The organism is Gaetbulibacter sp. PBL-D1 (assembly GCF_050509525.1).
GTDB classification, from domain to species: Bacteria; Bacteroidota; Bacteroidia; order Flavobacteriales; family Flavobacteriaceae; genus Gaetbulibacter_B; species Gaetbulibacter_B jejuensis.
Genome location: NZ_JBNWKB010000001.1, coordinates 346,030 through 403,700 on the forward strand (window position 1 = coordinate 346,030; position 57,671 = coordinate 403,700).

General features: G+C 33.1%; 48 protein-coding genes (2 of these 48 only partly in view). 32 read left to right on the top strand and 16 right to left on the bottom strand.

What is annotated here, in order from left to right; genetic code table 11:
• Window positions 1–179 carry the 3' end of a Co2+/Mg2+ efflux protein ApaG gene (apaG, locus tag ACQ0RB_RS01770; RefSeq protein ID WP_430496057.1) on the top strand. It extends 208 nt beyond the left edge of the window, so 179 of the gene's 387 nt are visible here — the last part of the coding sequence; the start codon falls outside the window, past its left edge; the stop codon is at window positions 177–179.
• 169 nt (window positions 180–348) lie between these two features.
• On the opposite strand, the gene ACQ0RB_RS01775 is transcribed toward apaG, so the two are convergent.
• Complete coding sequence (locus tag ACQ0RB_RS01775) at window positions 349–1,350, bottom strand: DUF6695 family protein (RefSeq protein ID WP_430496059.1); 1,002 nt, start codon at window positions 1,348–1,350, stop codon at window positions 349–351.
• Between the two features lie 174 nt (window positions 1,351–1,524).
• On the opposite strand from ACQ0RB_RS01775, the gene pruA reads away from it, so the two are divergent.
• Window positions 1,525–3,150: an L-glutamate gamma-semialdehyde dehydrogenase gene (gene pruA, locus ACQ0RB_RS01780; RefSeq protein ID WP_430496061.1), complete on the top strand. Its 1,626-nt coding sequence runs from the start codon at window positions 1,525–1,527 to the stop codon at window positions 3,148–3,150.
• Window positions 3,151–3,293: 143 nt separating this feature from the next.
• Complete coding sequence (locus ACQ0RB_RS01785; protein WP_430496063.1) at window positions 3,294–5,087, top strand: T9SS type A sorting domain-containing protein; 1,794 nt, start codon at window positions 3,294–3,296, stop codon at window positions 5,085–5,087.
• A 53-nt stretch (window positions 5,088–5,140) separates the two neighbouring features.
• On the opposite strand, the gene rsmG is transcribed toward ACQ0RB_RS01785, so the two are convergent.
• Window positions 5,141–5,770 (bottom strand): 16S rRNA (guanine(527)-N(7))-methyltransferase RsmG, encoded by a 630-nt coding sequence (gene rsmG / locus ACQ0RB_RS01790; RefSeq protein WP_430496065.1) that lies wholly within the window; start codon window positions 5,768–5,770, stop codon window positions 5,141–5,143.
• A 143-nt stretch (window positions 5,771–5,913) separates the two neighbouring features.
• Here rsmG and ACQ0RB_RS01795 point away from each other — a divergent pair, with 143 nt between their 5' ends.
• Window positions 5,914–7,020 (top strand): fatty acid desaturase family protein, encoded by a 1,107-nt coding sequence (locus tag ACQ0RB_RS01795; RefSeq protein WP_129759279.1) that lies wholly within the window; start codon window positions 5,914–5,916, stop codon window positions 7,018–7,020.
• Window positions 7,021–7,033: 13 nt separating this feature from the next.
• Window positions 7,034–8,221 carry a pyridoxal phosphate-dependent aminotransferase gene (locus ACQ0RB_RS01800; RefSeq protein ID WP_430496067.1) on the top strand — a complete coding sequence of 396 codons (1,188 nt, stop codon included), beginning with the start codon at window positions 7,034–7,036 and terminating at the stop codon, window positions 8,219–8,221.
• A 56-nt stretch (window positions 8,222–8,277) separates the two neighbouring features.
• On the opposite strand, the gene ACQ0RB_RS01805 is transcribed toward ACQ0RB_RS01800, so the two are convergent.
• From ACQ0RB_RS01805 to trkA, 4 genes are all read right to left on the bottom strand, one after another.
• Window positions 8,278–8,541 carry a hypothetical protein gene (locus tag ACQ0RB_RS01805; RefSeq protein WP_134198637.1) on the bottom strand — a complete coding sequence of 88 codons (264 nt, stop codon included), beginning with the start codon at window positions 8,539–8,541 and terminating at the stop codon, window positions 8,278–8,280.
• Window positions 8,542–8,679: 138 nt separating this feature from the next.
• On the bottom strand, window positions 8,680–8,922 hold the full coding sequence (locus ACQ0RB_RS01810) for a hypothetical protein (RefSeq protein WP_131505962.1): 243 nt from the start codon (window positions 8,920–8,922) through the stop codon (window positions 8,680–8,682).
• Between the two features lie 151 nt (window positions 8,923–9,073).
• Entirely contained in the window at window positions 9,074–10,567 is a 1,494-nt protein-coding gene (locus tag ACQ0RB_RS01815; protein ID WP_430496070.1) for a TrkH family potassium uptake protein, read from the bottom strand.
• Between the two features lie 20 nt (window positions 10,568–10,587).
• Window positions 10,588–11,937 (bottom strand): Trk system potassium transporter TrkA, encoded by a 1,350-nt coding sequence (trkA, locus tag ACQ0RB_RS01820; protein ID WP_129759283.1) that lies wholly within the window; start codon window positions 11,935–11,937, stop codon window positions 10,588–10,590.
• Between the two features lie 178 nt (window positions 11,938–12,115).
• Here trkA and ubiE point away from each other — a divergent pair, with 178 nt between their 5' ends.
• Complete coding sequence (gene ubiE, locus ACQ0RB_RS01825) at window positions 12,116–12,847, top strand: bifunctional demethylmenaquinone methyltransferase/2-methoxy-6-polyprenyl-1,4-benzoquinol methylase UbiE (RefSeq protein ID WP_430496072.1); 732 nt, start codon at window positions 12,116–12,118, stop codon at window positions 12,845–12,847.
• A gap of 1 nt (window position 12,848) precedes the next feature.
• Window positions 12,849–13,562 carry a porin family protein gene (locus tag ACQ0RB_RS01830; RefSeq protein ID WP_131505966.1) on the top strand — a complete coding sequence of 238 codons (714 nt, stop codon included), beginning with the start codon at window positions 12,849–12,851 and terminating at the stop codon, window positions 13,560–13,562.
• Between the two features lies 1 nt (window position 13,563).
• On the opposite strand, the gene ACQ0RB_RS01835 is transcribed toward ACQ0RB_RS01830, so the two are convergent.
• Window positions 13,564–14,283, bottom strand: coding sequence for a TrmH family RNA methyltransferase (locus ACQ0RB_RS01835; protein ID WP_430496075.1), 720 nt, complete (start codon window positions 14,281–14,283; stop codon window positions 13,564–13,566).
• A 200-nt stretch (window positions 14,284–14,483) separates the two neighbouring features.
• Between ACQ0RB_RS01835 and ACQ0RB_RS01840 the strand changes: the two genes are divergently transcribed.
• From ACQ0RB_RS01840 to ACQ0RB_RS01860, 5 genes are all read left to right on the top strand, one after another.
• Window positions 14,484–16,964, top strand: a complete 2,481-nt coding sequence (locus ACQ0RB_RS01840) for a BamA/TamA family outer membrane protein (RefSeq protein ID WP_430496077.1) — start codon at window positions 14,484–14,486, stop codon at window positions 16,962–16,964.
• Window positions 16,965–17,091: 127 nt separating this feature from the next.
• Entirely contained in the window at window positions 17,092–18,159 is a 1,068-nt protein-coding gene (gene fbaA / locus ACQ0RB_RS01845; protein ID WP_430496079.1) for a class II fructose-bisphosphate aldolase, read from the top strand.
• A 39-nt stretch (window positions 18,160–18,198) separates the two neighbouring features.
• Window positions 18,199–19,056 carry an acetyl-CoA carboxylase, carboxyltransferase subunit beta gene (gene accD / locus ACQ0RB_RS01850; protein WP_129759289.1) on the top strand — a complete coding sequence of 286 codons (858 nt, stop codon included), beginning with the start codon at window positions 18,199–18,201 and terminating at the stop codon, window positions 19,054–19,056.
• Window positions 19,057–19,180: 124 nt separating this feature from the next.
• A complete protein-coding gene (gene rpsO / locus ACQ0RB_RS01855) occupies window positions 19,181–19,450 on the top strand; it encodes a 30S ribosomal protein S15 (protein ID WP_129759290.1) in 270 nt (89 codons plus the stop codon).
• A gap of 211 nt (window positions 19,451–19,661) precedes the next feature.
• Window positions 19,662–21,914, top strand: coding sequence for a polyribonucleotide nucleotidyltransferase (locus ACQ0RB_RS01860; protein WP_129759291.1), 2,253 nt, complete (start codon window positions 19,662–19,664; stop codon window positions 21,912–21,914).
• 59 nt (window positions 21,915–21,973) lie between these two features.
• Here the strand turns inward: ACQ0RB_RS01860 and ACQ0RB_RS01865 are convergent, their stop codons facing one another.
• Window positions 21,974–22,681, bottom strand: a complete 708-nt coding sequence (locus ACQ0RB_RS01865; protein ID WP_430496082.1) for an LA_2272 family surface repeat-containing protein — start codon at window positions 22,679–22,681, stop codon at window positions 21,974–21,976.
• 117 nt (window positions 22,682–22,798) lie between these two features.
• On the opposite strand from ACQ0RB_RS01865, the gene ACQ0RB_RS01870 reads away from it, so the two are divergent.
• The 10 genes from ACQ0RB_RS01870 to rpe all read left to right on the top strand — a co-directional run bounded on the left by ACQ0RB_RS01870 (window position 22,799) and on the right by rpe (window position 31,852).
• Window positions 22,799–23,767, top strand: coding sequence for a hypothetical protein (locus ACQ0RB_RS01870; protein ID WP_430496085.1), 969 nt, complete (start codon window positions 22,799–22,801; stop codon window positions 23,765–23,767).
• A gap of 113 nt (window positions 23,768–23,880) precedes the next feature.
• Window positions 23,881–24,597, top strand: a complete 717-nt coding sequence (locus ACQ0RB_RS01875) for a hypothetical protein (RefSeq protein WP_430496087.1) — start codon at window positions 23,881–23,883, stop codon at window positions 24,595–24,597.
• Between the two features lie 45 nt (window positions 24,598–24,642).
• Window positions 24,643–25,200, top strand: a complete 558-nt coding sequence (locus ACQ0RB_RS01880) for an RNA polymerase sigma factor (protein WP_134198628.1) — start codon at window positions 24,643–24,645, stop codon at window positions 25,198–25,200.
• Window positions 25,190–26,410, top strand: a complete 1,221-nt coding sequence (locus ACQ0RB_RS01885) for an outer membrane beta-barrel protein (RefSeq protein WP_430496089.1) — start codon at window positions 25,190–25,192, stop codon at window positions 26,408–26,410. The genes ACQ0RB_RS01880 and ACQ0RB_RS01885 overlap by 11 nt, the downstream gene beginning before the upstream one ends.
• A gap of 380 nt (window positions 26,411–26,790) precedes the next feature.
• Window positions 26,791–27,597, top strand: coding sequence for a pyrroline-5-carboxylate reductase (gene proC / locus ACQ0RB_RS01890; protein ID WP_430496091.1), 807 nt, complete (start codon window positions 26,791–26,793; stop codon window positions 27,595–27,597).
• Between the two features lies 1 nt (window position 27,598).
• Window positions 27,599–28,378 (top strand): glutamate 5-kinase, encoded by a 780-nt coding sequence (proB, locus tag ACQ0RB_RS01895; protein ID WP_129759295.1) that lies wholly within the window; start codon window positions 27,599–27,601, stop codon window positions 28,376–28,378.
• A 12-nt stretch (window positions 28,379–28,390) separates the two neighbouring features.
• The gene (locus ACQ0RB_RS01900) at window positions 28,391–29,590 is read left to right on the top strand and encodes a glutamate-5-semialdehyde dehydrogenase (protein WP_129759296.1); all 1,200 of its coding nucleotides are present in this window, start codon (window positions 28,391–28,393) and stop codon (window positions 29,588–29,590) included.
• 81 nt (window positions 29,591–29,671) lie between these two features.
• Window positions 29,672–30,046: a hypothetical protein gene (locus ACQ0RB_RS01905; protein WP_129759297.1), complete on the top strand. Its 375-nt coding sequence runs from the start codon at window positions 29,672–29,674 to the stop codon at window positions 30,044–30,046.
• Between the two features lie 83 nt (window positions 30,047–30,129).
• On the top strand, window positions 30,130–30,993 hold the full coding sequence (locus ACQ0RB_RS01910) for a sigma-70 family RNA polymerase sigma factor (protein WP_053976055.1): 864 nt from the start codon (window positions 30,130–30,132) through the stop codon (window positions 30,991–30,993).
• A gap of 196 nt (window positions 30,994–31,189) precedes the next feature.
• The gene (gene rpe / locus ACQ0RB_RS01915) at window positions 31,190–31,852 is read left to right on the top strand and encodes a ribulose-phosphate 3-epimerase (protein ID WP_129759298.1); all 663 of its coding nucleotides are present in this window, start codon (window positions 31,190–31,192) and stop codon (window positions 31,850–31,852) included.
• Between the two features lie 56 nt (window positions 31,853–31,908).
• On the opposite strand, the gene ACQ0RB_RS01920 is transcribed toward rpe, so the two are convergent.
• The gene (locus tag ACQ0RB_RS01920; protein ID WP_129759299.1) at window positions 31,909–32,328 is read right to left on the bottom strand and encodes a CBS domain-containing protein; all 420 of its coding nucleotides are present in this window, start codon (window positions 32,326–32,328) and stop codon (window positions 31,909–31,911) included.
• A 77-nt stretch (window positions 32,329–32,405) separates the two neighbouring features.
• Window positions 32,406–33,257, bottom strand: a complete 852-nt coding sequence (locus ACQ0RB_RS01925; RefSeq protein ID WP_430496095.1) for a zinc-dependent peptidase — start codon at window positions 33,255–33,257, stop codon at window positions 32,406–32,408.
• Between the two features lie 207 nt (window positions 33,258–33,464).
• On the opposite strand from ACQ0RB_RS01925, the gene ACQ0RB_RS01930 reads away from it, so the two are divergent.
• The 4 genes from ACQ0RB_RS01930 (at window position 33,465) to ACQ0RB_RS01945 (ending at window position 39,754) form a co-directional block, all read left to right on the top strand.
• Window positions 33,465–33,692 carry a hypothetical protein gene (locus tag ACQ0RB_RS01930; RefSeq protein WP_262732134.1) on the top strand — a complete coding sequence of 76 codons (228 nt, stop codon included), beginning with the start codon at window positions 33,465–33,467 and terminating at the stop codon, window positions 33,690–33,692.
• A gap of 48 nt (window positions 33,693–33,740) precedes the next feature.
• Window positions 33,741–35,804 carry a glycosyltransferase family 9 protein gene (locus tag ACQ0RB_RS01935; RefSeq protein WP_430496098.1) on the top strand — a complete coding sequence of 688 codons (2,064 nt, stop codon included), beginning with the start codon at window positions 33,741–33,743 and terminating at the stop codon, window positions 35,802–35,804.
• Between the two features lie 96 nt (window positions 35,805–35,900).
• Window positions 35,901–38,684 (top strand): sugar-binding domain-containing protein, encoded by a 2,784-nt coding sequence (locus ACQ0RB_RS01940; RefSeq protein WP_430496100.1) that lies wholly within the window; start codon window positions 35,901–35,903, stop codon window positions 38,682–38,684.
• 74 nt (window positions 38,685–38,758) lie between these two features.
• A complete protein-coding gene (locus tag ACQ0RB_RS01945) occupies window positions 38,759–39,754 on the top strand; it encodes a glycoside hydrolase family 5 protein (protein ID WP_430496102.1) in 996 nt (331 codons plus the stop codon).
• On the opposite strand, the gene ACQ0RB_RS01950 is transcribed toward ACQ0RB_RS01945, so the two are convergent.
• From ACQ0RB_RS01950 to ACQ0RB_RS01975, 6 genes are all read right to left on the bottom strand, one after another.
• Window positions 39,751–40,962, bottom strand: a complete 1,212-nt coding sequence (locus ACQ0RB_RS01950; protein WP_430496104.1) for a glycoside hydrolase family 27 protein — start codon at window positions 40,960–40,962, stop codon at window positions 39,751–39,753. The two genes, ACQ0RB_RS01945 and ACQ0RB_RS01950, sit on opposite strands and share 4 nt — an antisense overlap.
• Window positions 40,963–41,054: 92 nt before the next feature.
• The gene (locus tag ACQ0RB_RS01955) at window positions 41,055–43,526 is read right to left on the bottom strand and encodes a glycan-binding surface protein (protein ID WP_430496106.1); all 2,472 of its coding nucleotides are present in this window, start codon (window positions 43,524–43,526) and stop codon (window positions 41,055–41,057) included.
• Between the two features lie 28 nt (window positions 43,527–43,554).
• On the bottom strand, window positions 43,555–44,640 hold the full coding sequence (locus ACQ0RB_RS01960) for a hypothetical protein (RefSeq protein ID WP_129759306.1): 1,086 nt from the start codon (window positions 44,638–44,640) through the stop codon (window positions 43,555–43,557).
• Between the two features lie 8 nt (window positions 44,641–44,648).
• The gene (locus ACQ0RB_RS01965) at window positions 44,649–46,184 is read right to left on the bottom strand and encodes a RagB/SusD family nutrient uptake outer membrane protein (protein WP_430496108.1); all 1,536 of its coding nucleotides are present in this window, start codon (window positions 46,182–46,184) and stop codon (window positions 44,649–44,651) included.
• Window positions 46,185–46,240: 56 nt separating this feature from the next.
• Window positions 46,241–49,396: a SusC/RagA family TonB-linked outer membrane protein gene (locus tag ACQ0RB_RS01970; RefSeq protein WP_262732141.1), complete on the bottom strand. Its 3,156-nt coding sequence runs from the start codon at window positions 49,394–49,396 to the stop codon at window positions 46,241–46,243.
• Window positions 49,397–49,682: 286 nt separating this feature from the next.
• Entirely contained in the window at window positions 49,683–50,561 is an 879-nt protein-coding gene (locus tag ACQ0RB_RS01975) for an AraC family transcriptional regulator (RefSeq protein ID WP_129759309.1), read from the bottom strand.
• A gap of 203 nt (window positions 50,562–50,764) precedes the next feature.
• Between ACQ0RB_RS01975 and ACQ0RB_RS01980 the strand changes: the two genes are divergently transcribed.
• The 6 genes in view from ACQ0RB_RS01980 to ACQ0RB_RS02005 are tightly spaced (at most 11 nt apart) and all read left to right on the top strand, a layout consistent with a single transcriptional unit that may run on beyond the window.
• Window positions 50,765–51,871: a glycoside hydrolase family 26 protein gene (locus ACQ0RB_RS01980; protein ID WP_430496111.1), complete on the top strand. Its 1,107-nt coding sequence runs from the start codon at window positions 50,765–50,767 to the stop codon at window positions 51,869–51,871.
• A 3-nt stretch (window positions 51,872–51,874) separates the two neighbouring features.
• Complete coding sequence (locus ACQ0RB_RS01985; protein WP_430496113.1) at window positions 51,875–53,713, top strand: sodium:solute symporter family protein; 1,839 nt, start codon at window positions 51,875–51,877, stop codon at window positions 53,711–53,713.
• A gap of 5 nt (window positions 53,714–53,718) precedes the next feature.
• Window positions 53,719–54,903, top strand: coding sequence for a glycoside hydrolase family 130 protein (locus ACQ0RB_RS01990; protein WP_134198865.1), 1,185 nt, complete (start codon window positions 53,719–53,721; stop codon window positions 54,901–54,903).
• A 3-nt stretch (window positions 54,904–54,906) separates the two neighbouring features.
• Window positions 54,907–56,088, top strand: coding sequence for an AGE family epimerase/isomerase (locus ACQ0RB_RS01995; RefSeq protein WP_430496115.1), 1,182 nt, complete (start codon window positions 54,907–54,909; stop codon window positions 56,086–56,088).
• A gap of 11 nt (window positions 56,089–56,099) precedes the next feature.
• Complete coding sequence (locus tag ACQ0RB_RS02000; RefSeq protein ID WP_430496117.1) at window positions 56,100–57,638, top strand: glycosyl hydrolase; 1,539 nt, start codon at window positions 56,100–56,102, stop codon at window positions 57,636–57,638.
• Between the two features lie 2 nt (window positions 57,639–57,640).
• Window positions 57,641–57,671: the 5' portion of a glycoside hydrolase 5 family protein gene (locus ACQ0RB_RS02005; RefSeq protein WP_430496119.1), read on the top strand. It continues 1,322 nt past the right edge of the window; the window shows 31 of its 1,353 coding nt (coding positions 1–31); its start codon is at window positions 57,641–57,643; its stop codon lies beyond the right edge, outside the window.

Below are 57,671 nucleotides of genomic sequence, written 5' to 3' on the forward strand. Positions count from 1 at the left end.
TTGGCAAGAAACCTGTTTTAAAACCAGGAGAATCGCACACATACAATTCTGGATGTTTACTAACCTCTCCTTTTGGTGCAATGCAAGGCTACTACAACATGGTAAACTTTACCAACACCAATAAGTTTAAAGTTATTATTCCTTCTTTTAAGCTAAGCGCTCCTTTTGCTCTTAATTAACATGAAATAATGTTTAAGTCCTTATGTCGCTTCGAGTAAAATTCTGTAAGAATTCTGTATCGAGAAGTGTAGTTTTGTGATGGGAATTTTCTTGTTTTCGATACAAATTTCTCTCATTTTAATTGAGAAATCACTCTAACTGACGAAAATTTATTAGCCATTTTTCACGTCAATTAGTACTTTTCAAGAAATCAAATTTGTAAACAACTTGGTTTTGCTCAACATGAAAAAACTTACAGTTTGAGTAATGTATAAATTCATATTCTAAGGTAGAATCAAATCCTTTTTGATTGATAACATAAATACCATCAACATCAATAGTTCCGTAAGGCGAAATTCTTCTAAAACGATATTCCATCTCGTTAGTAAAATCGTGTAATTCAAACCAAGCTCCAGCTGCTATACCACTTAACCATTGCGCATGATCTTCTTTTTCAGCATTGTGTTTAGGTTCTAAAGTTCCTATTACACTAGGATTATAACCTTTCAGTCTATCTAAAAACAAACGTCTATTTTCTTTACCTACTGAAGAATTAAACTTTGAAATCGCTCCAGTTTCTGAAACCAAAAACACATCTCCAACAGTTTTAGCAAGCACAACATTACCTATTGTGCTTGGTGTAAACCATTTAGAACTTATCAATTTCTTTTTAACTGACTTATTAGTGACACTCGCAATTAGTGCATCAGTCACAAAACGCGCACAATTACAAGCCTCTTTTATAAAAGCAGCATAACGTATAAAATGTTTGTTTTGCATTTTAGTAATATGTGTTCGCGCCAAATCATAATTCACTTCATCACAAACCGAAGCATACAATGTTCCATCACCATGAGTTAGCTTAGGATGTGTTCCTAAAAACTGAAGAATCTCATCTAGGTTAACTATTGTACCATTTTCTATTATAGCCTTTAAAGGAAATCTTAGTTCGTGATCAGTATCCATCCCTCTAACCCTACCATTAGGTTCAGAAGTAATATATCTACCAAAATCATGATACTCCAATACTCCAGTAGCTTTGTCAATAAGTACCAAGGCTGCATGACCAGCACGCACATGTGTTTTACTTCCTATTCCTATATATTTTAAAAGAGGCGAATACCACTCTTCTGCATGAGATACAATGGTTTCAGGATAAGCAAGCGTTAAAATTATTCCGCTATTAATCATTCATTAGGGATTTCTGTTGAAACATGAACACATTTGTCAAAAATAAAGTAAACAACTTACAAAAAAATAACCAATACTTTAACTTCGATTTAAAAAAGCATCTTCATTTAAGTCCTTAAAAAATTGTAACTTTGCACATCAAAAATTTATACCATAAATCATTAAAATAAAATCATGGGAAAAGGATTCTTTAACGTACCAATAGCTGTAAACGAACCTGTAAAATCATATGCTCCAGGATCTCCTGAAAGGGAAGCTGTTTTAAAAGCATACAAAGAAATGTTCAATAGCAAAGTGGATGTACCTTTATATATCAACGGAAAAGATGTTGAAACAGGTAACACCAGAACCATGTCGCCTCCTCATGATCATAAACATATTGTGGGAACGTATCATTTAGCTGAAAAATCTCACGTAGAAGAAGCTATAGCAACTGCACTTGAAGCAAGAAAAACGTGGTCTCAATTACCTTGGGAACATCGTGCTGGTATCTTTTTAAAAGCTGCCGAATTAATCGCAGGTCCTTACAGAGCTAAAATAAATGCTGCTACAATGATAGCGCAATCTAAAACTATTCATCAAGCAGAAATTGATTCGGCTTGTGAACTGATAGATTTCTTACGTTTTAATGTTCAGTTTATGACTGACATTTATATGGATCAACCAGAAAGTACAAGCGATGCTTGGAACCGTATTGAATATCGTCCGTTAGAAGGATTCACTTACGCAGTTACACCATTTAACTTTACAGCTATCGCTGGGAACTTACCAGCTTGTATGGCTTTAATGGGAAATGTTGTGGTTTGGAAACCAAGTGATAGCCAAATTTACTCTGCAAAAGTTATCATGGATGTATTTAGAGAAGCTGGTGTTCCTGATGGCGTTATCAATGTAGTGTTTGGAGATCCTGTTATGATTACTGATACAGTAATGGCTAATCCTGATTTTTCTGGATTACACTTCACAGGTTCAACTCACGTTTTTAAAGACCTTTGGAAACAAATAGGAAACAACATTCACAACTACAAAACCTACCCAAGAATTGTAGGTGAAACTGGAGGAAAAGATTTTATCGTTGCTCACAAATCTGCAAATGCTAAACAAGTAGCAACTGCTATTGTTCGTGGTGCTTTTGAATTTCAAGGACAAAAATGTAGTGCAGCATCTAGAGCTTATATTCCTTCAAACCTTTGGGAAGACGTTAAAAACTTTGTAATAGAAGATGTTAAATCATTTAAAATGGGTTCTCCAGAAGATATGAGTAACTTTATTACAGCTGTTATTCACGAAGGCTCTTTTGATAAATTAGCAAAGTATATTGATGGTGCAAAAGCTGATGCAGACGCTGAAATTATTGTAGGTGGAAACTATGATAAGTCTAAAGGGTATTTTATTGAACCAACAGTTATAGTGACTACAAACCCAAAATACACAACCATGTGTACAGAATTATTTGGTCCTGTAATTACAATTTATGTATATGATGAAAACCAATATTCTGAAACTTTAAAATTAGTTGACGAAACTAGCGAATACGCATTAACAGGTGCTATTTTAGCAACAGACAGATATGCTATTGATGAAGCTACTAAAGCCTTACAAAATAGTGCTGGTAACTTCTACATCAATGACAAACCTACAGGAGCTGTTGTTGGTCAACAACCTTTTGGTGGTGCAAGAGCATCAGGAACCAATGACAAAGCTGGTTCTGCTCAAAACTTATTACGTTGGGTATCACCAAGAATGGTAAAAGAAACTTTTGTAACTCCTACAGATTACAGGTATCCATTTTTAGGATAAGAAATACTATTTTTCAAGACCATAAATCCTCAAACCTTACCGTTTGAGGATTTTTTTTACACTTCATCCTAAAACATTAAATAACACCTCTTTAACCAAATGTAACTTTGTATCTTGAAGGCATTAATTCAAATTAATTATCCATGATGAAAAATTACTTTTTGCTATTATTAGTATTTCCTCTCTTTGTTCAAGCTCAAACTGTAGAGTTTGAATCTTCAATTACTGCCGATTTATCAGCCTATTCAGGAACTGCAAGTTTTGCTGGATTAGGTGAATATGAAATATTTCCTGATTTTGTTGACGGAATACTTGATAAACCCATTATTCTTGTAGATGGATTTGATCCAGGAGACACAAGAGATATTAATGGTCTTTACAGCTTATTAGATTTTACAGGAACAAGTGGTGCTCAAAATCTTGCTGATCTTGTTAGAGCTGAAGGTTTTGATGTTGTAGTTTTAAACTTTCCACAATATTTGAGATTATCTGATAATACATTGCTAAATGTTGATGATGCTACGGACACCAATGCTGATATGGTTATTGATGAGTTAGATTACCCTGGAAGCACATTAATTGATGGTGGAGCTGATTTTATGGAACGTAACGCAATGCTTCTAGTGGAATTAATCAATACACTTAACGCTAATAAAGTAGGCGAAGAAGAACTGGTTATTATTGGCCCAAGCATGGGAGGATTAATTTCAAGATACGCATTAAACTACATGGAAAATCAAACTCTTGACCACGAAACAAGACTTTGGATTTCTTTTGACGCTCCACACCATGGAGCTAATGTCCCTTTAGGATTTCAACACCAATTTAACTTTTTAGCTTTTGGTCTTGGTGAAGATTTAAACGTTGCTGAATTACAACCAGTAGTAAATGGTCTATTAAAATCATCAGCCGCAAGACAATTATTGGTTGATCATTTAGAACCGCATTTAGCATCAGGTAGCGATGTGGAGTTTGACCCAACAAAACTTCTTCCTGAGCCACATCCTTTTAAAGTAATATTTGATGCCAATATAAATAACCTAACTCCAACAGGATTTCCTCAGAACACTAGAAATGTATCTATTATAAACGGTAGCGGAATAGGATCACCTTACAAAGCAAAAGATGGTGTTACCAATGTTACTCCAGGATTTACGGTAATTGACGATACTTTTAATGTTCCTGACGCACCTCTTCCAACGACAGCACAAATTGGCGTTAACTTAACTCCAGCAACAGCTGATGGAAGTCAATTAATTAGTAAAATATTAGTTGAAGCTAATTTCTTTGGAACCATAACAATTTTTGATATCGAAGTGAATGCACAAGCTCCTAGCTTTTCTGATGGTGTTGATGCTGCTTCTGGTGGGCTTTTTGACTTAGGTGGCTTTACTGATGGTTTAGGCTCCGAAGGTTTAGTTGGCGATTTTATTGCTGCATTACAAATTGATAAATTCAACTTTATACCATCTGTAAGTGCGATGGCTTTAGAGTCAACCAACAACGAAATTAACTGGTATCACAACATTAATCTAAGCAACGATAGTACAGAAGACACTACAAACAGCACACCATTTGTTAACTGGTACATGCCAACAGATAATGAAAATCATGTTCAATTAACTGAAGCAAATGTACTTTTTGCATTAGATGAAATTATGCCTGAAACATTATCAAACTCTGAATTTGATAATGTAGCTACACTAAAAATTGGTAAAAACCCAATTGACCACGAGTTATTAATTTTAAGCAATTCAACCGTTAATGACGCTACAATATCTTTAATTGATATTACTGGGAAATTAGTTTACAATACCACAAACACAACCTTAAGTAGCAGAACTACTATTCCTTTAAATTTAGACTCTGGAGTGTATGTTTTAAATATTGAAAATAAAGAAGGTATTAGTTACAAAACAAAAATAGCAGTTAAATAACTTCAATACTTATAGAAATAAAAAAAGCCGAACGTTGCGTTCGGCTTTTTTTATTATCCTTTAAACTTCATTGGCAAATGCACCACTTTTTTGGTTTCAAAAAAAGGTTCAGAATAAAATTCAGTTAAATCATATATGGTTGCCGTTCGGTAATCTTTTAATTCTTCTGATAAATCACCTCCTTTAAGATATAAGATTCCATTCTTCAAATTGTGATTCTGTGTTTTAGCAATTTTGCCTTTTACCCAATGCACAAAAGTAGGCATAGCAGCTACAGCTCTACTTACAATAAAATCATAGGTGTCATTAATTTCTTCAACGCGAGTATGAGTAGTTTTTACATTAGTTAATCTCAATCCTTCCACTACTTCATCAACCACTTTAAGCTTTTTAGCAATACTGTCTACCAAATGAAATTGAGTTTCAGGAAACATAATTGCCAAAGGAATTCCAGGAAATCCACCTCCTGTTCCAACATCCATAACTTTTGATCCTGCTTTAAACTCTATCACTTTTGCAATAGCTAAAGAATGAAGCACATGCCTTAAATACAGCTCATCAATATCTTTTCTTGAAACCACATTTATTTTAAGGTTCCAATCTTGATACAATGATTCTAGTTTTTGGAATTGCTGAATCTGATCTTCAGATAGATCTGGAAAATATTTCAGTATTAACTGCATTTTATTCAATTTTCAACAAAAGTATACATTTTTGTGTGGATATTTTTAGCATTTATATAACTATGTCGCAGCTTTTATTATTTATATTTGCTCCTTGATATGCGTTGGTCCTAAACTTTGCATATTCAAAAAAAACTAATAGCATGACAAATCAAACATTATCATTTTCAAGAAAAGATCCCGCAAAATTTTTTAGAACCCTAAACAAGCGTGTAAACGACTACTTTAAAGAGAACGATATAAAACGTACTGGTAACTGGAAAATTTGGGTTAAAACTGTGGTGATGTTCACTCTATTTTTACTGCCTTATTTTTTAATTCTCACAATAAGTAGTATTCCTGGTTGGGCTCAATTACTATTAACTGTAGTTATGGGAATTGGCATGGCAGGAGTTGGAATGAACGTAATGCACGACGGTAACCATGGTTCATTCTCAAACAAAGAGTGGGTAAACCGCTTAATGGGAAGTAGTATTTACATTTTAGCAGGTAATGTGTATAACTGGAAAGTTCAACACAACGTATTACACCACACATATACTAATATTCATGGGCATGACGAAGACTTAGAAGCTGGACGTATTTTAAGATTCTCTAAACATGCAAAGTGGTACAAGCACCATAAATTTCAGCATTATTATTCTATTTTACTATATGGATTACTTACTATAAATTGGGCAATTACAACCGATTGGCAACAGATGAAACGTTATATGAAACGTAAACTGTCTTATGGTAAATTTCCAAACCCTGTAGTAAACTGGAGCAAACTGGTAATTTCAAAAATCATTTATGTTAGCATATGGATTGTATTACCTATGTTGATTTTGGATATTGCTTGGTGGAAAATACTTATCGGATTTTTTGTAATGCATTATGTTGCAGGATTAATTTTAAGTGTAGTATTTCAATTAGCTCATGTTATGGATGAAGCTGAAATGCCTCTTCCGGAAGAAAACGGAACCATGAAAAATACTTGGGCAATCCATCAACTTAAAACCACAGTTAATTTTGGAACAAAAAACAGAATTGTAAACTGGTTTACAGGTGGATTAAACCATCAAGTTGAGCATCATATTTTTCCTCACATTAGCCATGTGCATTACACCAAAATCTCTAAGATTGTAAAGGAAACAGCAAAAGAATTCAATTTACCATACAAAGAATATAAGACAACAAGAAAAGCGATCATTGCTCATTTTAAATTTTTAAAAGAAATGGGAATGAAGCCTTCATTACAGCAAGCTTAATTAAAAAACGTAAATGAACAACCAACTATCCGACAGAATTAACAGCCTACCAACTTCTGCAACGTTGGCAATGGCTGCAAAAGCAAGAGAATTAAAAACCAAAGGTATTGATGTTATTGGACTAAGTCTAGGAGAACCAGATTTTAATACTCCAGATTTTATCAAAGAAGCAGCTATACAAGCCATAAACGACAACTACAATTCCTACACTCCTGTAGACGGTTATGTAGAGTTAAAAGAGGCTATTTGCTTAAAATTCAAAAGAGATAATAACTTAAACTACTCACCTAACCAAGTGGTAGTTTCTACTGGTGCAAAACAATCTATTGCCAATGTAGCTCAAGTACTTTTAAATCCTGGTGACGAAATACTTTTACCAGCTCCTTATTGGGTAAGCTACTCTGCAATTGCAACACTATGCGAAGCAACTTATAAAGAAATCCCTTCTACTATTGAAAACGATTTTAAAATCACTCCTCAACAGTTAGAAGACGCAATTACACCAAAAACCAAAATGGTGTTTTTCAACTCTCCTAATAACCCAAGTGGTAGCATTTATTCTGAAGAAGAATATAGAGCTTTAGCTGAAGTTCTTGAAAAGTACCCAAATATTTTCATCCTTTCTGATGAGATTTATGAGCACATAAGCTATGGTGCAAAAAACTTTAGTTTTGCTGCTATACCAAGCATGTACGATAGAACAATTACCGTAAATGGTGTTGCTAAGGCATTTGCAATGACAGGTTGGAGAATAGGATATATTGGAGCTCCTGAATGGATTGCTAAAGCTTGTAACAAAATGCAAGGTCAAATTACATCAGGTGCTAACTGTATAGCTCAACGTGCTGTAATTACTGCGCTTACAGAGTCTCCTGAAAGAGTACAGTATATGGTTGATGAATTTAAAACCAGAAGAGGTCTAATACTAGATTTATTAAATGACATTGAAGGTTTTAAAACTAATGTCCCTGAAGGCGCTTTTTACGTATTTCCTAATGTATCTTACTACTTCGGGAAGACTTTAAAAGGAAAGACAATTAATAATGCAACAGATTTTTCTTTATTCCTATTAGAAGAAGCTCACGTTGCAACCGTTACTGGAGAAGCCTTTGGAAATTCTGATTGTATTAGAATATCTTATGCTGCTTCACAAGAACAAATAAAAGAAGCTATAAAACGCATTAAAACTGCATTGAGCTAATTATAGTAGACAAAATATACAACTAATAAAAAATCCGCTTGTTAAGCGGATTTTTTTCATCTTACTATAAAGTATATAAACAAACTCAACAGTATAGTAAAAAGTATTGCTATCTTAATAAAACGCTGTTTACGTTCTTTTATTAACCGTTCTTTTATCTCTTTTAAAACCTCAGGTGTAGCTTCAGGAAAATCATATTCGGTTTTGCGTTTATTATCATAACCTCCTAAGGTTTTCTTAAACTTGTCACGCTTGTTGCGCATTTTCTCATTATTCTTGAGAATAGTAATCATTGATTGCGCAGATCCTCCAAAGCCCATATTTCTAGGTTTTAAAATGTTAATATTAAAGTATACAATGCCTTCTCAATAGCTTTATACTATTGAATATATAAAGGGTAAAAAGTCAGTTTTGTGATTAGCTTACAAAAGCTGTAAAGTTCATATTCTGCGTTAAGCCTACAGAATCGCTGTTAGAAGAACAACAAAAACAGAAAGTTTTAATATTGTCGCTACGCTAGAAGTTTTAATAAACTGTCGTGTTTTGATACGATGTTTGTTTCCGAAAATAGTATTAGAGTTTAGCGCTTTTAAATTTCTCTTTACTATTTGTTTGTAGTTAGAATTAAGTAATCCTTCTTGTTTCTCAAAACCCTGTTTGGGATGAGGTTCTAAATCTTGTACTGTTAAAACTAATTCCATAATTTTTTGGTTTAATTGGTTACACATATATGACGCATGACAAAATATTTTGTTACACTACAAAACCTTAAAACCTTAAAATTCAATACATAAAACTCATTAAAAGCCTTGTGAAATCTTATGTTTTGAGAATTTTATTTTTTTATGAAATTTATCTATTTCTCCAGAAAAAAGGTGTTAGTAATATTAAAACTGTAAACAGTTCTAAACGTCCAATAAGCATTAAAAAGGATGCCCACCATTGTGCTAAAAGCGGTAAATCTGCATAATTATTTACTGGACCAAAATTCCCTAAAGCTGGTCCAACATTACCTAAACTAGAAGCTGCCAAACCAATGGAAGATTCAAAATTTATTTGAAACATTGAGAAGACCAAAGCACCAACAATAAAAGACAACATATACAAAATGAAAAAACCAAGTATGTTAAATACAATCTCACCCTGTATAGATCTTTTATTATATCTAACAGGAAGAATCGCATTAGGATGCAATGCGCGTTTAAACTCTAAAAAACCATTTTTAATCAAGATAAGATGTCTAACCACTTTAACACCACCAGATGTACTACCTGCTGAACCACCTAAAAACATTAACCCAAAAAAGAAGACTACCAAAAATGGCGACCAAAGTGTATAATCGGCTGTAATAAAACCTGTAGTAGTCACAACACTCAATACCTGAAACAACGCATGCCTAAAACTGCTTTCAGCTTTTCCCCAAACCATTGGATGCTCAATAGAAGACAATGATGCATCGGCATTAAAATAGATGATTACTGCTGCGATAATTGTAAAAATAGCAATGAATTTAAAGTACAATTTAAACTCTTCATCTTGAATTGCCTTTTGCACTTTACCCTTAAATGCAAAGTAGCTCAACACAAAGTTTGTTCCTGCTAAAAACATAAACACAATAATAATGTATTGAATAATAGGTTGTCCATTCCAGTAAGCAACACTAGCATTTTTAGTAGAAAATCCACCTGTTGACAACGTACACATAGAATGATTTAACGCATCAAAAAACGACATTCCAGCTACTTTAAGTAAAATAGTTTCAGCAGCTGTATATCCAAAATAAATTAACCATAAACGCTTAGCTGTATCTGTAATTCTTGGGTGCAGTTTATCAGCACTTGGTCCTGGAGCTTCAGCAGCAAACATTTGCATACCTCCTATTCCTAATAAAGGTAAAATAGCAATTGCCAAAACTATAATTCCCATACCTCCAATCCAGTGCGTTGTACTTCTCCAGAACAACACACCTTTAGGCACAACTTCAATATCATTTAAAATTGTGGCTCCTGTAGTGGTATAACCAGACATGGTTTCAAAAAAAGCACTTGTAAACTGTGGAATGGTACTGGTTAACAAATAAGGTAACGACCCTGAAAGTGCCATTACTATCCAACCAAAAGCTACAACAATGTAACCTTCTCGTTTGTTCATTTCCTTTCGGTGATTCTTGGTACCAACCATTAAAAAAACACCTACTAAAAGTACTAAACCACCAGATAACAATAGTTTTACAGTAACGCCATCTTTACAAATTAAACTTACCAATGCTGCCAACAGCATAAAACCACCATTACATAACAGTAATAATCCAAAAAAGTGAAAAATGATTTTATAGTTAAGTTTCATCAGTAGTTTTTTGTTTTGGCTTAATAAAAGAATTTTTCAACCTCAGCAATTACTCTTGGCAAAAAGCACACTACAACTCTATCTCCTTCTGAAATTTTAAAACTACCAAGAGGTATCAGTCCTTCACCATGCCTTATAACTCCACCAATAATTGCAGCTCTAGGAAAATCTAAATCCTTAATTAACTTATTGCAAATTTTAGAATTAGAGTTTACAACAAACTCCAACATTTCAGCATTCATATTGTTGAGCTTAGTCATAGCAACAACCTCACCTTTACGTATGTATCTAAAAATATTGTTTGCAGCAAGAAGCTTTTTATTAATAAGCGTATCAATACCTATAGATTGCGAAAGCTGAAAATAATCCATGTTCTCAACCAAAGCTATAGTTTTTTTCACACCTCTAGATTTTGCAACCAAACACGACATGATGTTGGTTTCAGAATTTCCTGTTACAGAAATAAATGCATCCATACTATCAATGTTTTCTTCTTCAAGAAGCTCAACATTTCTACCATCTCCATTTATAATTAATGCATTAGGAAGCTCATCGGCTAAATCAAAAGCTGTTTTCTTATCCTTTTCAATGAGTTTTACATTAAACTTACCTACACATAAACTTTTTGTAGTTTGAAATCCAATTTTTCCACCACCAAGTATCATTACATTTTTTACTTCGGTTTTTACCTTACCCGAAAGTTCAAAAAGTTCTTGGTCTCCTCCTTTTGAAGTAACAAACACTACTTTATCACCTTCTTTAAATTGAGTATCTCCTCTTGGAATAATTGTGTATTGTGTTCCAAAGCGTTGAATTGCTATTGGTACAAAGTGTAATTCTGAAAACGCTTCGGCAGCTTCTTTTACTGTTTTATCAACAAAAGCTGCAGTTCTTGAAAGCCTTAAACTTAGCATTGTTAGCGCTCCATCTTCAAACTCATAACTGTCATTAAACGCATACTGATTAAGCAAAAGCTCAATTTCAGAAGCCGCTAACGACTCTGGAGAAATCAACTCGTCAATACCAAATTTAGAGAACCCAACTTCTTCTTTTTGGTCTATAAATTCAGCATTAGAAATTCTTGCAATAGTACGTTTTGCGCCTAATTGTTTAGCGAGTACGCTAGCAGTAATATTTGTAGTTTCAGAAGATGTTACAGCTATAAAAAGCTCTGCAGTATTGATTCTAGCATCTTTTAAAACAGCAATTGAAGTGGCATCTCCTTTTATTACTCTTATGTCTAAGTGATTATTGGCGTAGGTTAAACTCTCCTTATCAGAATCTATAAGTGTAATTTCTTGCGACTCATAGGATAATAATTTTGCCAAATGAAACCCTACCTCACCTGCTCCAGCAATAATTATTTTCATTGGTTTGAATATTCAAAAAAACAAGCAAATATAGTATAAATTTGCATTAGCAATGTTTGTTTGTAGTTTATAATTGTGTTACCCTTTTAAAGGTACGGATATTTGAGGCATAATTAAAATCTCAAATAATCATATTATTTAATACTAATGTATTGTCATATATTTGCCAAAAAAAATAATGACTGTAAAAATTAAGCCATATAAAGATAGTGACCTGAACAAAAAGCAACAGGTTACTAAAATGTTTGATACTATCTCTAAAGATTATGATGGACTTAATAGAGTTATTTCTTTTGGCATTGATATAAAATGGCGAAATAAAGTAGTTGATATTGTATCAAAATCTAAACCTAACACTATTCTTGATATTGCAACAGGTACTGGAGATTTGGCTATTTGCCTAACCAAAACTAATGCTAAAGAAATTATAGGATTAGACATTAGCGAAGGTATGCTTGAAGTTGGAAAGCAAAAAATAGCTAACAAGCAACTTGATGACACTATTAAAATGATTATTGGTGACTCTGAAAACTTACCATTTGACGATAATACTTTTGATGCCATTACAGTTGCCTTTGGTGTGAGAAACTTTGAAAACCTTGATAAAGGACTTTCTGAGATTTTACGAGTTTTAAAACCTAACGGAACATTTGTAATTCTTGAAACATCAGTTCCTACTAAAACGCCTTTTAAACAAGGCTATAAATTTTACACTAAATATATTTTACCTACTATTGGAAAAATATTTTCAAAAGACCGTTCAGCTTATTCATATTTGAGCGAATCGGCTTCTATTTTTCCACATGGTGAAGCTTTAAACAATATTTTACGTAAAAATGGGTTTATAGATGTCAGTAATAAACCTCAAACACTTGGTGTTGCTTCAATTTATATAGCATCTAAATCTTAATATGAAAAAAACGCTTTTAATTTTAGTACTATTAATAGTAAGCCAAACGGCTTCTGCGCAGCTTTTTTCAAAAGAAAAAATAAAAAACAACGAGAACTTTGATAAGCAACGGTTAAGTTGGGGATTTTTTCTTGGGTTGAACAGTTATGATTTTCAGTTCAACTATGAGCAGGATATGGATGATATTCTTGTAGAATCTACTACTGGGTTTAATGTTGGCTTAATTTCTGACTTAAGATTAAATGAACACTTAAACCTTAGGTTTGAACCAGGTTTATTTATTACGCAACGTAATTTGCAATATAGCCCAAGTGCTTTTCAAGGGTTAGAGTACAATTCTTCTGATTTATTAAGAGAAGTTAAATCTACCTACGTTCATTTTCCTTTACTCCTTAAAGTATCCACAAAACGTATTAATAATTTTAAGCCTTTTGTTTTAGCTGGAGTATCCACTGCAATAAACCTATCTAGTAACGAAGAAAATCCTGACGATAATAGTGTAGGACAGTTTAGAACCAAAAAAAATATGGCTTTTTATGAGCTTGGTTTTGGGATTGATTTTTACTTATTCTGGTTTAAATTCACACCTTCAATTCGTGGTGTTTTTGCTTTTAATGATGAAATTGTAAGAGACACTGACCCAAATAGTCCTTGGACAAGTAATGTACACACCATGAAAACAAGAGGTGTGTTTATTAACTTTACATTTCAATAAATTACCTTTTAAATTCGCTTAAAAAAATTGAAGTTGCTGTAGCAACATTTAAGCTTTCGGTTGCTTGTAGATTTCCAAACCTTGGAATGCTTATTTTTTGATCGATAAGTTGTTCAATAGCTTTTGAAATTCCATTAGCCTCATTTCCCATTACAATAATGCCTTGTTTTGGCAACTCCATTTCATAAACATTCTTTCCGTCCATAAAGGTTCCAAATTTTGGCATTTTAGAATTTGCTAAAAACGTTTCCAAATCAAGATAACTCACATTAACACGCGTTAACGATCCCATAGTTGCCTGCACTACTTTAGTATTAAAACAATCTACTGTAGCTTTACTACACACAAGATCTTTAACTCCAAACCAATCGCAAAGCCTAATGATTGTTCCTAAATTACCTGGATCTCTAACATCATCTAAAGCCACTATTAAAGCATTTTCATTCACAGGGTTAGATTTAGGAATTTTAAAAACGGCCAATGCAGTATTAGGCGTTTTTAAAGCACTTAGTTTTTTCAATTCAACATCAGTTACTAAAACTGTTTGTTGCGTTGGTGCTTCAAAAACGGTTTCGGTAGTAAATAAGGTATGAAGTTCTAAACTAGAATTAAGAAACTCTTTTATACCTTTTACACCTTCTACAATAAAAAGTTGATGCTGTATTCTAAACTTTTTTTGACCTAAACTCGTAATTAATTTTATTTGGCTCTTTGTTAACATTAAAATGTATTTACTTTTGTTTTATTGTTAAAGCATTACAAAGTAATACTTTTTTGGACTAATTTTTGTTATGCTATCACAACATTAAAAACTGTAAATTTGGTTAAGTAATAAATCTTAATTGTTTCTGATTGAATAAAACACTTAAAAATATATTTATTTATATAGGTTTATCCTGCTTGGTAACGTCATGTAATGTTATGAAACGGGTTAAAAAAAGTGATTATCTTTTAACAGAAAACACTACAATTGTTAATGGCAAAAAAAACAATACCGAAGACATTAGCAACCTTTACTACCAAAAACCTAACGGAAAACTGCCTTTACTGGGAACTCCTTTAAGACTTCATATTTACAACTTAGCAAGACCTAATATTGATTCTATTTTACAGGAAAAAATATACAACAACCCAAGAAAAGTAGCTTGGAAAACTAAATTACTATCCAGAAAGCAACTTGAAAAAGACATCGAGTCGCGCAAAAACTTAAACCTATGGCTTAAAGAAACTGGTGAAGCTCCTGTGATAGTTGATGAAGTTAAAACTCAAAAAACTGCTACAAACCTAAAAAACTACTACTTTAGAAATGGTTGGTTTGATGTAAAAACATCTTATGAAATTGCAAAAGGCGAAGACCAACGTGCTACTGTAACGTATAATGTAGAAACAGGAGACCCTTACATTATCGACTCTTTAAATGCTAAAATTAGCACTCCAATTATAGATTCTCTTTATCAACAAAAACTAAAAAAAGGATCTTTAATCAAAAAAGGTGAACGTTACATTGAAGACAACTTTAGTGGCGAACGAGAACGATTGACAACCGCTTTAAGAAACTCAGGGTTTTATCATTTTGGACAAGACTACATTTCTTATGACATTGACACAATTGGTACAAATAAAAAAGTAAACACCGATTTAGTTATAAAAAACAGAACTATAAGAAATGAAGACTCTACCAGCAGAGTTCCTTTTAAAGTTTACAAGATAAAAGAAGTAAATGTATTTACTGATTACAAATTTGAAAACAAAGATTTAACTTTAAAAGATTCCACATACTACAATGGGTTTAACCTTTACAGTTTTGACAAGTTAAAATACAGACCAAAAACACTAACTGATGCTATTTTTATAACAAAAGGCGATGTTTTTAAAGATATTGACAGAACAAGAACTTACAGGTACTTAAGCAACCTTAACACATTTAGGTACCCAACCATTGACTACATTGAAAATGCTAATGACACAACATTAACGGTAAACATAATGTTGTCACCTGAAAAAAAATACAAACTTGGGTTTAGGTTTGATGTTACACAAAGCAATATTCAAACCATTGGGTTTTCTTTCAGTACAGGACTTAATATTAAAAATGTATTTAGAGGCGCCGAAACACTAGAAATTTCTGCTCTTGGTTCAATAGGTGCATCAGATGATGCAGGAAATTCAAAAGACCAATTTTTTGACATTAATGAGGTTGGAGCAAATTTAAGACTCACTATACCAAGATTATTTTTCCCAACAAATACCGAAAAAATAATCCCTAAATACATGACTCCAAGTACACGTATCAGTTTTGGAGCAACCAGTCAGCGTAATATAGGTTTAGACAAACAAACACTAAACGGAATATTTAACTACAATTGGTATCCTTCAACCAAAGTTACTAATAACCTAGACCTTTTTAATATTCAGTTTGTAAAAAACCTAAACACTGCCAACTACTTTGGTGTATATCAAAACTCGTACAATAGATTAAATACAATTGCTCAAACCTACAACTCAAATGCTTCTTATTTAGATGAAGATGGAAATTTAACCTATCCTGAAGGAACAGATGGTTTTATTTCAGACGTATTAAACAACAACACAGCATTAACTCCTGATGATGACAACTATATTGATGTAAGCAACATTTCACAACGAGAGCAACGTTTAACTGAGGACAACCTTATTTTTTCTTCAAGCTTTAACTATACTAAAGACCGAAGAGAAAACATTTTTGATAATGACTTTTCAATTTTAAGATTCAAGTTAGAATTTGCAGGAAATCTACTATCAAACCTATCTAAACTTGCTGGAGCAGATAAAAATGAAAATGACCAATATGAGATTTTTGGAGTTGCCTTTTCTCAATACATCAAAGGTGAGTTCGACTATGTAAAACATTGGGATTTAGGCAAAAAAAACATATTTGCTGTGAGAAGTTACTTTGGTATTGCTGTTCCTTACGGAAACTCAAACAGCATACCTTTTTCTAAGAGTTTCTTTGCTGGTGGACCTAATGACAATAGAGCTTGGACAGCCTACAACTTAGGACCTGGAAGCTCAAAAACCACTAATGAATTCAATGAAGCTAACTTTAAAATAAACCTAAGTATGGAGCAACGCTTCAATATTTTAGGAAATTTAAATGGTGCTTTATTTGTTGATGCTGGCAATATTTGGAATGTATTTGATAATGTTGAAGACGAAGATGCTATATTTAGTGGGTTTAGCTCTTTAAAAGACATAGCTATTGGTTCTGGTTTTGGATTAAGATATGATTTCAAATTCTTTATCCTTAGAGGAGATATTGGCTTTAAAACCTACGATCCTTCATACAGTTTAGGCAATCGTTGGTTTAACGATTACAACTTTGGAAACGCAGTATACAACATAGGAATTAACTATCCTTTCTAAAAAAACACAAGCCTTAAAATCTACAACGTTTTAGTTGATTTCTTTCAATAACTAATTATAAATTAGCCTCTGTTTATTCAAAAATTGATTACTTTTGAAATAACAATTTCAATTTAAAAACTAAAAAATGAGTCACAATATCAAACCTGGAGTAGCAACAGGAAAAGAAGTTCAAGAAATTTTTAAACTAGCCAAAGAAAAAGGTTTTGCACTACCAGCAGTAAACGTTATTGGCTCTAATACTATAAATGGAGTATTGGAAACTGCTGCTGCATTAAACGCACCAGTAATCATTCAGTTTTCAAATGGAGGCGCACAATTTAACGCAGGAAAAGGGTTAAGCAACGAAGACCAAAAAGCTGCAATTGCTGGATCTATTGCAGGAGCTAAACACGTTCATCAAATGGCAGAAGCCTATGGTGTTCCTGTAATTTTACATACTGACCACTGTGCAAAAAAACTATTGCCTTGGATTGATGGTCTTCTAGATGCTAGTGAAAAACATTTTGCTGAAACAGGAAAACCGCTTTACAGTTCTCACATGATTGATTTAAGTGAAGAACCTCTAGAAGAAAACATAGAAATATGTAAGCAATACCTTGCTAGAATGAGCAAAATGGGAATGACCTTAGAAATTGAGCTTGGTATTACAGGTGGTGAAGAAGATGGTGTTGACAATACTGATGTTGACGATTCAAAATTATACACACAACCAGAAGAAGTTGCTTATGCTTATGAAGAGTTAAGCAAAGTAAGTAGCCAATTTACAGTAGCTGCAGCTTTTGGTAACGTTCATGGTGTTTACAAACCTGGAAACGTAAAATTAACTCCAAAAATCTTAAAAAACTCTCAAGAATATATTTCTGAAAAATATGGTGTTGAACACAATCACATTGATTTTGTATTCCATGGTGGTTCAGGTTCTACAGTAGAAGAAATTAGAGAAGCTATTGGTTATGGAGTAATTAAAATGAATATTGATACTGATATGCAGTATGCATTTATGAGTGGAGTGAGAAATTACATGGATGAAAAATCGGAGTATTTAAAATCTCAAATTGGAAATCCTGAAGGTGATGATGTACCTAATAAAAAGTACTATGACCCAAGGGTTTGGTTAAGAAAAGGAGAAAACACTTTTGTTGAACGTCTAAAAAAAGCGTTTGAAGACCTAAATAATGTAAATACTTTATAACTTTGCACTCTAACTAACTTCTAATTAAAATTAATTTTAATGTCTTGGTTTAAGAGAAAAACAAAAGGTATAACAACAACTACCGAAGAGAAAAAAGACACTCCCAGAGGGTTGTGGTACAAGTCTCCTACTGGAAAAATTGTTGATACCGAAGAATTAGAAAGGAATTTCTACGTAAGTCCTGAAGATGATTACCATGTAAGAATTGGTAGTAAAGAATATTTTGAAATTCTTTTTGACGATAACAAATTCAAAGAATTAGATACTAAATTAGAGTCTAAAGACCCTTTAAAATTTGAGGATACCAAAAAATACCCTGACCGTTTAAAAGCAGCTCAGGAAAAAACAAAACTAAAAGATGCAGTACGTACAGCTGTAGGAAAATCTAAAGGAAAAGATTTGGTTATAGCGTGTATGGATTTTAGTTTTATTGGTGGTTCAATGGGAAGTGTTGTGGGTGAAAAAATAGCACGTGCTGCTGATTATGCTTTAAAAAACAACATACCATTCATGATTATTTCAAAATCTGGCGGTGCTCGTATGATGGAAGCTGCATTATCTTTAATGCAATTAGCTAAAACATCAGTAAAATTAGCACAATTAGCCGATGCTGGAATTCCTTACATCTCATTATGTACCGATCCAACTACAGGAGGAACAACAGCATCCTTTGCTATGTTGGGAGATATTAATATTAGTGAACCTGGAGCCTTAATTGGTTTTGCAGGACCTAGAGTAGTGAGAGATACCACAGGACAAGAACTTCCTGAAGGCTTTCAAACCTCAGAGTTTTTATTAGAACATGGTTTCTTGGATTTTATATCGCACAGAAAAGATTTAAAGAATAAAATAAATCTCTACATAGATTTGATTACAAATCAACCTCTAAGAGCATAAAAAAAAGCGAGCCATTTGGCTCGCTTTTTTAATTAATTCTCTTGCAAATCACAAAAAAACACTATATTTGCCGCTTGAAAGAAAATCTTTCATATACATAACAATCATTTATAATAATATTAGCATGTATTTATCAAAAGAAGCAAAAGAAGAAATCTTCGCAAAACACGGTAAAGGAAAGAACGATACTGGTTCTGCTGAAGGACAAATTGCATTATTTACGTACAGAATTAATCACTTAACAGAGCACTTAAAACAAAATCGTAAAGATTTTAATACTGAGCGATCGTTAGTAAAATTAGTAGGAAAGCGTCGTGCTTTACTAGACTACTTAACTAAAAAGGATATCATGAGATATCGTGCTATTGTAAAGGAATTAGGATTAAGAAAATAATCACAATTAAGAGGCTTCGCGCCTCTTTTTTGTTTTATAAACAACTCTTACGAAAGAGTATAACATTCGTAAAATAAGAAGCTAAATCCCAAAATAAAGTTGGGGCAAAAGGTTTTTCATTGGTCACACAACAACTACAACAACACAACGACCATTGTTTAACATTGTACTAATATGCGCAAGTATTATTAGTATTAGAATTAAAAATTTTATGATTCCAAAAACTTACAAAGAGGTCATAGACCTAGGTGATGGTAGAGAAATCTCTATCGAAACCGGAAAATTAGCAAAACAAGCTCATGGTAGTGTTGTGGTGCAATCTGGAAAATGTATGTTATTATGTACAGTTGTTTCCAACTACAAGTCTGCCGATGTTGATTTTTTACCACTTACGGTAGATTATCGCGAAAAATTTGCAGCTGCTGGTCGTTATCCTGGTGGATTCTTTAAAAGAGAAGCAAGACCAAGTGATGGCGAAGTATTAACAATGCGTTTAGTTGACCGTGTGTTACGTCCATTGTTCCCAAAAGATTACCACAGCGAAACTCAGGTAATGATACAGTTAATGTCTCACGACCCAGAAGTAATGCCAGATGCAATGGCAGGTTTAGCTGCTTCTGCTGCTATTCAATTATCTGACATTCCTTTTGAAGCACCAATTTCTGAAGTTCGTGTAGGACGTATTAATGGTGAATTCATTATCAACCCTTCTTTATCACAATTAGCCGAGTCTGATATCGATATGGTAATTGGAGCCTCTGCAGATTCTGTAATGATGGTTGAAGGTGAGATGGAAGAAATTTCTGAAGAAGAAATGACTGAAGCTATAAAAGCTGCACACGAAGCTATTAAAGTTCAATGTGATGCTCAAATTAGATTAGCTGAAGCTTTTGGTAAAAAAGAAACTCGCGAATATGAGCCTGAAAGAGAAGATGAAGATTTAGCTAAGAAAATCCATGATATGGCATACGACAAAGTATATGCTGTAGCAAAAGGAGGATCTTCAAAGCATGAAAGAGGTGCTGCATTTGCTGAAATTAAAGAAGAAATTGTAGCTACGTTTACTGAAGAAGAACTTGAAGACTTTGGCGACTTAGTTTCTAAATATTACAGCAAAGCTGAAAAAGCAGCTGTGAGAGACTTAACTTTAAACGAAGGTTTACGTTTAGATGGTCGTAAAACTACTGACATCAGACCAATTTGGTGTGAAGTAGATTACTTACCATCAACACATGGTTCTTCAATATTTACTCGTGGAGAAACTCAAGCATTAGCAACCGTTACTCTAGGAACATCTAGAGAAGCAAACATGATAGATATGCCATCTTTTGAAGGCGAAGAGCGTTTTTACCTACACTATAACTTCCCTCCTTTTTCAACAGGAGAAGCAAGACCAATTAGAGGTACATCGCGTCGTGAAGTAGGACATGGTAACTTAGCACAACGTGCACTTAAGAAAATGGTACCAGAAGATTGCCCATACACAGTGCGTGTAGTTTCTGAAGTATTAGAATCTAACGGTTCGTCTTCTATGGCAACTGTTTGTGCTGGTACAATGGCACTTATGGATGCTGGAGTTCAAATGAAAAAACCAGTTTCTGGTATTGCAATGGGATTAATTTCTGATGCTGAAACAGGAAACTACGCAGTTTTATCTGATATTTTAGGAGATGAAGATCACTTAGGTGATATGGACTTTAAAGTTACAGGAACTGCTGATGGTATCACTGCTTGCCAAATGGATATTAAAGTAAAAGGATTATCATACGAGATTTTAGTAAAAGCATTAAAGCAAGCTCGTGATGGTCGTTTACACATCTTAGAAAAACTTACTGACACCATCGCTACTCCAAATGCAGATGTTAAAGGTCATGCACCAAAAATGGTAACAAGACGTATTCCAAATGAATTTATTGGAGCGCTTATTGGACCTGGTGGAAAAAACATTCAAGAACTTCAAAAGGAAACTGAAACTACTATCGTTATTAACGAAGACCCAGTTACAGAAGAAGGTATTGTTGAAATTTTAGGTGTAGGTTCAGAAGGTATTGATGCTGTTTTAGCTCGTATCGATGCAATGTTATTCAAGCCAGAAGTTGGTAGTATTTACGAAGTAAAAGTAATTAAAATGCTAGACTTTGGTGCTGTTGTAGAATACACTGAAGCTCCTGGAAACGAAGTATTATTACACGTAAGCGAGTTGGCTTGGGAACGCACAGAAAATGTTAGCGATGTTGTTAACATGGGAGACGTTTTTGATGTGAAGTACTTTGGTATAGATCCTAGAACTCGTAAAGAAAAAGTATCTCGTAAAGCTATTTTACCAAAACCTGAAGGCTATAAGGAAAGAGCTCCAAGAGACAACAACAAAGGAGGAAACAGAGATAATCGCGGACGCGATAATCGTAATCGTGACAACCGTCGTGATGACAGAAAACCTAGAAATGATAAGAAAGAAGATTAATTCTTCAATCTCTTAATAAAACAAAAGCCTATCAATCATGATAGGCTTTTTTTATTTTTCTATGATTTGAACTGCCAATTAATAATAGGAAAAGAGCGTTTATCATTTTTATTCCATAAACCAAGTTGTATTCCTCTAAAGTTTTTTGCTCTATTGAAAAAACCTATTTGAACACCTCTACCTTTTTCAAAAATTACATTTTCAACACTAATTTGCACACCATTGAATCGCATTGCTCCATTTCCCCATACACTAGCTAGCATAATCCCATTACCTTGAAAAACTTCATTTCCACCAAATCCTATAATTATGCCATTTGCCCTCTCAATAGAATTACTCATTCCTGCAATAGAGATTCCGTTATTTTTTCTACTATAATGCATAAAACCAGTTACAGATACTCCATAAGCATCAATACCTTCAAATGTACCTGTAGAAAGGTTTAACCCATAAATTTGCTGAGTTGTATGTCCATTCATAAAAGATTGATATGTCTCTTCATTATTTGAAATGGGTGTTTTTGGCGCTAAAAAATAAAAAAAAGATAATGGAAAAACCTCCAAACGCACTCCAAAAGTTCTTGTTAATCTGTTATCATTTCCATAATCAGTAGGAAACGCTCCTAAAGACAATCCTAAAATATCTGTATTCTTACTATGTGTTATCCAAACAGGAAAACGTAAGTTTCGTTTTTCTTCTATTTCATTTTGACAAAAACCTTGAAATGAAACCAAAAAAGTAAAAGCAATTAAAATGTAGTTTTTCATAATTATCGTTTTAAAATTCAAGTCAAAATTATTGCTATAATCACATTTATAATTAATGAAATCACGAAGTATTAAATTTATTTTTGCGATAATCACAAAATATAATTAGCTTTGAGTATGTTTCAAACTACTTTTTTAGAGCATTTAAAAAACGAATTGCCAAAAAACACTTCAACTATTGAAGCTGTTGCTACTGCATTAGATATTAGTTATGATGCTGCTCACAGGCGAGTAAGTTTAAAAAGCAAACTATCGTTAGATGAAAGTGTTGCGTTAGCTAGATATTATAATTTGTCTTTAGACAGATTGTTTGAAACTACTTCTTCAGAATTTGTAAGTATTGAAAAAACAAAACATATTGAAAGTGAACTAGATCTTGAAAACTACTTTAAAGATTCCTACAATTCGCTTTTACCGTTACTCACTCAAAAAGAGAACAGCATTTTATATTCCGCTAAAGACATCCCGCTATTTTATAATTTAAATGGTGATACGTTAAGCTGTTTTAAATACTATGTGTGGTTAAAATTATTAAACCCCAAATTTGCCACTAAAAGCTTTAACAACTTTGCGCTTAAACCCAACTTAATCGAAGCTGGTAAAAAACTAGGCAACCTTTACAGCAACTTAAACACTCATGAAATTTGGGATATCACCTCAATAAATAGTACTTTAAAACAAATTCATTTTTATCATCAAGCAGGACAAGTCAATACTAAAACTGCTATACTATTATGCGATTTATTAAAAGATGTGATACAGCGTATACTAGATAAATTAATTGCAAACCCAAACCAGTTTAAATTATACTACAACGAGCTGCATTTAATGAATAACCATGTTTTAGTCAACACACCTAATACCCAAATGCTCTACGTACCATTTACCTTACTTTCTTATTATAAAACTAGTGATAAGCATACTTGTACTGAAGCTGAAATTTTTCTAAACAAGCAATTACAGAATTCTAAATTATTAAACACTGCTGGAGAAAAAGAGAGAAACACATTTTTTAATAAGCTGTTTGCTAAAATTGACGCATTAAAACAACTTATTGTGGCTACAGAATTATTAGGTTTTGAATAAATTATACTTTTTTTAGAGACTTACCATTCTCAAAGCTTAATAAATAAATTGTGTTTTTGACGCAACCTTTGTATTAATATCAAGACTATAGGTAAACAACAAAAACATTAATCATGAAAAGTAATTTAATTTTATTACTATTAGTCATTGTCATTTTTTCTTGCTCTAATAGCGAAAGCAATGAAAATGATAACCAACCAAAGTTGATAATGGTAACAGAATTAATTACACAAAATGGTGAATTAACCGATTTTGGTCCTGAAAGTAATGTTACATATCAATATAATTCCAACAACTTTGTTTCAGTGCTAACAGCTTCAGGAGGTTACATAAAAGAATTCACGTATAACTCAAACAATCAAGTTATTAGTGAAACTTATAATAATGAAAATGGCGTTTCTTATACAATTAACTATATGTATGAAAATGGATTAATTACTATGGAAACCTATGAAGATGATAGTTATATAGAATTTGTTTACACAAACAATTTAGTGTCTCAAATGCTCTTCAACTATCCTAACAACCCTCAAAACAACAGCTCAATATCATTAACTTATGATGCTAATGGTAATATTAAAACTTTAATAGATGATGCTACATCTGAAATATTTGAAAGCTACGACTATGACAATATGATAAATCCTTTTAGCTTGTTATTTCCTTCTTCCTATAACAAAATTAAAAGGATATCAAATAATGATATGACTTATAGAGAAGATTGTAACCGAATCACAGTTTATGATTATAATAACCAAAACTTACCTATGAGCTCCACTTACAATGACTGTGGAGGATTTACCAAAGAAAGAGTTTATTTTTATGAATAGAAATACCTACGTTAGGTATTTAAATAAAATCTATTTAAGTCTAAATTGAATCAACTAGATAAACTTATAAAGTCCTGTAAAAAAAATGACATTAAAGCTCAAAGTAAACTCTATGAGCTTTACAAAGATGATCTATACATTTTAAGTTTAAAGTACTGTAGAAATAAAGAAGAAGCACAAGACAATCTTCAAGATTCATTTTTAGAAATTTTCAAGAACATAAAAAAGTTTAATAATAAAGGTTCTTTTGAAGGATGGATGAAACGTATAACCATAAACAAAGCAATTGACAAGTACAAAAAGGAGACAGCTATAAATATTGTTATTAAAGAAGAAATTTTACCTGACACACATATAGATACTGACGAATTAAACATCTCTTTACACTTTATTTTAAGCCTAATTCAAGAGCTTCCTAGTAGATATAGGTTAGTTTTTAACCTTTATGAATTAGATAATTATTCACATAAAGAGATCGCAAAATTATTGTCTATAACTGAAAGCACATCGAAGTCGAATTTACATAGAGCAAAACTGATTTTGAAAGAAAAACTAAACAATATTAACAGCTCTCAAAATAAAATAAAGCATCATGGGAATTAAAAAAGATATAGGTCAAGCTTTTAAAGAACGCTTATCAGAATTCAATGATTCACCTAACAATGCTGTTTGGGAACAAATTGAAGTAGAGTTAAAAAAAGACAAAGAAAAAGATAAGCCTATTGTAATTTGGTTAAGGTATGGAACTATTATGCTTGCTCTTTTTCTTCTTTTATTTTTAAACAGAGATTACATATCAGGTTTTGAAAAGAATAGTGAAATTAATAATAAAACTATTGAAAAAAACGAACAAAACTCCAACTTTTCTAGTACACTAAATACAAACCAATCCAATGTAAGTAATAGCAATCAAGCAAGTGAAGAAATCATTTTAAGTAACTATAAAGATTCTACTCATTCTGCTTCAACCACTCAATCTAAATTAAATAAAACTCAAAACAACAAACCAGCTAAGACTATAAACCCACACTTTAAACAAAATCAAAATTACACAACAATAAACTCTTCAAACAATAAAAAAAGTGAGTTTTTTAGTAATCATAAAAACGAAGTTTATAATTTCAATACAAATGATTCAATAAAAATTCAAAAAGACAAGACTTTAGCTAGTAGTTTGAAAGATTCAACTAACGCTAAAAAAGAACTAGTAAAAAATCACAAAAAAGAAAATACTGATAAAACAACTAATAAAGACTCTATCACAGACGAGCCTAAAGAATCTAAATGGAGTATTTACCCTAATGTTTCAATAGTTTATTATGATGCATTTAAACAATCATTTCAAGACCAAACTCAATTAAGTTATGGTATTTACTTTAATTACTTACCTTCAAATAAAATAAGTCTCAGGCTAGGAATAAACAAACTATCATTGCAACAAACTTTCACCGAAAACAATACTTTAACAAAACAAGCTGTTGAGTATTTAGAAATTCCTTTTGAAGTAAAATATTCATTCACTCAAAACAACATATCTCCCTATTTTATTGGAGGCGCTAGTTATTTAGCTATTAGCGATGCTGAACTATCTATAACCGAAAATAATATAACCTCAAGCACCTCAAACAAGAATGATTTTTCTAATTTAACAATATCTATAAATGCAGGCCTTGGAGTTCAAACCAAACTACACAAGAACTTTTATTTTAATGCAGAAGGTTTATTTAAATATCATTTAAAACCATATTCAGAATCTGTTGATTTTTATCCATATACAATTTCTATACTTGGAGGAATAGAATATAAGTTTTAATAAAAAATCAAATCTCAATTAAGACAATGGCTGAAATGTGTCTCCTAATAAATATTTCAGCCAATTATATTGCTCTTGTTCTTTACCTAATAATTCCTTCTTCTTCTTAAAAAGAAAACAGTTTTAAGCCTTACTAAATTATTCTCTTCCTGCAAATACACTATTTGTCACCGACAAGGTGTCAGTTTTTATAGTTTTTTCTGTTTATTGAAATTCACATATTCTCAAGCATCTTTCTAATACATTATACATCTGTTAATAAAACCCGGAAATCTTTTTAAACTTCAAAATTCTCAAAATCAAGTTTTTAGTTTGGCACTATCGCATAGTGTTTGTGGCTTAATAAGCACTGACAAGTAAAGTTTAACTAAAACAAAATTATGAAAGTATTAGTAATAGGTGCCGGAAACATGGGCTTAACCTATTCAGAAGGAATGGTAGATTCTTCTTTATTAGAAAAACAAAAATTAAGAATCTACGATACCGACCCGAACAAAATTGAAACACTAAGACAAAACCCAAACTTTGACGTATACACTTCTTTAGAAGATGGTTTACCAAAATCGGATATTGTGTTTTTAGCAGTAAAACCTTATCACTGCGAAGATCTCTTTAAAGACATGAAACCCTTAATTAATAGTGAACAAATATTTGTATCACTAATGGCAGGTGTAAGCATTGAAACCATCCAAAATGGTTTAGGTGTAAAAAAAGTAATACGTACTATGCCTAACCTACCTGCAAAAGTTGGTAAAGGTGTAACCTCTTACACAGGTTCTAAAGCTATTTCGCGAGTAGAACTTCTTATGGTAAGACACTTATTAGATACTACAGGAACATCCATACATGTAGATACTGAAAAATTCATTGATGCCTCAACAGGTATTTCTGGTAGTGGACCAGCTTACGTATTTTATTTTATGCAATCAATGTTAGAAGCTGCTCAAAAAATGGGCTTTTCAGACTATGATTCAAAAATTCTAGTAAGCAACACTTTTGAAGGTGCTATTGAATTGTTTAATCAATCTGATATTTCACCAGAACGCTGGATTGATAAAGTGGCCTCTAAAGGAGGAACAACACAAGCAGCAATAGACTCTATGGAAGATAATAATGTAAAACAGCTTATTCAAGACGCAGCATATGCAGCCTTTGACAGAGCAGTTGAATTAGGAAAAAACAAATAAAATGAACGATGATATTAAACGTGTGGTTGTAAAAGTAGGAACCAACGTTTTAACAAATAAAGACAATAGAATTTTAGGACCAGTCCTAAGAGAATTAGTACGTCAAATTTCAGTACTATATGAAGAAAATATCATGGTAATCCTTGTATCTTCAGGTTCTGCGATTGCAGGAATGGAGGTTTTAGGAGACACTAATATTAAAGACAAATCAATAAGAAGGCAAGTGTATTCTGCTGTTGGACAACCAAGGATGATGCGTCATTACTACAGTATTTTTCATGATTACGGAATGCGTTGCGCTCAAATATTGGCCACAAAACGAGACTTTGACCCAGGAAAACACAGACAAAACATGATTAATTGTTACGAAGGTTTATTGGCAGAAGGCGTTATTCCTATTGCTAATGAAGATGATGCAGTATCCTTAACCATGTCAATGTTCTCAGATAATGATGAGTTAGCTAGTTTAGTTGCTGAATTGTTAGATGCAGATCGATTAATCATTTTATCAGATACTGATGGTTTATATACTGGTCATCCAGATGATGATGAATCTCGAAAATTAAACCTGGTAACAACAAACCAAAACGTAGAAAAATACGTCTGCGCTTCAAACAAAAAAGAAGGTGAAGGTCGTGGTGGTATGGCTTCAAAATTAAAAATAGCCAAAGGCACAGCAAAAAAAGACATACCAACTTACATAGCTAATGGTAAGCGCGAAAATGTAATTGTAGATATAATTAATAACAAACAAGTAGGAACTAAATTTATTAGTGCCTAAAAAAACAAAAAAATGAAACTTTTAAACACAAATATTAAAAACAACGTATTAAAATCGATGGCAAAAATTCTGGATCGTAAACGCGATGCCATTATTGAAGCTAATAAAAAAGACTTAGACGCTTTTCAAAAAGAAGATCAAGCACTTTTTGAACGTCTAATTGTAAATAACAAAAAAGTTGATGAAATGATTGAAGCCGTAAATTCAGTAAGGCTTCAAGATGATCCTGTTGGACAAGAAATTTCAAATAGAACCTTAAAGAATGGACTAAACATTGTTAATACTACTGCTCCATTTGGTACCATTCTTATTATATATGAATCTCGACCTGATGTTACTATTGAAGCTGCAGTATTAGCTTTTAAAGCCAATAATAAAATTTTATTAAAAGGTGGTAAAGAAGCCTATAATAGTAATATTATTTTAGAAGAGTGTTGGCACGAAGCATTAACTGAAAACGGTTTATCTAAAGATTGGATTAAGCTACTACACTTAAAACGTGAAGAAACACAAGAGTTTTTAAGAAACCCAACAGAACCTTTAGACTTAATTGTTCCAAGAGGTGGAGAGCGACTTATTGAATTTGTAAAAACTCATGCCACTTGTGCAGTTTTGGTTAGCGGTAGAGGAAATAATTTCTTATATGTTTCTGAAAAAGCAGATTGGAGCAAAGCGGTAAATGTAATTATCAATGCCAAAACCAATAAAATTTCAGGATGCAATGCTTTAGATAAAGTACTTATTAATAAAAACCTTCCTGAGTACGAAACTAAATTAATGATGCTAAAACAAAAATTAGAGCAACATAAGGTTGAGATCATTGCAGATAAAAGCGTTTCTAATATCCTTAAAAATGTAGATGAAGTCTCACAAGACACTATATGGTATGAAGAATTTTTGGCATTAAAACTTTTAATTGCTTCAGTTGATACTATTGATGAAGCTACAAGAATGATTAATAAATATTCAGGAAAACATTCAGCTGCTATTATTACCGAAGATAAAACTGAAGCATTAAATTTTATGAATACTATTGATAGTGCTGCAGTTTACCATAATGCCTCTACTCGATTTACAGATGGTGGACAAATGGGAGTTGGTGCTGAATTAGCAATTAGCACAGATAAGCTACACCATAGAGGGCCACTAGGCTTAAAGCAGTTAGTAACTAATAAATATTATGTGTTTGGTGATGGGCAAGTAAGGGTATAAATCGTGTACTCCAAGCGTTTCTTAAAAGTTAAAATGGTTTGAAATTTTGCATTTGTCGCAAAAAAAATTATATTATTAGTTATGATTTACACAGATAAAGATAAATATTCAGACTTTTTAAACGACTCAGTTACTTATCTCAAACAACACGGTTTTGAAAACATAAAAGCCGATATTGATGGTTATGAGACGCCAAAATCTTATGCAAAAAAAGGAAGTGACATTGTTGTAACTCCTGATATTGTTGCTGAAAAAGAGGGCAGAAAGCACATTTTTGATATTGGTTTAAAATCTTCTAAACCAAACTTACTTAAGTCAAAATGGTTATTTCTAAATACTTTAAGCAATCTTAAATCGCACAGATTTAGACTTATAACCACTAGAGGTCACTACAAGTTTACTAATGAAATGTTGGACGATATTAACTTAAATGATAAAAAATTAATTAAAATTTAATTTTTTGTAACATTTTAAGCACTTCGTACGTATAACTATATGCAACATTAAAATTCACCCTTAAAAATAAAGGAGATCATTAGATGAGACAACTTAAAATTACGAAGCAGGTTACTAACAGAGAAACAGCTTCGCTAGACAAATATTTGCAAGAAATTGGAAAAGTTGACTTAATTACCGCAGACGAAGAAGTAGAATTAGCACAACGTATTAAAGCAGGAGATCAAGTGGCTTTAGAAAAATTAACTAAAGCTAATTTACGTTTCGTTGTATCGGTAGCAAAGCAATATCAAAACCAAGGATTAACATTACCAGATTTAATTAATGAAGGTAATTTAGGTCTTATAAAAGCTGCACAACGTTTTGATGAAACTCGTGGTTTCAAATTCATTTCGTATGCGGTTTGGTGGATTCGTCAATCTATTCTTCAAGCATTAGCTGAGCAATCTCGTATTGTTCGTTTACCGTTGAACAAGATTGGATCTATCAATAAAATCAATAAAACATTTGCATTCTTAGAGCAAAGCCATGAGCGTCCACCAAGTGCTGAGGAAATCGCAAAGGAATTGGATATGACTATTAACGACGTAAAAGAGTCTATGAAAAACTCTGGTCGTCATGTAAGTATGGATGCACCTTTAGTTGAAGGTGAAGATTCTAACCTTTATGATGTATTACGAAGTGGAGAGTCTCCAAATCCTGATAAAGATTTATTACACGAGTCTTTACGCACTGAGATTGAAAGAGCGCTTGAAACCTTAACACCTCGTGAGGCTGACGTTATTCGTTTATACTTTGGTTTAGGTGATCAACACCCAATGACCTTAGAAGAAATAGGTGAAACTTTTGATCTTACTCGTGAGCGTGTACGTCAAATTAAAGAAAAAGCTATTAGAAGACTTAAACATACTTCTAGAAGTAAAATATTAAAAACATATTTAGGTTAGTAATTCTCGATAATTACGACTAAATTACCGTAACAAACAGTTACACATAACTGTTCGTTTTTTGATTGATGAAAGAACCCAGAGCTGATTACTCTGGGTTCATTTTTTTAAGCCCATCCCTAAATCCCTTCCCAAAGGGAAGAGACTATGAAAAGACTTTTCTATCTTTGCAAAAACTTTCAACAACACAACAACAATGAATTCTAAATTAATTGCTCCTTCTGTTTTAGCAGCAGATTTTGCCAACCTTCAACGAGATATAGAAATGGTTAATACTAGTGATGCCGATTGGTTTCACATTGATATAATGGATGGTGTTTTTGTACCAAACATATCTTTTGGAATGCCAGTTTTAGACGCTATTTCAAAACATGCTAAAAAAACCATTGATGTACATTTAATGATTGTTGACCCAGATCGCTACATAAAAACCTTTGCTGATTTAGGAAGCAATATTCTAACGGTTCATTATGAAGCTTGCACACATCTACACAGAACTTTACAAGCTATAAAAGCACATGGTATGAAAGCAGGAGTAGCATTAAATCCTCATACTAATATTAACGTACTTGAAGACACTATAAACGATATTGACCTAGTATGTTTAATGAGTGTAAACCCTGGTTTTGGTGGTCAAAGTTTTATTGAAAACACATACAATAAAGTAAAACAGCTTAAAGAATTAATTACCAAAAAAGGTGCTTCAACAAAAATTGAAATTGACGGAGGCGTTACCAATAAAAATGCAAAACAATTGGTTGATGCTGGAGCTGACGTATTAGTCGCAGGTAGTTATGTATTTAAAAGCGAAAATCAAATTGAAACTATTAAAGATTTGAAAGCGTTGGCTAACTCATAATCTTAACATAAAAAAAGCTCCTGAATTTAGGAGCTTTTTTATTAACAACTTATTCTCTAATACTGATTAATTAAATAGTTTATTAAATCGGTAGTTGTAACAATTCCTACTAATTTATCATTATCAACAACTGGTAATGCATGAAACTCTTTTTCAGCTAGTATTTCAGCAACTTCTTTAATAGTTGTATTTGATGATACACTAGTTAACTTTTTAGCCATAACCTGCTCAATAGTAAACATATTATAAACTACTGTATCAACAGAAGTCTCATCATCTTCAACAGCATCGGCAAAACTAATTCGTAACAAATCTGTGTAACTTAACATTCCTATTATATGCTCTCCACTAACTACAGGAATATGTCTAATACGATTACTTTTAAATAACCTTTCTGCAGTTTCTAAATCATCTTTATGGTTTAAGGTAATGACATCCTTAGTCATTATTTCAGATATTAACACTCTTTTTTTCATCTTTTAAGGTTTTAAATTCACTATTAAAGATAAAACCCATTATTCAAAAAAAGCATGACAAAAGTCATTGGAACCTACTAATATCCTGCAAAGTTAAAATTAAGCATCTGTTTGGTTTTATCGTAAATTTCTGGGAAGAGCGATTTAAACTCATCAGGAGTTTCAATAAAGGTTTCAATAATAACAGCTATAAACTCAAACTGGTTGGTATAAGCATAGTCTCTAAAGTATTTAGACGCTATTAAATCTTTTCTAAGTGCTTCTTCATTAGATAATAATGTGGTAAGCTCTTTAAACGAGTCAGAAAAAATAGTAGAGCTAACATCACGTTCTTTTATACTATTTAAATGAATAGCGTGGGCAAACTCATGTATACCAAGGTTTAAGTTATCATTATCAATAGCAAAGCCTTTTTTAAAATCTTTCCAAGAGAGCACCAAAGTTTGCAATTTAGGATTAAACTCCCCTTTATGATAATCGTCATTAATAGTTGAGTAAAACTCTTCTGGATAAATAAAAATATTATTTACCAAAGCTATATAAAAGTCTCTAAAACCAAAAGTAAGCATTACTGCTGTTGCTGAAATAAGGACTTTCATTTCTTCAGTAATTTGCAACCCGCTTCTTCCAACAAACTCTTTATCTGCTATAAACGAAGCAACACGATGCTCAAAATACTTTTTGTACTTAGAATTTAATTTATTGTAAAACTTAAATTGATTTTGCAGTATTAACTTTTGAGGTTCATTAAGTTGTTTTAAAAAGAAAGGAGAATGAACATAAAAAGGTTTTTTACGCTTCATCACATAACTTAACTCTGCCATTTTTAAAGCAAAGTAAAAAAGCATTCCCAATAAAATAGCAAAGAAAACACCAATGACTACTTTGCCACCTGTTGTTAGTTGTTCGATAAGTAATAGTAAATTCACTTCAAAAATAACGTTGTTAATAAGAATAGATTGTGAGGGAGTCTATAATATTAGGTTTTATAAATATAAAAAAATGACAGCTATTTTAGTACCCTTAAAATCAAATTACTTTTTTTTAAGGATTATTGAATTATGAGTTGTTATATATATAACTAACAAGCATTTTAATTTTTTTTGTTAAATTTAGAAATGTAAACTCCATTTACTATGAAAAGAAGACATTTTATTAAAAAATCTGGTAAAGCAATTTTAGCTCTTTCTGCTATTTCTATAACAGCCTCTGTAGCATCATCGTGTAGCGAGTCTGATGATGATAGTTTTGATGATGGATATTATGGTGACGGTTATTATGATGATGGGTATTACGACGATGGATACTATGATGACGGTTACTATGATGATGGATATTATGACGATGGGTACTATGATGACTAATATTTCCATAGACATCTTTTAAGTGTTTCTTATTTATTTTCCTCTAATTTGAATTCAGTACTGTTTTTACATGATACTTCTTTAGCTACGCCTAGAGGAGCAGAATTGACTATTAAACAATTAATCCGTTTAGGTGAGCAACGACAATATTCTGTAACGTTAGACTACCTTAGAAATTTTGATACAACCAAAAGAAATATTCAAAATTCAGATTTAATTATTGTTTGTAGCATTACACGTTGTCAGTATGAACTAGAATTAATCAATTATTTAATTTCTTCAAAAGCACTGTATATAAAAATTGAATACGATTATAATTTTTGCGTGAGAAGGAACATTTTATGTACAGTTGACAGAAAAGTAACCAACTGCTGCAACCCTGATAAATTTCATCATTACAGAAATTTATATGCAAATGCAAAGTTTAATGCATTTCAATCACCTAGCCACTACAAAGCACATGTTGATTTTTTTGGAGATGCAGTTTCAAACCACATGATCAAACCTCCTACTGTACATGTTGAAGATTTACAAATTAGTGAAGAAAAAATTGAAGACACGATTCCGTTTTTTGGAGACCTCAATTATTTAAAAGGCGGATACGCCTATGTAGAATATGCTAAAGAACATCCCAACATTAATTTTACAGTTTACGGAGAAAACAAGTTGCGCACTGAGCTACCCGATAATATAAGCTTCCATGAGCCAATACCCAACAAAGAGGTTTTAAAAATACTGGGGAAAACCAAAACGTTTATCTGCCAACCTGTATGGCCAGAACCTTCTGGTCGTTTGGCTGCAGAAGCCTTTTTATCAGGATGTAATATTATTTCAAATGACAGAATAGGCACATTTTCATTTGATTTTTATCCAAATAACAAAGATAAAGCCATTCATGAAATGAAAACTATTTTGGATGAATTTTGGGATAGAGCAGAACAAAATATCAAGAAAAAACCCAAAACAAAAACCAACTCCTTAGGAAAGGTATTAGTTTACAAAAGCTATGGAGGCTTAGGCGATATCTTTTTTTCAATTCCTGCAATTAAAAAACTAGCTAAAGTATCTGACAGTTTACATTTTGCAGTAGCTCCTCGTTTGGTTGATTTTTTCACAAACCACCTTGATGGCATTACAGTTGTTAATGAAGAAGCCGCAAGACAACAAGAAGACAACTATGATAATATTTACGAATTAGGTAATTATCCTGCTTTTAGAGGATACGATTTGCCTCATGCGCTTAAATATCCAACACATAAAAAAGTAAAACAGCATTCAATTGCACATTATATTGATACAGTTTCAAAGCTTCACAAAAACATAAACAATAGCTATGATGGGTTTCCTTATTTTAAAACTTCTAAAGAAAATCCAAAATATTATGTTCTACATCATGGAGCTGGTTTTTTGTTAAAAATATGGCCTACAGAAAAGTATGCTCAACTTATCGAAACCCTTTCTGAGCTTTTTCCAACACTAAATTGCAAGATTATAAAAGGCCCAAATGACCCTGACATTGAAGCTTATTTCTCCAAACCAATGCCACATATAGAATATATAACAGGCGGAATGACTGATGTTGGAAATGCAATGGCTGGAGCTCTTTTTCATATAGGAAATGATGCAGGAATCACTCATGTTGCTGGTGCTTACAATGTACCTACCGTTGGCATTTATGGACCTACTGGACCTGGAAGCTGGGGAAGTTTTTCTGAGAACAATGAAATTATTTGGGGTAAAAAAGGCGTTTGTAATATTCGTTGTAACTATGATGTGATTTTAAATTGCGACCATAAAGTTTGTTTAAACTCAATAACAGTCAACAGAGTTGTGGAAGCTATTTATAAACTTCTTCAAAAAACATACCCTGAACTATCTAATACTCTTAAAGTTAACCCTCAAGCAGTTATTGATTTTAGCAATAAAGATTGCTTGATTAAGTTATACGACAATGAATTTTTATTGGAATATCATGACGATTCAATGAAAAACCAAATTGAGGATTTATTACAAAAAGAATCTGTTGCCACTAAAAATGACATGTCTTTTAATATGGTTTTAGAAGTATTGAAACAACAACATATCATCTTCAATATACCCGGTTTTTCTTAATTCAAAAAGGGTTCGATTTCGTTTCAAAACGCAGTATTATTTAGTAACTTAGAGCATCACAGTTCATTTCTAAATTTACTAACACTTATACGTTTAATGAAAAACCTTTACTTACTTTTACTAGCAATACTTTTTATAAGCTGTAGCGAAAAAAAGACTCCCAGAACTCTAATGGACCTTCAAGGTCAATGGCAATTCGCAACCGACTCATCTAATCTAGGTGTTAATGAAAAATGGTTTTTAAAAACCCTTAACGATTCCATCAATTTACCTGGAACAACAGATACTAACCAAAAAGGATTTATTAATACTGATAGTACAACCTTACACTTGAGCAGACCTTACACATATGAAGGTATTGCTTGGTATAGAAAAAAAATAATCGTTCCTGAGCACTTCAAAAACAAACATATACAGTTAGTATTAGAACGCTCAAAATTTTCAAAAGTTTGGATTGACTCAACATTAATTGGTTCTTCTAAACTATTACAATCTCCTCAACAGTTTAATGTATCTAAAGTCCTAACTCCTGGCGAGCATTTTATTACAATACAAGTAGACAACAGTTTAAAATTAACACCTTACGGAAATGTACATATCTATTCTGACGATACTCAAACAAACTGGAATGGCATTATTGGAAAAATGTATTTAGAGGCTTCTCCAAAAACTTTTATTAGCAATTTGCAAGTACATCCTAATATAGATAAAAAGAAAATTGATGTCTCTATTGAAATTGAAAATGCTCTTAACATTTCAGACTTAAATATCCAATTTGACATTAAGAAATCACACGATGGAAAAACAACTCAATTAACACCTAAAACATTCAACATTAAAGACAACAAAGCTATTTTAGAATACGTCTTTGAAGATTCTATCAGCCTATGGAGTGAGTTTGAACAACCTTTATATGAATTAACAGCAACTATTGTAAACCCTGAAAGCAACGATGCAAAAACCGTTAGTTTTGGTATGCGAAATTTCTCAGTTAATGGTACGCAATTCAACATAAACAACACTAAAACATTTTTAAGAGGTAAGCATGAAGCTGCTGTTTTTCCACTTACTGGTTATACGCCTACTAGTGTTGAGGATTGGGAACGTATTTATAAAATCGCAAAACAATATGGCATCAACCACTATAGATTTCACACCTATTGTCCTCCTGAAGCTGCATTTATAGCTGCCGACAAAACAGGAATATACCTTCAAGTTGAATTGCCTTTTTGGGGTGGACTAGAATCTGATACTATAGCTAACAATTTAAAAGAAGAAGGCATAGCAATGTTAAAAGCTTATGCAAATCATCCTTCGTTTGTAATGTTTTCTCCTGGCAACGAAATTTGGGGAGGTCACGACAAGATTGAAAATGTAATGCTTGCTTTAAAAAATTACGACAACAGGCCACTTTATGCTATGGGCTCTAACAACAATATTGGATATCTTGAACCCAAAGCTTATTCGCAGTTTTTTGTTGGAGCTCGAATTCCTACCAATGGCCATTCTACTAAAGGACACACAAGATTAACACACGCTTTTGCTGATGCTGAACAAGGCGGAATATTAAATACCTCAACACCATCAACGCAGGTAAATTTTGATTATGCTGTAAACAACATGCCACTTCCTTTAGTAAGTCATGAGATTGGTCAGTATCAAATTTATCCTAATTATGATGAAATTGATAAATACACTGGTGTTTTAAAACCTCGAAATTTACAAGTATTTCAAAAACGCTTAGAAAAAGCCGGAATGGAGCTTTTGGATAGTAGTTTTCAAAAAGCATCTGGTGCGTGGTCTGCCATTTGCTATAAAGCAGAAATGGAAGCTGCATTACGCACTAAAGGAATGGCTGGATTTCAGTTATTGGACTTACAAGATTTTCCTGGTCAAGGTACTGCTCTTGTAGGTGTTTTAGATGCATTTATGGAAAGTAAAAATGTTATAACTACTGAAGCTTGGAAACAATCTTGTAACGATATTACTTTGTTGGCTGAGTTTTCAAAATACTGCTGGACCAATACTGAAAGTTTTCAGGCACAAATTAAGATTGCAAACTATTCTAATGCTATAGTTGATACAGTTATTGACTGGATAATTAAAGATGAAAACGGAAACACTTTTAAACAAGGCAGTTTTGACAAACAATCTTTTATTAATGGAGAATTATTAGATGTTGGCACATTAAACTTAAAATTAGATGGTATTGATACTGCAAAAAAATTAACGCTTAATATTACTATTCCAAATACATCATATAGCAACTCGTATCCTATTTGGGTTTACCCTTCAAACCAAAAAATTGTTATTCCTGAAACTGTTTTAGTAACCAACACGTTTAATTCAACAACTCTTTCTAGTTTAAAAAACGGAAAAAACGTATTGCTTTTTCCAGACTTCGGTACTTTAGAAAATAAAAGTGTCGCTGGACATTTCCCTCCAGATTTCTGGAATTATGGAATGTTTAAAAACATAAGTGAATCTGTTAAAAAACCCATTTCTCCAGGAACTTTGGGCATTCTCACAAACCCAAAGCATCCAATCTTTAATAATTTCCCTACAGATTATCATACCAACTGGCAATGGTTTTCAATACTAAAAGAAAGCAGACCACTAATTTTAGACGAGCTCAACAAAGCATTTTTACCAACAGTTCAGGTTATTGACAATTTAGAACGAAACCATAAACTAGGTTTAATTTTTGAGTTCAATGTTGGAAAAGGCAATTTACTTGTATGTATGTCTCCTTTGAATACCATTCAAACTCCTGAGGCTGTTCAACTTTATCAATCTGTTTTAAATTATATGAGTTCTGATAATTTTCATCCTAAACAAGCTTTAAAATATTCTGATCTTGAAACCTTATTCAACAATTAAAAGTTGTACGTTTTTTTGACAAAATAATACTACTAAAAGCCTTGTAAATTGAGTACTTTAAACAAAAAATTAAAATGACTAAAAACATCTTTATAATTGCATTTTTAATCACTTCTACTCTATTTGCTCAAAACACTTTAAGTAGAATAAACGTTAAAGGCAACAATTTTGTGGACGACAAAGGAAATACTGTTGTTTTTAGAGGACTCAACACAAGTGATCCTCATAAATTAGATAACCAAGGCTATTGGACCTTAGAGTATTTTAAAGAAATAAAAAATTGGGGAGCAAACTTAGTGAGGTTTCCTATACATCCTCCAAATTGGAGAGAAAGAGGACACGATGCTTATTTTGAACTTTTAGACAAAGGAATTAAATGGGCTGAAGAACTAGGAATGCATGTCATTATAGATTGGCACAGTATAGGTAATTTAAGAACAGAGATGTATCAATCTGATATTTATGATACTACCCAAAAAGAAACTTTTGACTTCTGGAGAAAAATTGCTGTTAGGTATGGCAACAACACTACCGTTGCCTTTTATGAAATTTTTAATGAGCCTACAACTTACAACCATACACTTGGAACAATTAATTGGGAACAATGGGTCAATATCAATAAAGAAATAATCACTATTATTAGAGCTAATGGCGGAAAAGGAGTTCCGTTGGTAGCTGGATTTAATTGGGCTTATGATTTAACACCATTAAAAACTAACCCACTTATTATTGAAGATATTGCTTTTGTGAGTCATCCATATCCTCAAAAGAGAGAAAAACCTTGGGAAGCCAAATGGGACAATGATTGGGGTTTTATTAAAGAAACTCATCCTTTAATTTTAACCGAAATAGGATTTTGTGGTCCTGAAGATCCAGGAGCACACTCTCCAGTAATTAGTGATGAATCTTATGGAGATGCCATCACCAATTATTGCGACCAAAAAGGTATTTCTTATATGATATGGGTATTTGATAAAGAATGGGCTCCTCGTCTTTTTATTGATGATGATTACACTCCTTCAAGACATGGTAAATACTTTAAAAAGAAACTAAAAAGTTATAAGTACTAGTTCTTTTTATCAAGTTTAACCATTAGCACATCGTGAGATTGTATAACAGATTGTAAATGTTTAGAAGTATCTCCTAAATCTTTATGATTGAATAAGTCTCTTATTGTAAACTTGGTCTTTTTCATATCAACGTATTTACCATTTAAATCGTCACCAATGTTATGTTTTTCCCAATCATAATCTAATTGAATTGGTTTATCACTCATATTTACAAAGGTTAAAGCCCAAGCATCGTTATCTAGTGGTTTTATCCAAATTTCAATATTGTTTTCGTTTGAAAACCTAAATCCTTGAATACCCAACTCATCTTGATTAACAGCTATAACTTCTTTATTCGTTAGTGTTTTTATGGTTTCTTTAGAAGCTGTTCTTAAATCATTACCCATAATAAGTGGAGAAGCCAACATGCTCCACATTGCAAAATGGGTTCTATCCTCTGCATCAGTCATTCCATTACCAACTTCCATCATATCTAAATCATTCCAGTGACCAGGACCAGCTGCTTTTCTAATATTCTTTCTCATATTGATAATTTTCCAAACTCCAGAAGACGACCATGAACCATGGCCAACTTCGCAATCCCAACAGTTAATAATATCACCTGTTACTCTCCATAAATGCCCAACATCTTCAGCCCATTCCCATGGCTTATTGTCTCCCCATTCGCATATACTAAACACTATTGGTCTACCAGCTGCTTTAAGTGCATCTCGCATTGTCATATAAGCACCTTCAGCATTTAGTTTAGGCGTGTTGCACCAATCATATTTTAGATAATCCACATCCCAAGACGCATAACTCCTTGCATCTTGATATTCATATCCTCTACTCCCAGGATAACCAGCACACGTAGTATAACCTGCACAATTATAAAGTCCAAACTTTAATCCTTTTGAATGTATATAATCTGCAAGGGCTTTCATTCCACTTGGGAATTTTACTGGGTCAGCAACAAGATTACCATTAGCATCACGCTCTTTAGCCATCCAACCATCATCTAAAACAATGTATTCATATCCTGCATCTTTAAAACCTAATTCTTCAAACTTATCAGCAATTTCCATAACCAATTTCTCATTGATATCTGTCCCAAAAGTATTCCAGCTATTCCAACCTAGAGGAGGTGTTTCTGCTAATCCTTCAAATTTTTGTGCATTACTTGTTATTGAGATTAAAAATAAAAGTGTAAGTAAAGTGTTCTTTATCATTGGTTTTGTTTTTAAAAAATTCCCTGTAAAAACTTTACAGGGAATTTAGACTAATTGGCATAATTAAGTTTACTAATAATCAAATATGAAATCTATAATTCTTCAAATCGAACATTATCTATAGCAAAGTTCAGTAACACATCTGCGCCTTCGAATGCCATACCAAACTCAGCATCAACTAAGCTAAAATCAGGAACTCCAAGCACAGAGCAAGGAATGGATATTGTTGTCCAGCCTCCTTCAGTATCTAATGGTTCTCCTGTATCATTCCAAGGTGCCCAATCGTAAAAGGCGTCTACTCCATCAGAATCATTAAATCTAATTCTAAATTGACCTGCAGATAAAGGCTCAATTGTATAAATGTCAAACTTAAGCACATAAGCTCCAAGGTTAGAACCAACAGTACTAGCTCCATTAAAGGTACTAGGATCATTTCTCCAGAATAAATCTTGCCATCCAGTTCCTCCTGTTTGGAAGTTTGCTCTACCATAATTAGTTCCATCTAAGCTTATAGCTGCATCGTTTTCAGCATTTACATTTCCCCACCAAGGACCATTAGCATCCCAATCAAAGAATACTAAAGATGGATCATCAACAGGATCTGGACCTCCACATCCTGGAGAATCAAATCGAACGTTGTCAATAGCAAAGTTCAACAATACATCAGCGCCTTCGAATGCCATACCAAACTCAGCATCAACTAAGCTAAAGTCTGGAACTCCTAATACTGATAACGGAATCTCAACAGTTTCCCATCCATCAGTTGTAAAAGGTTCTCCTGTATCGTTCCAAGGTGCCCAATCGTAAAAAGCATCTACTCCATCAGAATCATTAAATCTGATTCTAAATTGGCCTGCAGTAAGTGGTTCAATGACATTAATATCAAATTTTAAAGAATACTCGCTTAAATTTGAGCCTACAGTTGCAGCTCCATTAAATGTGCTTGGGTCATTTCTCCAAAATAAATCTTGCCATCCAGTTCCACCTGTTTGGAAGTTTGCTCTACCATAACTAGAACCATCTATAGACAAAGACGCATCATTTTCAGCATTTACATTTCCCCACCAAGGACCATTTGCATCCCAATCAAAGAATACCATTGAAGGGTCACTCACAGGACACAATCCACTTTCTCCTGTTTCTATACCAAGTGCACTTACTAATGCATCTGGTACTAAAACTCTATTTATTTCGTGGACAACTCCATTTGTAGCTCCAATATTTGATGTAATAATTTGAGAAGGGATTGCTTCAGAAAATGTTGGTAATAGCTTAGGGTTATCACCACTTAAATCAACGGTAATATCGTCACCATATAAGGTTGAGATTGTTCCGCCATCAGTTAAATTACTAGATAGTAATGTTCCAGAATGAAGGTGATAGTTTACCAAATCGGTTAATACAGCTAATTCTTCTGGAGTATCAAACTCGTCTAAACTTTCAAAATTATTTACAATAGCAAATAACGCAACAAAAGCATCGTTGTTTGGTGCAAGTGCTGTTAATTCATCACTAGACAAACTACTTGTTAAACCAACCATATCAACAGCTTGTAAAAACGTAGTAAACCCTCTGTCGTTACATCTTTCTACTATGTTAAGTGTTGCACTTAAAACATCTTGAAAAACACCTTCTGGCAATAATACTTTATCAACACCATGGATAATACCATTTACGGCTTGCACATCAGTAAGTACAATATTTGCATTGGTATAACTAGCGTCATCTATAACAGTACCAGTAATTGAAAACGATTCTCCTTGAACAGATGTTTGAACAGTACCATCTACTTCTTCGGCAACAACATTTTCTCCAGCAACTACGTGGTAAGTTAATACTTGCTGAAGCACATCAGTAGGAATATCATCTAAAGTAGCCCAACCAAAAGCACCATTTACTTCTGTCATGAACATTTCAAAAGCACTATTATTTGGTGCAAAAACTGTATATACGTCTGCTCCTGCTAAAGTTGCATCTAAACCAGAAGCTTCAAGAGCTGCTGCAAACATTGAATAATCAGGGTTTGCCATTGCATGATCCGTAACTGTTGGTGGTAATAAAGCATTATCAACAGTATGCAATACTCCATTTGTTGCTCCCCAATCGTAAGCGTTATCTACTAAAGAAGCAACTCCATTAAGTGTCAAATCAGCATTTGTATTTACATACAAGCTTAAGTTATTACCATCTGGTCCTGTTGCTAAAGTTGTTAAATATCCTGTAGTGAAAGTCGATGCAAAATCGGCAGTCACAGTACTAAGAACATGATTTAACAATGCGTTTTGCAATTCTTCATCAGTTAAAGAGCCTGCTCCAGCATCAGACATTGCCGCATTATTAGGCGCAAATACTGTATATGTTGTAGTGGTTCTTAAGGTTTCGTCTAATCCTGCTTGAACTAAAAGACCTGATAAGGTTGAAAGATCTGATGTTTCAGAAATTATTTCGGTAAGGTTTCTAGGGTCGTTGCCTAATTGTGGGTATAAATCATCATCTTCTTTACATGATGTTATACTCACCAAAACAGCAATCATAACCAAGTAATATATTTTAAAAACTCTCATTACGGTAAATTTTAATTTTGTTTAGTTATTATAGGAATCCAAAATCATCTACATAAAATATGTATTGAGACAATCCTGTATTTGATGATTCTTGAAAATCCAATCTAAAAATTGTACTTGGCTCACCTCCATTTGGATAAAAATCTGATAATGGAATTACAACTTTGTTCCACTCTCCTGGAATTAGTTCTATTGGTTGATGAGATGCAGCTCCATCAAAATCATTAATTGCAAGGGTTACTGAATCTCCAGCAGCTCCTGTTCCATAAACTGAAACTGTTATAGCATCATATTCATCAAAAGGAATATTAGGTGCTAAAAACGTTAAACCAGACCAACCTTCTCTAATACTCTTAATTGAATATTGACCAAGAGCAACTTCGGTAGAGGCTAAATCATGTGTTCCTCCCCATTCACTTGTAGTCCATTCTGGATGTAATTCGTCTATATAAATTGAATACGAAAAACCGTAAGAGTCTGATTGCGCAATAGCTCCTCTACTTGTTGCTAAGTAAATAAAGGCTTGCTCTACACCATCAGGAACTTCAACTGTTACCATAGTTTCAGAAACAAAAACTATTTCAGCAGGTAACTCTACTAAGTTTCCGTTTTCTTCTGATCCACTTACAAAAGTTACTGTAGACGTATCAGTAAAATCTCCACCAAAAAGATGTACTAATTTTACACCATCAACAGTTTCTTCTGTAAATTCTTCTATTGTTAAAAGAGAGAAATCGTACTCTACTGCTCCTCCCAAGGTTTCTAGTCTTAAAATATTTGCTTGACCAACATAAGGTGCATTGACTGGAACCGTCACAAAAGCAATATTATCAGTAACGAATGCAGGATTAAAACCTGCTTGGTACCCATTAAAATATACTTTTGAAAGTGTTCCTAAATATTCTCCTCTTATAATATAAGTGCCTTGAAGCACACCTTGAGTAACCGCAACATCTTCAGTAGCTTCGCTTACACTGTGTATTACAGGAGGCTTCGACGCATCTGGAGAAGAAGGATCTCTAAAATCGTTTTCACAAGATGTCAATTGAACTAATGAGAAAATCAGTAAAATGAACCATCCTGTTTGCTGTATTTTAAAATTTATTTTTTTCATAATCTTTTTTATTCAAATTCATAAGGAACTGGTGCTTCCAATAGCGCTGGATTGTTTTGAATCTCATTACTAGGATAAGGGAACAATAAATCGTCCATTGATGCTGAAAAGGTTTCAGAATTGATTGTTGGAGGAGATGTATCGTCATTAAAAGTTCCTCTTTCAGTATTGCTTAAGAAATTTAATGCGAAGTCTGGTCCTTGTCTTACAACATCATACCAAAACTCCATTTCAAAAGCCAATTCTATACGTCTTTCTTTAAATACATCTTCAAGTGTTGGGTTAGCAATTTCATCTAAGCCTGCTCTTCTTCTAATTTTATTGAAAGAGTTAATACCTTCAGCTACTGAACCTCCACCATTAAGAGCAGCTTCAGCATGAATTAATAATAACTCTCCATATCTTAATACATAAGTGTTATTTGGATAACTTTGAGAAGCTCCACCACCATTACTAGCAGCTGAACCGATTACATATTTTTTAACACCTACATTACATCCTTGATGGTCGATAGTCTCTGATACTGTGTAACCTCCATTAAGGTCTGGATAAAAAGCACCAGGAGCCATAATTGTCGCGTAGTATCTTAAATCTTGTTCAGTATCTTCATAAGCTTCTTGTAAATCTATTGAAGGACCAATTGCTGACCAACCATCAGAAAAACCTGTAACTCCTGCAGGAGCAAAAAGGGACTGTACTCCATTACCTTCAGCATAAATACCTGTATTAGTCCATTGTAAAGCGAAAATAGATTCAGGGTTGTTATCGTTTGCTGTTAAAAACAAATCGTAATAACTACCTGTTGGGTCTCCATCTTCAGCATCACCTCCATAAAGCTTAAACTCCCCAGAATTGATAACTTCGCTAGCAAGCTGATAAGCCATAGGATAATTTTGTTCGTATAAATATACTTTTGCTAACATCGCTTTAGCTGAACCACTAGATACCTTAGCATTGGCATCATAATTAGCTCCTCTAATTTTTTCGTAGCAATTATCTACGGCAAATTGTAAATCTCTTTTTATAAATTCATACACATCAGACTCTGGGTTACGAGGTACAACAGGTTCTAATACGTATTCGTTATTATCAGCAATAATTGGAATTGGTCCAAAAATTCTAACTAAATAGAAGTACGCTGATGCTCTAATAAACCTTGCTTCACCAACAGCATTATCAACAACATCTTGAGGCACACTTGGTCCTGCTGCATCTGGTAGCGTATTAATAACTGCATTGGCTTGCGCAACAACTGCGTACAGAGATTCCCAAGCTTGAGTTAATGTTCCATGTTCACCAGTAATGGCAAAATTCACAAAATCGGCATTTCTTGGATCCCAAGTTCTTCCGTTACCTGAGCTTAATTCACCAATACACCATGACACGTTAGTCACAAAATTGTACCAAGGTCTAACATAAAGTGCATTTGTTGCAGCATTTACCTGCTCAGTAGTTTCGTAAAACTCGGCAACGTTATACGAATCTTCTGGTGGTCTGTCTAAAAAGTCGTCACTACAAGATGGCATGCATAACACAACTGCCATTATCACAATGAGTTTAGTTTTAAATAAATTGTTCATATTATTCATAGCTAATGTTTTTAAAATTCTACATTTAATCCAAGAGTGAAAATCCTTGGCGTAGGGTAACGACCATTATCAACTCCCATTAATAGTGCATTTTGATTATACACTCCAATCTCTGGATCGTATCCTGAATATTTAGTAAATGTGTAAAGATTTTGAATCATACCATACACTCTAAGTCTATTGATACCGAAAGTGCTGGTTGCATCAGATGGTAATGTATATCCTAATGTTACATTTTGAATTCTTAAATAAGAACCATCTTCAATATATCTGTCTGAAATGTTAATATTTGGCGTATCGTTTCTTGCTAATCTTGGGTTGCTAGCATTTGGATTATCAACCGACCAGTAATCTAACACTGATGGTAATTGATTGGTGTAAGTTTGATTTCCTGCAGTAAGACTTCTGTTTACTGCATTAAACACATCGTTTCCATAAGATCCTTGCATAAAAATTGATAAATCAAAATTCTTATAGTTGAAAGAGTTTTGGAAACCAAATGTAAAATCTGGATGAGGGTTTCCAATAACTGTTCTATCATCTGTGTTTACTACTCCATCACCATTGATATCTTTAAACTTAATATCACCTAACCAAGTAGTAGAGAACAATGCATCTTCAAAAGGTCTTCCAAACTGAACTGGAGCACCATTAATATCGTCTAGCGTTCTAAAAATACCTTCTACCTTGTAACCGTAGAATAAACCTATAGGCTGGCCTACTTGAGTAATGGTTACGTTTTGGTTAGAAGTATTCATTGTCATTTCACCAAAAATGGTTAAATCTCCTAACAATTCTTTCACTTCATTTTTATAATGTGAGAATGTTAACGACGAATTCCATGAGAAATCCTGTGAACCTTTTGTTTTATAATTAAGTGTAACATCAATTCCTTTGTTTACCATTTCACCAAGGTTTACCCAAGGTGCTGCAATTGCTCCTGGAGAATTTCCTCCTGTAATAAAATCAGTAACTGCTAATTGATACAAGAAGTCTTTAGATACTTTATTGTACACTTCTACAGTAGCGTTAAGCCTAGAATCGAACACCGAGAAGTCAAGTCCTAAATTGGTTTGTGTTGATGATTCCCACTTTAAGTCTTCGTTTGCAAAGTTTGCAAACTCAAAACCAGTTCCTAAACCAGTTGACACTGTATTTAATCTTGCTCCATAAGCAAAGTTTGGTATAGCTTGGTTACCTACTTCACCATAACCACCATAAATTTTTATGTTTTGAATCGCATCAAAATCGTCCATAAAATTTTCGTTAGACAGTCTCCATGAAGCTGAAACTGATGGGAAGTATCCCCATTTATTGCCTTCTGCAAATTTTGAAGAACCATCAGCTCTAATTGAAGCTGTGATGTTATACTTGTTGTCGAACGAGTAAATAGCTCTACCAAAGTATGAAGATAATGCTGTACTACCTTTGTACTGATCTGTATTGTCAATTGCGTTTCCTGTACCTAAAATTGGCACATCGTTACTAACAAACTCACCATCTGAAGCAATTACTCCTTGCCATTTAGACTCCTGAGCTTCTTGACCTAACATAACAGTTACATCGTGTTTATTATTAAATTTCTTTTGAAAGGTTAATATGTTTTTCAGAATCCAGAAATCGTTATTCTCTCTTCTTACACTCAATGCACTTTCGCCTCCTGTGATTTCTCCATAAGAGAATGTAGGTTGAAATCTATCACTTACATTATTTCCAAAGTCTCCACCAAACTCAGTTCTGTAAGTCAGGTTTTTACCTAGTTTAAGTTCAGCAAAAATATTTCCAAAGAACCTATTACGTTCTAATCTATTGCTTAAGCTAAGTGCTCTTGCTATTGGGTTTTCAAATTTAAAGTCATCATCCAAATCTGGTCCAGCAAAAGACCCATCAGGATTATAAACTGCTGTGGCTGGGTTATTTAATAAAGATAAATAAATGATACCGTTTGTAGCATTATTCAATGTTAATTTATCATTTGTTCTACTTGCAGTTAAATTAGCACCTACTTTAATTTTATCGGTAATATTTGCACCAACATTAGCTCTTACATTGATACGGTCAAAACCAGAACCAATTACAGTTCCATCTTGGTCTAAATATCCTGCTGATAAAAAGTAATTAACATCTTCATTACCTCCTGAAAACGAAACTTCATGACTTTGCATTACTGCATCATCAAAAATCTCTTGTTGCCAGTTAGTACCAGGTCCTAAGAGACTAGGATTTAAAAATTCAATTTGTGGATTCAATCCATAAATTTCAGCCATTTCATTTTGAAGTCTCGCATATTGACTCAAATCCATTACCTCATAGAAATTAGTTGGTCTTTGAATTGCTAGGTAAGTGTTATATCTAAGTGTCCCTTTTTTATTCTTACCACTTTTAGTAGTGATAATTACAACTCCATTTGCTCCTCTAGACCCATAAATTGCAGTTGCTGATGCATCTTTAAGAATATTAATAGATTCAATATCACTTGGGTTTAACGCAGCCAATGGACTAACACCAGTTGCTCCATCTCCTTGACCTAAATCATTATCAGCTATAGATCTACCACTTGTAGAAATATTATTAGAATCTCCTGAAATAGGAACTCCATCAATAATATAAAGCGGTTCAGCTGAACCAGAAATAGTATTTACACCACGAATTCTCACAGAAACAGCACTACCTGGTTGCCCAGAGTTTTGAGTAATACTAACTCCTGATGCTCTACCTTGCATTAATTGATCCACACTTACTTGTGGTAAATTGTTTAACGCTTCAGTATCAATTGTTGATACCGAACCACTCAAATCTTCTTTTAATTGCGATCCGTAACCAATCACGACTACTTCATCTAAGCTTTCTAAACTTTCCACAAGAGTCACGTTAATAGACACTCTACCAGAAACAGCTGTTTCTTGAGTTACAAAACCTAAATAGCTAAAAACTAAAGTGGCATTGTCTTTAACGGTTATTACATAGTTTCCGTCAAAATCTGTGTACACTCCATTGCTTGTTCCTTTTTCAAGAATGTTTACACCTGGAAGTGCCATACCATTTTCATCAGTAACCACACCTTTTACCTGTGTTTGGGCAAAAGCTAGTTGACCAACTAAACAAAACAGTAAAAAAGTATAGTAGTACCTACTACCATAAATGTTTTTTAAATTGATTTTTTGCATGTTTTTTTAGTGTTAGTACAGTAAATTGTACATTTTGAATATTTATACCTCAATAATTATAATATGCGTAATTATAAAGGGTGTTTTTTGTCAATATCAAAATTAAAGGAAATGTTAAGTTAGTGTTAATATTATTTTGTCAATTATTTATATAATTTTTTACAAAAACTTTCAAACAATCAACAAACAACACTAAATAGAGCTAAAAAAACAAATATAGACACCAATATCATCTATATATATGTGCAGAATAACAAAATAGTACAGTCTTTTGTAGCTAATACTATTAGAGTATACGTTTTATACCCGAAAACTCCGTTTTATACTGGCTTGGAGTACAGTTTTTCAATTTTTTGAAGACTCTATTAAAATTAGCAATATTATTAAACCCACAATTAAAGGCTATCTCAGAAATACTATTATCTCTTTCTAACAACCACATAGAAGCATACCCTATTCTAACGTCATTTACATAGTCAACAAATGTTTTTCCGGTACGCTTTTTCATAAATCTATTAAAAGACACATTGCTCATATTTACCAACTCAGAGACTTCAGACAAGGTTATTTTTTTATCGAAATTCTCCTGAACATACTCATAAACCGTTTTAATTTTATCACTGTTCTCAAAGTTTTCCCTATTCACTGTATAGGTCGATAAAAGTCTTTGATTTCTTGAGTTTGCTAAATCATGAAGTATAGATATAATTTCAAGAAAATAGTCAATCCCATCAATTCTAGAAAGCCTAGAAATACGCTCCTTTAAATCTAAAGCCACTTTTTTTGAAAACAAAATACCATGAACCGATCTGTCAAACATTTCTTTTATAGGCTTCATGATTTTTCTTGACAAAAACTCGTCTGCAAACAAATGCTGATGAAACTGAATTGTAATCTCATGTATATCGTCATTCTTACAATTATGCGTCAACCATCCATGATGAAGATTAGGACCAACCAAAACAAGTTCAACCTCTTCAATCTCTTCAATACTATCACCTACAACCCTTTTTACTCCTTTACCATTACTAATAAAATTCAGTTCATATTCTGGATGAAAATGAATAGGGAAATCAAAATCATCTTTTACCCTATCAAAAACCAAAAAACTATCTTCTGGAGACAAAGGAGTGATCTCCCTATGCACTTTTTTTAAAATATCCATATATAATGATGTAATAATATTTTAACAATTTGATAAAATAATATCATCAAATTGAATTTTGTATAGTTAATTTTGAACAATAAATAATTGTCAGCGTGCTAAATTATAAAATCTTCATTTTATATTACGTAAAATTATTAATAAAATAAAAAATGATAAAAAAACATCCATTTTATTTAAATAAAACAATTTACATTAAAGTAATGATACTATTTTTTCTTTTTTTGCCACTTTCTTGTAAAAATGACAAAAAAGAAGATTTAAAAAAGGACACTTCTGTTGAAAAAAATAACATTAAAACAAAACGCTCAATTGAAGCTGAAGATCTAATTTCTAAACTTTATACAATTTCAAAAAAAGGATTTGCAATTGGTCATCAAGATGCCACTTCTTATGGATTAAATTGGAAACACGAAGACTCTCCTGAAGTTATAAAAAGTGATATCAAAGAAGTTTCAGGTAAACTTCCTGCGGTTTACGGTTTTGACATTGGACATATTGAGCTCAACAACACTCATAACTTAGACTCAGTTTCTTTTACAACTATGCGCCAATTAATGATTGACGCTTACAAAAAAGGCGGAATCATTACCGTAAGTTGGCATGCTAACAACCCTACATCTAGTGGAGATTCTTGGGATAAAACCCCAACTGTTTCAGACATTATTAAAGGCGGAAAACATCATGAAAAATACCAACTATGGGTAAAACGAGTAGCGGACTTTTTAAAATCTGTAGAAATTAATAATCAACCCATTCCTGTTGTATTTAGGCCATTTCACGAAATGAACGGAAGCTGGTTTTGGTGGGGAGAAGGCAACTGTTCAGTTGAAGATTATAAAACTTTATGGATAGAAACAGTTGACTTATTAAGAGACACGCATCAACTCAACAATTTATTATATGCTTATTCTCCTAATAAATTAAACCCAACAGACGACTACATGAAATACTATCCTGGTGATGAGTATGTAGATATTTTCGGGATTGATATTTATGATTTTAAAGACTCTAAAAGTTTTATAAATTCTCTACAACACGATTTAGCTATCGTAAAAGAGATTGCTGAGCAAAAACAAAAACCATATGCATTTACCGAAACAGGTTTAGAAACACTTTCAACACCAAACTGGTTTACCGAAGTGCTTTATCCTAACCTAGAAAACACTGGTATTTCTTGGGTTTTATTTTGGAGAAACGCGAGACCAGATCATCATTATATGCCATACAAAGGACATCCAATTGTTGATGACTTTAAAGCTTTTGAAGCATTACCAAAAACCTTATTTTTAGAAGACCTAACTAACTAAAAAATGAATTTAATACACCCTATTGATATTGCCATAATCTTACTATATCTAGTAATTATAGTTGCAATTGGTTTGGTTCTAAGAAAAAGAGCTCAACGTAGCAAAGACGATTATTTACTTGGTGGAAAATCTATACCATGGTATATGCTTGGGCTTTCCAACGCATCAGGTATGTTTGATATTTCAGGAACCATCTGGTTGGTAACACTCATGTTTGTTTATGGCATTAAAAGCGCATGGATACCTTGGCTATGGCCAGTATTTAACCAAATATTCCTTATGGTTTATCTATCCAAGTGGTTAAGGCGCTCTAATGCAACAACTGGTGCTGAATGGATAGGAACACGTTTTGGTTTTGAAAAAGGCGCTAAACTTTCCCACATCATTGTTGTTGTATTTGCACTCATTATGTGTTTAGGTTATCTAGCATACGGATTTATTGGATTAGGAAAATTTATTGAAATTTTTATTCCTTGGGAATTAGTAAGCAATTATGTGCCTTTCACTATTCCTTTAGAATATGTACCACATTTTTATGGTGTTATTTTTACACTGTTTGCAGTTTTCTACTCACTACTTGGCGGAATGTCTGGTATTGTTTGGGCAGACGTTGTTCAGTTTGCAATCATGACTGTTGCAGCTTTAGTAATAGGCTACCTTGGTTTTCAAGCAGTAGGTGAACATGTCCTTAATGTTCCTGAAGGTTGGAAAACCCCATTCTTTGGTTGGGAACTCAATATGGATTGGAGCGAAATCATCCCAGAAGTCAATCAAAAAATAAAAGAAGACGGTTTTGGTTTATTCACCATTTTCTTTATGATGATGGTTTTTAAAGGTGTTTTAGTTAGTGTTGCTGGTCCTGCACCAACATACGACATGCAAAAAATACTATCTACAAAAAACTCAGCTGAAGCCTCAAAAATGAGTGGTTTTGTTTCAGTTATTTTAATGCCAATTCGCTATTTAATGATAGCTGGTTTTGCTGCATTAGCTCTCATTTACTATGAAAAATTAAACCTAATGGATGCCACAGGAACTATAGATTTTGAGCTTATACTTCCTACTGCCATAAAAGAGTTTGTCCCTATTGGACTTTTAGGACTTTTACTAGCAGGTTTAATAGCAGCATTCATGTCTACATTTGCAGGCACATTAAATGCGGCTCAAGCATATCTTGTAAATGACATTTACCTTAAATATGTAAAACCTAACGCCAATGCAAATCAAACCAGAAACATGAATTACCTCACAGGTATCATAGTAGTTATTATTAGCATTGTCTTAGGATTTTTTGCAAAAGATGTAAACTCTGTATTACAATGGATCGTCTCAGTACTTTATGGTAGTTACGTTGGTGCTAATATTTTAAAATGGCACTGGTGGCGATTTAATGGAGAAGGATTTTTCTGGGGAATGGTTGCAGGTTTATTATCAGCAGCAATAGTCCCTGAGTTATTCCCTAATATTCTTAGCTTATATCTATTCCCAATACTTCTGGTTGTTTCAATACTAGGAAGCATAATTGGCACCTACTCTGCTCCACCAACTGACGATGAAGTGCTAAAATCATTTTACAAAAACGTACGTCCTTGGGGTTTTTGGAAACCAGTACACGACAAACTCTTAGCCGAAGACCCAAGCCTTAAAAGAAACAAAGATTTTGGACGAGATATGTTCAACATAGTTATTGGAATTATTGCTCAAACTACCCTTGTAATACTTCCAATGTATATAATATTTAGACAACAAACACCAATATACATTTCAGTAGTTATACTTGTGATTTGTGTATTCTTATTGAAAAAATTCTGGTGGAATAAATTAGATGAAAAATTAGATTAGTTATGATGCGAAAAGATCTATATGTAAGAAGCTATAAACTTGAAAAGGTTTTTCAGGATTACGAAGCAGTGATAAACAAAAAAAACGAACCTTTACATAGCAAAAACGGAGTTTATAATCGTTATAAAAACCCAATAATAACAGCCGACCATATTCCTGTACATTGGAGATACGATTTAAACGAAGAAACCAATCCTAATGTTTTAGAACGCATAGGTTTTAATGCCACTTTTAATGCAGGAGCTATAAAATGGAATGACAAATATGTGCTTTGTGTTCGCGTTGAAGGTAATGACCGAAAATCATTTTTTGCAATGGCTGAAAGTCCTAACGGAATAGATCAATTTGAATTTTGGGATAAGCCCTGCGTTATTCCTCAAATAGAAGGAAATCCAGACACAAATGTTTATGACATGCGATTGACTAAACATGAAGACGGTTGGATTTATGGTATTTTTTGCACTGAGCGCAAAGACCCAAATGCAAAAGCTGGCGACACTAGCTCAGCTATTGCTAACGCTGGTATTGTTAGAACCAAAGACCTTATCAATTGGGAACGCTTACCTGATTTAATTTCTAACACTGGCCAACAACGTAATGTTGTTTTACACCCTGAATTTGTAGATGGAAAATATGCGCTTTATACCAGACCTCAAGATGGGTTTATAGATATTGGTAATGGTGGAGGAATAGGATTAGGTTATGTTGTAGATATGCTAAATCCTGTTGTTGAAAACGAAAAAATTATAAACAATAAAGTTTACCACACCATTTTTGAACTTAAAAATGGGCAAGGTCCAGCTCCTATAAAAACCGAGAAAGGTTGGTTACATATTGCTCATGGTGTAAGAAACACTGCTGCAGGATTGAGATACACACTGTATATGTTTATGACCGATTTAAATGATATTTCAAAAGTGATTCATCAACCAGCTGGTCATTTTATGGGTCCTCAAGATGAAGAACGTGTTGGTGATGTTTCTAATGTTTTATTTGTAAATGGTTGGATTGAAGACAGTGATGGCACAGTTTACATTTATTACGCATCATCTGACACACGTATGCATGTAGCAACAACAACTATTGAGAAGTTAATTGACTATTGCATTAACACACCTAAAGACACCTATACATCAGCAGGTTCAGTACAAACCATTATAGATTTAATAGAAAAAAACAAAAGGCTATAATAGATGAATGAAGCCTATAAAACGATGCAATCTGAACTCCATTCAGAATTGCTCAACATATTAACCTATTGGACCAACAACACCATAGACCAAAACTATGGTGGTTTTGTTGGTAAAATAACCAACGACAATAAAATTGTTGATAAAGCCAATAAAGGCATTATCCTTAACACTCGAATTCTTTGGTCGTTTTCTGCTGCATCAAATTATTTAAACTCAAAATCTTATCAGTCTATTTGCGAACGTTCTTTTCAGTATTTAAAAGATTATTTCAAAGACAATGAATATGGAGGCTTTTACTGGGAACTCGACTACAAAGGACAACCAATTAATAAGCGTAAACAAGTATACGCACAAGCTTTCGGTATTTATGCATTGTCAGAATACTACAAGTTTTCAAAAAATGAAGAAGCAAAAACTCTAGCCATTCAACTTTTTGAATTATTAGAAAAACACGCTAAAGACTCTAAAAAACTAGGTTATATCGAAGCGCTTAATCAAGATTGGTCGCCTATTGATGATATGCGTTTAAGCGAAAAGGATATGAACGCTGCAAAAACCATGAATACCCATCTTCATGTTTTAGAAGCCTACACAACACTCCTAGAAATCTATCCTGATGAGTCGCTTAAAAAATCTCTAACAATGTTGGTTGAATTATTCTTAACCAAATTTTTAAATAGTAATAATCACTACCATTTGTTCTTTGACGAAGACTGGAAATTACTCAGTAATTCCGTATCTTATGGTCATGACATAGAAACTATATGGCTTGTTATTGAAGCTTCAAAGACACTAAAGGACAACGACTTATTACAACAAGCTTACACAACAGCAACTAGAGTTGCAAACACATTTATTAAAGAAGCGATTGATACTGATGGTGCAGTTATAAATGAAAAAAACCTAACCACCAACCACACAGACACTGATAGACATTGGTGGCCACAAGTTGAAGCCTTAGTTGGCTTAAAATATGCCTACCAAATAAAAAATGATTCAACTTACATAGACACTGCATTAAAAATTTGGGAATTCACTAAAACTCATCTTATAGACACTGTTAATGGAGAATGGTTTTTTAGAGTTGATAAAAATGGAAATGTCTATCATGAAGAAGATAAAGTGAGCATGTGGAAAGCTCCTTATCATACTTCAAGAGCATGTATAATGATGAATATTTAAAAAATTGAACAATGAAAAAGTTACTTTTAATAACACTAAGCTTTTTAGCCTTTAGTTGCTCAAAAGACGATAACAATTCCAATAACGGAGGAGAAACCGTAAATCCAAAAGTATCCATTTCAGTTGGTAGTTCAGCTTCTGAACCAACTACTAATGGTGCTTTTAATATATCCTTAACAGGATCTTCAACCACTGCTACAACTGTTAACCTTAACATAAGCGGAACAGCAACCAATGGTGAGGATTTTCAAACGATAAATAGTCAAGTAACTATTCCTGCAAATAGCACATCACATTCAATTCCAGTAATAGTAATTGACGACAGTGATACCGAAGGAGATGAAACTATTATTATTGAGATAGTGTCAGTAAGTAACAATGCAGAAATAGGAACTCCAAACAGTGCAACCATGACACTTTCGGAAGAACCAGAAGCATTTGTATTACAACCCGAAGATACAGCTAACTATATGGTTAACCCTAATTCAACAGACGAGACCATAGCTTTATTTTATAACCTAAAAACAATGTCTCCAGACAGTTTTATTATAGGCCAACAAGACGCGTTTAATTCATTCTACAATAATGCAGCAGGTGATTCTGATATTAAAAAACTTACAGGAAGCGACCCAGGACTTTTAGGTTCAGATTTTATGTTTATTACTGATGATAATAATGACGGCACAGCTTCAAACTGGTTTTACCAACAAGAGCAAATTATTATGGCTGATGCTGTTGAAGCATATAACAAAGGTATGGTAAATATGTTCACTTGGCATTTAAGAGAACCTTATGATGGTGATCACTTCTACGTAAGTGAAATGACACAGTTTCAAGCTGAAAATGCTTTTGCTAGTATTTTACCTGGTGGTGCAAACCATGAGTATTACAAACAAAAACTACAAAAAGTAGCAGATGTTGCCAATAACCTAATAGGAAGTGATGGTAAAAAAGTTCCAATTATTTTCAGACCATTTCATGAGTTTGACGGAAACTGGTTTTGGTGGGGAGACGATTACTGTTCTCCACAACAATTCATAGAGTGCTGGCAATTTACGGTTACTTACCTAAGGGATACTCTTGGTGTAAATAATATGCTTTATGCTTATGCTCCTGACAATAGCTATACAACAGAAGCTTTATACTTACAGCGTTATCCTGGTGATGCTTATGTAGATATTTTAGCCATGGACAACTATGGCGACTTTAACAACCAAGGACAAAGTGGAGTTACTGCCGCAAACAACAAGCTTAAAATAGTATCAGATTTAGCAAAGCAACGGGTTAAAATTGCAGCTTTATCTGAAACAGGTTACTTTGTGACTCCTAGTGATAACAACCCTATTTCAAACTTCTACTCAAACAACCTTTATAATGCCATTACCAATAACAACAACCATATTGCTTTTATGATGTTTTGGTCAAACAATGAAAACACATACTGCACTCCAGTACCAGGAATGACAGATGCTAACGACTTTATTGAGTTTACAAACAAACCAAAGTCTTTATTAGAAAACGAATTACCTAACATGTATCAACTCCCTTAATTATGATAAAACTAAAAACAATAACGCTTGCGT

Excerpts from the sequence above, each read along its gene's own strand:
- ACQ0RB_RS01775 (WP_430496059.1), bottom strand. The coding sequence starts at position 1,350 with ATGATTAATAGCGGAATAATTTTAACGCTTGCTTATCCTGAAACCATT.
- pruA (WP_430496061.1), top strand. The coding sequence starts at position 1,525 with ATGGGAAAAGGATTCTTTAACGTACCAATAGCTGTAAACGAACCTGTA.
- ACQ0RB_RS01785 (WP_430496063.1), top strand. The coding sequence starts at position 3,294 with ATGATGAAAAATTACTTTTTGCTATTATTAGTATTTCCTCTCTTTGTT.
- rsmG (WP_430496065.1), bottom strand. The coding sequence starts at position 5,770 with ATGCAGTTAATACTGAAATATTTTCCAGATCTATCTGAAGATCAGATT.
- ACQ0RB_RS01795 (WP_129759279.1), top strand. The coding sequence starts at position 5,914 with ATGACAAATCAAACATTATCATTTTCAAGAAAAGATCCCGCAAAATTT.
- ACQ0RB_RS01800 (WP_430496067.1), top strand. The coding sequence starts at position 7,034 with ATGAACAACCAACTATCCGACAGAATTAACAGCCTACCAACTTCTGCA.
- ACQ0RB_RS01805 (WP_134198637.1), bottom strand. The coding sequence starts at position 8,541 with ATGGGCTTTGGAGGATCTGCGCAATCAATGATTACTATTCTCAAGAAT.
- ACQ0RB_RS01810 (WP_131505962.1), bottom strand. The coding sequence starts at position 8,922 with ATGGAATTAGTTTTAACAGTACAAGATTTAGAACCTCATCCCAAACAG.
- ACQ0RB_RS01815 (WP_430496070.1), bottom strand. The coding sequence starts at position 10,567 with ATGAAACTTAACTATAAAATCATTTTTCACTTTTTTGGATTATTACTG.
- trkA (WP_129759283.1), bottom strand. The coding sequence starts at position 11,937 with ATGAAAATAATTATTGCTGGAGCAGGTGAGGTAGGGTTTCATTTGGCA.
- ubiE (WP_430496072.1), top strand. The coding sequence starts at position 12,116 with ATGACTGTAAAAATTAAGCCATATAAAGATAGTGACCTGAACAAAAAG.
- ACQ0RB_RS01830 (WP_131505966.1), top strand. The coding sequence starts at position 12,849 with ATGAAAAAAACGCTTTTAATTTTAGTACTATTAATAGTAAGCCAAACG.
- ACQ0RB_RS01835 (WP_430496075.1), bottom strand. The coding sequence starts at position 14,283 with ATGTTAACAAAGAGCCAAATAAAATTAATTACGAGTTTAGGTCAAAAA.
- ACQ0RB_RS01840 (WP_430496077.1), top strand. The coding sequence starts at position 14,484 with ATGAAACGGGTTAAAAAAAGTGATTATCTTTTAACAGAAAACACTACA.
- fbaA (WP_430496079.1), top strand. The coding sequence starts at position 17,092 with ATGAGTCACAATATCAAACCTGGAGTAGCAACAGGAAAAGAAGTTCAA.
- accD (WP_129759289.1), top strand. The coding sequence starts at position 18,199 with ATGTCTTGGTTTAAGAGAAAAACAAAAGGTATAACAACAACTACCGAA.
- rpsO (WP_129759290.1), top strand. The coding sequence starts at position 19,181 with ATGTATTTATCAAAAGAAGCAAAAGAAGAAATCTTCGCAAAACACGGT.
- ACQ0RB_RS01860 (WP_129759291.1), top strand. The coding sequence starts at position 19,662 with ATGATTCCAAAAACTTACAAAGAGGTCATAGACCTAGGTGATGGTAGA.
- ACQ0RB_RS01865 (WP_430496082.1), bottom strand. The coding sequence starts at position 22,681 with ATGAAAAACTACATTTTAATTGCTTTTACTTTTTTGGTTTCATTTCAA.
- ACQ0RB_RS01870 (WP_430496085.1), top strand. The coding sequence starts at position 22,799 with ATGTTTCAAACTACTTTTTTAGAGCATTTAAAAAACGAATTGCCAAAA.
- ACQ0RB_RS01875 (WP_430496087.1), top strand. The coding sequence starts at position 23,881 with ATGAAAAGTAATTTAATTTTATTACTATTAGTCATTGTCATTTTTTCT.
- ACQ0RB_RS01885 (WP_430496089.1), top strand. The coding sequence starts at position 25,190 with ATGGGAATTAAAAAAGATATAGGTCAAGCTTTTAAAGAACGCTTATCA.
- proC (WP_430496091.1), top strand. The coding sequence starts at position 26,791 with ATGAAAGTATTAGTAATAGGTGCCGGAAACATGGGCTTAACCTATTCA.
- proB (WP_129759295.1), top strand. The coding sequence starts at position 27,599 with ATGAACGATGATATTAAACGTGTGGTTGTAAAAGTAGGAACCAACGTT.
- ACQ0RB_RS01900 (WP_129759296.1), top strand. The coding sequence starts at position 28,391 with ATGAAACTTTTAAACACAAATATTAAAAACAACGTATTAAAATCGATG.
- ACQ0RB_RS01905 (WP_129759297.1), top strand. The coding sequence starts at position 29,672 with ATGATTTACACAGATAAAGATAAATATTCAGACTTTTTAAACGACTCA.
- ACQ0RB_RS01910 (WP_053976055.1), top strand. The coding sequence starts at position 30,130 with ATGAGACAACTTAAAATTACGAAGCAGGTTACTAACAGAGAAACAGCT.
- rpe (WP_129759298.1), top strand. The coding sequence starts at position 31,190 with ATGAATTCTAAATTAATTGCTCCTTCTGTTTTAGCAGCAGATTTTGCC.
- ACQ0RB_RS01920 (WP_129759299.1), bottom strand. The coding sequence starts at position 32,328 with ATGAAAAAAAGAGTGTTAATATCTGAAATAATGACTAAGGATGTCATT.
- ACQ0RB_RS01930 (WP_262732134.1), top strand. The coding sequence starts at position 33,465 with ATGAAAAGAAGACATTTTATTAAAAAATCTGGTAAAGCAATTTTAGCT.
- ACQ0RB_RS01940 (WP_430496100.1), top strand. The coding sequence starts at position 35,901 with ATGAAAAACCTTTACTTACTTTTACTAGCAATACTTTTTATAAGCTGT.
- ACQ0RB_RS01945 (WP_430496102.1), top strand. The coding sequence starts at position 38,759 with ATGACTAAAAACATCTTTATAATTGCATTTTTAATCACTTCTACTCTA.
- ACQ0RB_RS01950 (WP_430496104.1), bottom strand. The coding sequence starts at position 40,962 with ATGATAAAGAACACTTTACTTACACTTTTATTTTTAATCTCAATAACA.
- ACQ0RB_RS01955 (WP_430496106.1), bottom strand. The coding sequence starts at position 43,526 with ATGAGAGTTTTTAAAATATATTACTTGGTTATGATTGCTGTTTTGGTG.
- ACQ0RB_RS01960 (WP_129759306.1), bottom strand. The coding sequence starts at position 44,640 with ATGAAAAAAATAAATTTTAAAATACAGCAAACAGGATGGTTCATTTTA.
- ACQ0RB_RS01965 (WP_430496108.1), bottom strand. The coding sequence starts at position 46,184 with ATGGCAGTTGTGTTATGCATGCCATCTTGTAGTGACGACTTTTTAGAC.
- ACQ0RB_RS01970 (WP_262732141.1), bottom strand. The coding sequence starts at position 49,396 with ATGCAAAAAATCAATTTAAAAAACATTTATGGTAGTAGGTACTACTAT.
- ACQ0RB_RS01975 (WP_129759309.1), bottom strand. The coding sequence starts at position 50,561 with ATGGATATTTTAAAAAAAGTGCATAGGGAGATCACTCCTTTGTCTCCA.
- ACQ0RB_RS01980 (WP_430496111.1), top strand. The coding sequence starts at position 50,765 with ATGATACTATTTTTTCTTTTTTTGCCACTTTCTTGTAAAAATGACAAA.
- ACQ0RB_RS01985 (WP_430496113.1), top strand. The coding sequence starts at position 51,875 with ATGAATTTAATACACCCTATTGATATTGCCATAATCTTACTATATCTA.
- ACQ0RB_RS01990 (WP_134198865.1), top strand. The coding sequence starts at position 53,719 with ATGCGAAAAGATCTATATGTAAGAAGCTATAAACTTGAAAAGGTTTTT.
- ACQ0RB_RS01995 (WP_430496115.1), top strand. The coding sequence starts at position 54,907 with ATGAATGAAGCCTATAAAACGATGCAATCTGAACTCCATTCAGAATTG.
- ACQ0RB_RS02000 (WP_430496117.1), top strand. The coding sequence starts at position 56,100 with ATGAAAAAGTTACTTTTAATAACACTAAGCTTTTTAGCCTTTAGTTGC.